Source organism: Brevibacillus antibioticus (genome assembly GCF_005217615.1).
Classification (GTDB): Bacteria; Bacillota; Bacilli; order Brevibacillales; family Brevibacillaceae; genus Brevibacillus; species Brevibacillus antibioticus.
Map to the genome: position 1 here is coordinate 290,686 of NZ_SZNK01000001.1, position 57,542 is coordinate 348,227.

Below are 57,542 nucleotides of genomic sequence, written 5' to 3' on the forward strand. Positions count from 1 at the left end.
CATCCAGAACAGAAGGCGAGACCTTGATATCGCGGCCTTGTTCCAGCCATGTATACCAGGTGGAGCTAACCCCGGCAAGCTGAGCCACTTCTTCTCTTCGTAGCCCAGGTGTTCTTCTACGCGTCCCAGGAGCCAGCCCGATCGATTGTGGCAGGATTTTGGCGCGTTGCGCTTTCAAAAAAGTAGACAGTGCCTGCAAACGCGTTTGCTGATTCATGGAACACCCTCCTTTTCCTCAACTGGGTAAGTTTGTTAGACTAGTACTCATTATACTAGGATAAACAACAACTTGTAATAGGATAACTCGTGTGACAAGATGATTTCCATAAGGCACTCGAATAGGAGGCTTACCATGGAAAAAGTCGTTGTCACAGGAATGGGAGTAATCTCCCCGATAGGGAATTCAGTGAATCAGTTTTGGAACAGTCTCGTGCAAGGAAAGTCTGGTATCTCTCCAATTGATACTTTTGATACAGCACGAAATAAAACGAAAATCGCAGGTTTGGTGCGAGATTTTGATCCGGTGGAGCGGTTTGGGCGCAAAGAAGCGCGGCGAATGGATCGCTTTTGCCAGTTTGCCCTTGCTGCTGTAGAAGAAGCACTAGAGGATGCAGAACTTCAGCTGGACGAGTTGGACCGCGAGCGAATCGGGGTTTATGTAGGCTCTGGCATCGGTGGGGTAGGGACGCTTCTTGAGCAGCATAACGTTCTTCGTGAACGAGGGCCTGAGCGGGTCAGCCCGACGCTTGTTCCCATGCTAATTTCCAACATGGCAGCAGCGATGATCAGCATCAAGTACGGTCTATACGGTCCGACAATGTCACCTGTTACTGCTTGCTCGATTGGGAATACGTCCATCGGAGAGGCTTTCCGGCTCATTCGGGCGGGCGGGGCGGATGTCGTCATCGCAGGAGGGTCTGAGGCCGCAGTGACAGACATATCTCTCGCCAGCTTTAGCAATGCGACGGCATTGTCTACAAGAAATGATGATCCAGCAGGAGCGAGTCGGCCATTTGATGCCAAGCGGGATGGGTTTGTCATGGCAGAGGGTGCCGGAATTGTAATCTTGGAATCAGAATCACACGCCAAGAAAAGAAACGCCCGCATGTATGCCGAGGTGATTGGCTATGGGGCAAGCTCTGACGCCTATCATATGGTGGCGACACATCCAGAAGGAATCGGTCCCTATCGTGCGATGAAATGGGCCCTCCAGGAAGCAGGGGTGCAACCGACAGACGTGAATGTCATCAGCGCGCACGCAACCAGCACAGAAATCGGAGATCGCTCCGAGACACTAGCGATCAAAAAGCTGTTTGGCGACCATGCGTACCATGTACCAATCACCGCGAACAAATCGATGACGGGACATATGTTTGGTGCAGCAGGGGGTGCGGAGGCGATCGCCCTGATTAAGAGCTTGCAGGAAGGAATCATTCCCCCGACGATCAACCAGGAGGAGCAAGACCCGGACTGCGATCTGGACTATGTGCCAAATACAGCACGCAAAGCCACGCTCGACATCGGCATGTCCAATTCCTTTGGCTTTGGCGGCCACAACGCAGTCATTGTGTTGAAAAAAGTGTAACGGATAGAGTCTGTTTCCGTAGTCTCCGGTAGACTATGAAAGCAGGCTTTTTTCATTTCGGTAAAAAATGTGAAACGTTTTACAGTCCTAATTTCTCTAACAGGGGAGAAAAGGAGGGGAACAGATTGAACAAAAAGCTGGGTCTCGTTGCACGCGCCAAGACCGGTGATTCAGAGGCATTCCAAATGCTCATGCATCAGGAAAAAGCAAATCTGTACAAGATGGCTTTCGTGTACACGCGCAACGAAGAGGATGCGCTGGAGGTTTTTCAGGAAACAGTCTATAAGGCCTTGATATCCATTTCAACCGTAAAGGACGATCAATATTTTACGACATGGCTGACGCGAATTTTGATCAACACGGCGATTGCCTATTTGGCTAAAAAGCGAAAGGTCATTTCGCTAAGTAAAGACATGATCGAAAATATGCGAGATACAGAAGGTGTAAGGCTGGAAGAACGAATAGACCTTTTGGAAGCAATGGAAGAGCTCGAAGAAAAGTATGTAACGGTTCTCTTGCTACGATTTTATAAGGACTATTCTGTAAAGCAAATCGCAGCCTTGCTAGATTGCCCGGAAGGCACCGTGAAAACGAACATACACAGAGGGCTAACTCTATTAAGGAAGAAGCTGAAAGGGGAGTATTTCAATGAGAGAAAAAATTCATGCCTATAAAGAGCAAGTAGATCGCATTCCGGTCCCTACAGAGAAGCTGGACGACATTATCACCAAAACGGTTCGAGAAGCATCCCCACAAAGAAAACGCCTAAACAAAAGGAAGCTGGTGTATAGCACAGGGGCTGCGGTCGTTGCAGTAGGTATTTTGTTTAGCTCAGCGACTGTCTCACCCGCGATGGCGAACCTGGTCTCCAAGGTGCCTCTGATCGGATCGATATTCGCGACTTACGGTGACAGCGGATTGAAGCAAGCGAGTGAAAAAGGCTTAACGACTGTCATCGGCGAGTCGCAGGTAGTGGGTGGAAACGCGATTACTGTCAATGAAGTCTACTATGATGGGACACGCTTTACGATTGGGTACACATTAGAAACGAAGGAGGCTGTCGGAGAGCATTATTTAGGCTCCTCACTAGATTTGACAGTGAACGGGGAAGCATTTGGATATGCAGGAAGCAGCACCCAAACACAAATTACTCCGACGCTTGCGACCGGAATTGTCGAAATCGACGCAATGAATGGCTTGCCTCAGGAGTTCAAGCTAGGGTTGAGCCTCCAGGGGGAGGACGGCAAGAAGTGGAGCTTCTCCCTACCAATCAGTGAACGTACAGATACGAAACGCATTCCGGTTAATCACAAGCAACAAGCTGGAGGCATTGACCTGACGATTTCGGATGTCACAATGGGTCCAGCAGGGCTGGTTGTGAGCTTCCAGGCAGTAACGGAGGAAATTGGGTATTTATCGAGCTATTTGGAATTCAAGGTGGTTGATGAAAAAGGGAACGAGCTGGGAGCGTACTCAGGCGGCAGCCAAGGTAAAAAGTCCGACGGCAAAGAGTATCTCACGGGTACAAGACGTTTCGACCCAGTGGCAGCGGATGTAAAAGAATTAACGATCACGCCATATATGTCATGGCCTACGAACGGTGGCGGTGTCGAAATCGATGGCAAAGGGAAAGAAACACTGATCCAATCGGCAATCGAGACGATACAAAAGCATGGAAAAAACATCAAGTTCCATACGTTTACCGTTTCCTTGCAAAAATAAAACCGCGCAAAAAAGCGTCCCTCCACGTACAGGAGCGACGCTTTTTTATTTGATCAGGGTAAAAACTAGGATTGCTTTCTCATCGCACCCAGTTCTTCAACGATGGCGGTCATTTCATTGATACCAAACGCCGCTTTTTTCTGCACCATGTTGTACAGGTACAGCAAATCCTCGTAATGAACGAGATCGAAATCCTCCGGGCGCATCACCGCCGTATTCGCCATGTTCAGCTTTGCTTTGATGCCCTCGATAATAACGGCCAGGTTTTCTACAGTCGGTTGATTCAGGTCAGCCATACTTTCTCTCTCCTCTCATCAAAGCTGGTATTTATTTCGTCAGTTGCCCACGTGTGACGCCCAACTGGTTGGTTGCTTTCAGTGTACGCCATACGTGTGTACCACTCACTTCTCCGCGCAATGCCTTGCGATACAGACTGATTACCTCTTTCACGCGCTCTGGCTCTTCTTCCAAAAACTCGATGCGATAGCTACCGACATTCAGGGAGCGGAACTCACTCAAGTACTCAGCACCTGACTGGTCAATCGCGTTATAAACGGTATTGCGGCAACCGGTATCCACACGTATAGGGTGAGAGAAACCGACGCGGTCTTTCAAAGAAATGCGGGAGGTCTCACATGGAGTTCCGCAGTTTGTATGGTCAGTACCTTCACTCATGAATGTGCAGTATACGCAGTGCTCCGTGTGGAACATCGGCATGTGCTGGTGGATAACGAGCTCCATGTTCGCAGCGTTTGAGCGGCTGAGCATATCGACCATTTGCTGGATGTTCAGATCGTACGATGGCGTGACGCGCTCAAGACCTGTTGCCAGGAACAGCTCAACTGCCTTGTGGTTCGCGACATTCAAGGAGAAATCGCCAATCAGTGGAATGTCGATTTCATCACGACGAGACAAGTAGTAGTAGAGTGCTCCCGTATTGCGCACCAGAATAGCGTCTGGCTTGCTTTTCGCGATCAGGGCAAGGACACCGTTTTCATCCGGCATATGAATGCGCATCGTAGCAATCCCGATCTTTTTCCCGTACTTATGGGCCAGCTTGACACCCTCTGGATACTGCTTGACGAATTCAAAGTCAGCGTAGAGGAAGTCCACATCGGTTTGCGCGGCTGCTTCCAATTGCTCAAGCGAGCGGCACAGTGCTGTCAGGAGCGGCTTTTCCACTGGCTGGCTCTTCGGGGCATCCGCGTATACGTTGATATCGTGATGGTGATAAATCGGCGGCTTAGAGCGCAGGAACACGAGCTGTTCGACCGCGTCACGACGCATCCGGTTCAACTCGCTGACAGGTACGATGAGATCCCCTTCGAGATCGACAGTCAGATCGTGAGCTTCCAGGTGGAAAATGGTTCCGCCCAGACGGCTGAGTTGATCGTGCAGCAATTCAGCCGTCAGAGGACGCTTCAAAGCAGTCTCCAAAAGCACCTCAGAAGGAACACTGACAGCGTGATTCGCCTGTTTATCCACCCAAGTGACGCTAAGCTTTTCACCCAGCTTGCCGCTTACGTGAACAGACAGTGGGAAGGTGCGATAAGGCTTTTCTGTCTCGAACGTTTTGCGCAGGCGACGATCCAGCTCAGGATCACTTGTTTTCCATACGCGGTCACCGACGTGAAGACGCTTCAGATTCACGTCATTGCGTCCCATAACGATTTCGTACATGCCTTTGGAAACTTCGCCTTCTACTTTTTTACTGCGGCTCAAAATATCGTAGATGCGACCGCCTTCTTCTTTTTGCGTGGGATCACCCGCGTCGAACACGATTCCGTCTCCGCGTTTGACAGGAGCAGTGATTTCCACCAAAACGCCTGTAGGAAGCAGTTTTTTCACGGTTCCCAAAAACACACCGCGGCTTTTCGGGAACGATCCATCTACGAGCTGCTTGTTGTTTGTCCCAGTCAAAAATCCGTGTGTAAACCCGCGAGAGAAGCTTTGTTGCAGCTCGCGTACTTCTACCTCGGTTGGTCCTGTATCTTGTCCAGCAAAATAGCGCTCGATGGCGGCATTGTATTTACTCACGACGTTTGCCACGTATTCAGGTGTTTTCAGACGACCTTCAATTTTAAAGGAAGTCACGCCAGCCTCGATCAATTCAGGAACCAAATCGATGGCAGCCAAATCCTTCGGGGACAGCACGTAAGCGATATTTCCCATATCCTTTTGCACACCGTCTACCATCAGGTCATACGGCAAGCGACAGGCTTGGGCACACTCTCCGCGGTTTGCCGAGCGTCCCCCCCACATTTCTGAGGTCAGGCATTGTCCGGAATAAGAAACGCACAAGGCACCGTGGACGAATACTTCCATCGGCAACTTTGCTTTTTCTCCGATTTTTTTGATCTCTTTTAATGAATTTTCACGACCGAGTACCACGCGTTCCATATCAAATGGCTTCGTGAACTCCACCGCTTCCGGCGAAGTAATCGTCATTTGTGTAGAGCCGTGAATCGGGAAGTCTGGAGAAATCTCGCGGATCATCTTTACAAGACCGAGGTCTTGTACGATCACAGCATCTACGCCAGCGTGAATACAGGCGTCTATCAACTCGCGTGCATCCTCTAGTTCATTTTCAAAAACGAGAATATTAAAGGTAAGGAAGCCCTTTACCCCGTACATGTGCAAATAAGCCATAATCTCAGGCAGCTCCGCCATTTGGAAGTTCTCAGCACGCGCACGCGCGTTGAACTTTTCTACCCCAAAAAAGATGGCATTGGCTCCATTGGCTACGGCTGCCTTCAAACAGTCCCAGTTACCAGCAGGTGCCAACAGCTCGATATCTTCACGTTTTATACCATTTCGCATTTGTATGTCATTACCTCCAAGGTCTTCAAACAAGCTCTTCTTCATCATAGGGAAATGTGCTGGTCACCGCAACAAAAACATCCTTTCTGCCAGATGTTGAAAATGTGCCTTCCAGAAAGACACCTAGTGATGGTATTCTGTAAGAAAAATCAAAATGTTCTGAGATATACAGGGACCGATATATGTTAATCATCAAAGACATAACCTCGAACAAGATAAGCGTCAAGTCATCAATGGTTATCGTTTGTAGCTCGATCCGTGTCATTTTGGCGATGAGCTTTCCAGTACAACTCAGTAATGGTATGGCGTACGATTTACGCTCGATACCGATCATTATTACCATTTTATAAGCGGGTTATATCCCGGGCATTTTGACGATTTTGGTGATGCTTGTTGTAAGGATCGTTCTGGGTGGCGATGGCGTTCTCATAACGATTACCTGGAGCCGCTAGTGGAAATTGGCTACCTCGCTTTGATCGTACAAGGTGGAGCCGGTTATTTCATCGAGTTTATTCGGGAATCTCATATGATCCGCAAGCAGGTCGAACGTTCGGAAAAGCTGAACCTGATCAGCGAGCTGGCAGCCAGTGTCGCCCATGAAGTGCGCAATCCACTCACAGTGGTACGAGGCTTTGTCCAATTGTTGCGTGAGGAGACGAATCCGAAAAACGTGGAATACATCCGATTGGTCTTAAATGAACTCGATTGGGCTGCCTTTTTATTCTACAAAGGAAAAAGGAACAGGTCTCGGCTTGATGGTAACCTGCCGGATCATCGAGGCGATGCAAGGGACGATCCACTTTCAGAGTGAATACGGGCACGGAACGCAGGTGACGATTCAACTGCCTGCCGTGTATACGATCGAAAAAGGAGGCGAACATGGACAAAGAACAAGAGGTGTGGGAGCGACTCTTACATGAGTTGGCTGTCATCAGGAGTGAATTAAAAGCGTTCAAGCTCGAAACACGTGCAGAACTCTATCAAATCAAAAGCGAGCTGAAAGAATGGCAGCAGCGAGAAGAACAGCGAAGGCTCCCGAGCGAAGGGGAATAGACCATGCGACGTTCCATAAACCGATGGTGGCAAAAAACAGGAAAAGCTTTTTTCGCAGCAGGTTTGGCTTTAGCGCTTGCTGCATGCGGACAACCACAGGAAGCAGCAAAACCTGCCACACAACCAACGGCAGAAGCTACACCTGCTAATGCATCTGGGCAACCCGAACAAATACTCAGACTGAATAACTTTACAGAACCGCTCTCTCTTCATCCCGGACTCATTTCGGATGTTTGGTCATCCAATGTTATTTTTCAGACGTTTGAGGGACTGACTCGCATTGACGACAAGGGCGTTCCACAGCCTGCCATGGCCCAGGAAATCAAGGCATCAGACGATTTGTTGACGTACACCTTTACGATTCGTGACAATGCGAAGTGGTCGAACGGCGATCCTGTAACTGCGCACGATTTTGAAAACGCCTGGAAATGGGCACTCGATTCCAAAAACGGCTCCCAGTATGCCTACCAGCTGTTTTATGTGAAAAATGCAGAGGCGGCCTTTGCTGGCAAAGCGAAGCCCGAAGAGGTCGGGGTCAAGGCAACAGATGACAAGACACTGGTCGTCCAACTGGAAAACCCGACGCCGTTTTTTCTGGAGCTGACGGCTTTTTACAGCTACTTTCCGCTAAATACCAAAGTGGTGAAAGACAATCCGGACTGGGCGAAGGAAGCAGGACCAGCCTACACCTCGAATGGACCGTTCAAACTCGCTGCGTGGGAGCATAAAAACAAGCTAACGCTTACGAAAAACGAGCATTATTGGGAAGCAGACGCTGTCAAGCTGACCAAAATCGAATGAATATGATCAATGACGCGAATACAGAGCTGTCCATGCTGGAGAGCGGCGATCTCGATTGGGCAGGTGCCCCGGCTGGCAATCTTCCGCTCGATGCGATGCCGACCTTGAAGGATAAAGGATTGTTGGTGATCACCCCAAAAGCCGGGACGTACTGGTATGAATTCAACACAGAGCAAAAGCCTTTCCACAACAAAAAAATTCGCCAAGCCTTTTCATACGCGATCAACCGGAAAGACATCGTGGAAAACATCACACAAGGAGGGGAACTGGTTGCGACAGCCGTAGTGCCGCCTACGATGTTTGCTGAGAACGAGCAAGGCTTGTTTACAGACAACGACCTGGAAAAAGCCAAGCAGCTATTGGCGGAAGGCATGAAGGAAGAAGGGTATGCCAGCATCGACCAGCTCCCGCCGATTACTCTATCCTATAATACGGAGGAAGCACAGACCAAAATCGCGCAAGCCGTACAGGACATGTGGCAAAAAAACTTGGGTGTGCATGTCAAGCTGGAGAATCAGGAATGGAATGTCTACTATGAAAACGTGAAAAACGGGAAGTACCAAGTAGCGCGGATGGGGTGGACGGGGGATTTCAACGATCCGATCAACTTCCTAGAAATATTCCGAACGAAGGAAGGCAACAACCATACTCGTTGGGAGAATCGTCAATATGCCGATCTATTGGCGGCTTCTGCCAAAGAGAAGGATGCTGCCAAACGAAAAGCGATCTTGCAAGAGGCTGAGAAAATCTTGGTGGACGAAATGCCAGTCATTCCGTTTTACTTCAAGTCTACGGTGTATGCGCAGAACCCCAAGTTGAAAGGCGTAGTCATTTCAGGTCTAGGAAACGCGCAGTACAAATGGGCCTATTTCGAATAAATCATAAATAGTCACATTCGAAGGGCTGGTCAGTCGGATTATTCCACGACCAGCCCTTCGAATACGATAGAGACCTTCTCTTCCATGATTTCTTCGAGTGCCCAGGCGCCTTCGCTGCGTACCCAATCATAAAGAGCGTTATAGTAAATGTTTTCCAACATATTCGCAGCGACCAGGGGGTTGAATTTGCTTTTCAATTGATTTTTTTCTTGCGCTTCTTCAATCAGGTCAGCGAACAGTTGGCGCAATTCAAAGTACATGTTCTTTTCGTTCTCAAGTACTTTTCGATGTTTCATCGAGGATTCTACGACGACTTTGATGAAATCGAAATTGGTGATGGTGACTTCATTCATGATCTTGTAGATTCGCAGCACCTTCGACTTGCAGTCGTTACCATAGTCCCACTCTTCCCGACGCTCCTCTATTTCATGCAGACGCTCATATCCCCAGTTAGCGAGAATGGCTTCTTTTGAAGTGAAATGCAGAAAGATCGTACCGCGTGCAACATCCGCTTCTTCGGAAATCATGTCGATTGTGGTTGCTTCAAAGCCGTGCGTTTTGAAAAGCTTGATGGCAGAATTGAAGATTTTTTCGCGTGTTTCGCGCTTTTTCCGTTCCCGTCTCGTCGTCAAGTTATGTAGCACCTCCTTAAGAACTCGTACGCTTGATTATAACACAACCGTTATCTAACAAAAGAATCGTTCATACAATTAAGCATAAATTAGGTGAAAAAAGGATAGACTTCTGCGCAGTACGAATGTATATTTATATACTATAATGAATAAATATTAAATCATACCAGGCTCGAAATGCATGGAGTGGAGGAGAGTAAAATGGGTGTTGCAAAAGCACTGGCAGTACGTCAGGCTACGATGAAAGACGTGGATGCCATGTTGGAGATCGTTAATGAATATGCACAACAAGGCTTGATGCTGCCACGTACGAAGCTGTCTTTCTTAGAAAACTTGCAATCCTTTATTGTCGCTCATGATGGAGATTCGGTCGTAGGTGTCGCAGGCCTACATATTTTATGGGAGGATCTGGCTGAGATCCGCTCCTTGGCTATCTCGGAAAAAGCGAAGGGGATGGGCGTTGGGAAACATCTAGTTCTTCATTTGGTTGAGCAATGCCGCCTTCTGGGAATTAAGCGTGTACTGGCCCTGACCTATCAACAGGTGTTTTTTGAAAAGTGCGGATTTTGGTTGGTTGCCAAAGAAACACTGCCGCAAAAGGCTTGGAAGGATTGCATTAACTGCTCCAAGCTTCCGATGTGCGACGAGATTGCTATGATTTTCGAAACAGCCTGATACATTTGGTCTAGCCTTCCTTTTTCCTTTTCTGGTACTATATTCATATGAATAGTAGAAATATAAATAATATTCTATTAGTATATCAGAAAAAGATACTGGAAAAAATAGGGGGCTTTTCCATGAAGTTAGGCGCTCGTATCTTGCTCGTACTACTATTGGCAGGAAGTGTACCGCTGACGGCAGCGGGAGTTTTTGCTTATCAAGAATCCAAGCAGGAATTGTTGAATGGAAGTGCCGCTACACTGGAAGCGCTGCGTCACAGCAACAAGGAACAGGTGGAAAATTACTTTCGCGAGCGAGCCAGGAACGTGGATACGTTGGCTGCATCGGGAACGGTAATGTCTGCCCTTTCTTTGTTTGAGGACGCGTGGCGGCAAGGCCTGGAATCGCCTGCTTATGAAGAAGTACAAGCGCGGTATACAAACGAATTGAAGATGGAGGTCGCTCGCTACGGCTTCGTAAATGCCTTTCTGTTGAATGCACAAGGGGACATTGTGTACGAGACAAAGCCGCAGGCTGATTTTGGTACCAATCTCCTGACAGGCCCACACGCTGACTCTGTACTTGGTCAGACTGTGCAGCAAGTCCAGAAAACCCAAAGCGCAGAAATGTCAGATCTAGGCATTTACGAACCATCTGGAGGGGCGCCAGGGGTATACATTACAGCGCCGATCTACGAACGAGGCTACATCATCGGGCAAATAGCAGTCGAAGTCTCGATGGATTATATTTCAAGAATATTCAACCAACGGGAAGGGCTGGGGGAAACCGGGAAGATTTACTTAGTTGGCGGTCCGGACAAGCTCATGAGATCGCAACTGGGCAGTGGACCAAATACGTTGTTGCAGCAAAAAGTAGATACGCCGATTGTCGATCAAGTCTTGCTCACCCAACAATCCGAAGGAACGGTCGAAAGCATGGATTACGTAGGACAGCAAGTGCTTGTGTCCTACGATCAGGTCAAAGTAGGGAAGAAGACGTGGGCGATATTGGCAGAGATGAATATGACCGAAATACTGGAGGGCCCAACCCGCATTCGGGATGCCATGATTGCCTTTAATGGTGCGGTACTCGTGCTCATCGTCATCATCTCGTTATTTACAGCAAATTGGCTTCGCCGCTCGTTTCGCGGCATGCTTGCTGTCGCAGAGCGGATCGGGCATGGTGATTTTTCGCGGGAGATTCCTGACAAGCTATTAAGACGAAAAGATGAATTAGGAGAACTGGCCGGATCTCTCGTTACGATGCAGAAGCAACTGCGCAAGATTTTGTTTCAGATTCAGCAGGCAGCTGCTTCCGTTTCCGGGGCGGTGCGAAATATTCAGGGAAACACCAGTGAGATTGCCGCTTCCAGTCAACAAATTGTACTCGTCGTCGATCAAGTGGCTGCATCCGCTGACAGTCAGGTGGAAAAAATGGGACAAACCTTGAATCTGGCTGTTGATTTGACGAAAGATGTGGCGGTCGTAACGGAAAATGTGGAACGGGTGACCGTATCTGCGGAAGAAATGAAGCAGCATGCACACGCAGGCAGACGCGCGATCGCAGATGTGATGGACAGCATGGACGAAATCAATCGTTCGGTAGAAGCTGCAACGGATGTCATTTACGTATTGGAAGGGCGCTCGAAGGACATTTCGAGAATTATCTCTGTCATTACAGAGATTGCCCGACAGACCAATCTGCTCGCCTTGAATGCTGCGATCGAAGCAGCCAGAGCAGGAGAGCATGGCAAGGGATTTGCCGTCGTCGCAGGAGAAGTGCGCAAGTTGGCAGAAGACACCAACAGTGCTGCCCAGCAGATCGTAGGCATGATTGGAGACGTACAAAAGGATACGAAGGAAGCAGTATCCAGAATGGTCGAGGGTGCCCAAACGACCGCCCGTGGCATGAAGACAGCACACCAATCGCAAGAGATGTTCCAGCACATCGAGGAAAACATCCTCGGGGTGTCGCAAGAAATCAACGGTGTCAGTGAAGCCTTCAAGCGTATGGCGCCAGATGCCCAGCAGGTAGCTGTAGTCGCTGGGGAAGTATCGTCCGCATCGATGCAAGCGGCTGCTGGTGTCCAAAGCATCTCGGCTGCGGTAGAGGAGCAGAGTGCAGCGATGGAGCTCATCGCAGCTGCTGCCAATCAGTTGGCTATTCTAGCAGAAGAGCTGAGGAGCTCCCTTGCAACCTTTGTTTCGCGTGAAAATTAAGAAAAGAGGGACGGAGTAAAAGCCAGTGAAAACTGCCTTTTCTCCCGTCTCTTTTTGTATTTTGGAAGGATATCTCACACAAAATGTTGAATGATAAGGACGATGGAGAGTTTCAAGCCGGAGGGACGTAAGCGTGCACAAACTAGATTGGGAACTATATCTGCTACCGTTCGAACAAGCTGTAGAAGAAATCAAAGTCAAAATTAAAAATATCCGTAACGAGCTGCGCAAACGCAAGGAGCATTCACCGATTGAGTTTGCGGTGGGCAGGGTCAAATCGATCCCGAGTATTTACAACAAGGCAAACCGCTTGCAGTTTCCGATTGATGAGAATATCTGCTGGGAAATTCGCGATATCGCGGGGATCCGCGTCATTTGTCAGTTTATTGATGATATACCTGCAGTTGTAGAGATGATCCGTAACCGGGGAGACATGCGTGTGTATTTGGAGAAGGATTATGTCTCTACCCCAAAAGAAAGCGGCTATCGCGGCTATCACCTGGCTGTGGAGTATCCAATCATGATGGCGGGTGGTCAAGTGACCATTCCGGTAGAAATTCAGATTCGCACATTGGGAATGAATTTTTGGGCGACGATTGAGCACTCGCTGAATTATAAATACGAGGGAATTATTCCATCCGATATACGGCAAAGATTGTTCGAGGCTGCCAAGGCATCTTACAAGCTGGATAGTGAAATGAACAACATCCGGGACGAAATTAAAGACGCCCAAGCAGAATTTACGAAAAAAGAAGTGCCGATGGAGTCATTGTTATCGTTGGTTGAGCTGGATCTCGACATCGATGCGGCAATGGACGAAGGAAGTATGAATGAGGGGACTGGAGAAGAGAATGACAAGCGTTAATTGGCTGGAGGAAACAAATAAACGCAAGGATGAACTGATTGCGACGACCCAACAATTTTTGCAAATGAAAAGCGTATTGGACCCCGAAACAGCACGCGAAGGGGCTCCTTTTGGAGAAGGGATTCGGCAAGCGCTTGATTTTGCGCTAGGCGTGTGTGAAAAAGCAGGCATGACAACAAAGGATGTCCGGGGGTATGCCGGGCACGCTGAATTCGGACAAGGTGAGGAATTGATCGGCATTCTGAGCCATGTCGATGTCGTACCGGAAGGCGATGGCTGGAGTACGCCACCGTATGCAGCCGAGATCGTGGATGGACGCATGGTGGCTCGTGGTGCGATTGACGACAAGGGACCGACGATGGCGGCCATTTTCGCGGCGAAGATCGTGATGGAGCTGGGATTGCCGCTGTCGAAGCGCGTGCGCTTTATTTTCGGTACGGATGAAGAGTCGAGCTGGCAGTGTGTGAAAACGTATTTTGAAACGGAAGAAATGCCGACGATGGGCTTTACGCCAGATGCAGACTTCCCGCTGATCTATGCGGAAAAAGGCTTGACCGATCTGTCGTTGCGCCAGACGCTTGCATCCTTCCAAAGCCTTGGAATACCTGCTGCGGAAAATATGGAGGCAAAGCTCGTTTCCTTGCAGGCTGGCTTGCGGATGAACATGGTTCCAGACAAGGCTGTAGCAACACTTGCGCCAATCGGCTCGAATAGTGAGGCAATTGCACAAAGTTATCGTCAGCACTTGGACGCCACTGGCTTGAAAGGCAAGGCAGAGGAGCAGGACGGCCTCGTAGTTCTGCATATGGAGGGCGTCTCGGTTCACGGAATGGACCCGAGCAAAGGTGTCAACGCAGGTACTGAGCTCATTCACTTTTTGCGCACCTTGTCCTTGGATGAACGCGGCGCTGGATTTGTAAGCTTGGCTGATCGTTATTTGCACAAGCAGCATTACGGGGAAGCGCTCGGCATCGCACATGATGATGAAGAAATGGGTGCGCTCACACTAAACACAGGTGTGATCGAGTATGACGAAAAGCAGGATGCGCTTTTCCGTCTGAACATCCGTTACCCACATTCTGTTGCCTTCGAAAAATGGTCGGCCGTTCTTGCTGAACGCTTCAGTGAAGGGGCATTTTCGCTCGAAGTGGCAGAGCATCTGACACCGCACCGCGTCGATCCGAATCATCCTTTGGTGACGACACTGCAACGCGTGTATACGGAACAAACGGGCGAGGAAGCTGGCATCATTGCAATTGGCGGCGCTACCTACGGCCGATCGCTGGATGTTGGGGTAGCATTCGGACCGCTTTTCCCAGGTCGTCCTGACAGTGCCCACCAGCGAGATGAATATATTTTCGTGGATGATCTGATCAAAGCGACAGCGATTTACGCGCAAGCGATCTATGAATTAGCGAAGTAAGAATAGCAAACGGCTGGTCACAAGCGCCAGCCGTTTTTGTTTTTGTGGAAATCAGATGAGACAAAAATCTTTGCAAATGCTGGAAGCCGGTACTATAATGCAAGTAACGATTGATCGATTAATCATTCATTGGCAAGGAGCCTGTACAGTATGCCACTTTCAGAAGAACAAGTGCTAAAAATGAAGCAAAAGCGGGAAACGATTCTCCAGCAGGCAATTCTCCTGTTTGCCGAGCGCGGCTATGATGATACCACCATTGCAAAAGTCGCGAAGGCATCGGGAGTGAGCTTTGGCAGTGTTTTCACGTACTTTGAAAACAAGGATCAGCTCTTTCATGCAGCTGTTACGGAGCCATTGCAAGAGCATTCCGTCAAACTGCTGGACTTTGATCCCCGAGCATCTGAGCCATTATTGGAATTAGAGAGAATGGTGACCAATCACATCAAGATGTTCGCTGCGTTCGATTCGTACTTGCGTCTGGTCGTACAAGTAGTTGGCTACTACAATCGCTTTCCCTATTCTTTTTCTGAGCTAGACGCGTTTCACAACCTCTTTCGTTCGAAAATTGCCGAGCTCTTGGTCAACGGACAAGAGAAAGGATTTTTGCATGTCCAAGATTCCAAATACGTGGCAACAGCATACATGAGTCTGTTAATTGGTCTGCGTGTGAATTTGACCGATGAGCCACAAAGTAACATGTGGGAAAAATTTGTTCCGGTTGCCATGCAGCTTTTTGGACCGAAGAATCGCTAGCATTCTCCATCGGTCTTTTTTTGGAATATAAATGATTGATTAATCAATCATTGCGAGAAAGAGGAGTGGTCACAATGCGTTTTAGGAAGTTCGACAGCAACATCCAGATTAGACTGATGTTACAATTTTTGACGACGATGGCAAGCATGACGGTGACTCCGTATTTGATTGTTTTTTTCTCCAAGCAATTGGGGACGGTGGTCACGGGCTTTATGTTTTTAGGCGTGATGGCAGCGAATGTCGCAGGCTCTTTTGCAGGGGGATATGTGGCGGACAGGATCGGGCGAAAAAAAGTCATTGTTGGATGCGAGGCGGTCATCCTCCTCTGTTTTCTTGGTGTGGCCACCGTCAACTCGCCCTGGATTCAGCTGCCCTATGTGACATTTATTTTGTTTCTGTTCCATAACTTTTGTTTGGGGGCGTCGGGTCCTGCTTACCAAGCACTCATCATTGATGTGAGTCATCCCGAAAACAGGCGAGCGATTTTTACGGCTTCCTATTGGTTGAATAATCTGGCGGTAGCCGTAGGAGGATTGGTAGGTGCTTTTTTGTTCGACAAGCATTACTTTGCCCTATTTCTCGGTGTGGCTGTAAGCATCGCGATTTCGCTCGCCATTACGATCCTGTTTATCAAGGAAACGTATGTGCCAGAAAAACGTGCACGCTCGGCGTCTAGCAAACAAAGGCAAAAAGATTCGATTTTTATGGCAGATGTCATGGGAGCTTATAAAGAAGTGCTCAAGCATCGGATTTTTCTACTGTTTACCATAGCGAATCTGCTCATTGTAGCTGTAGAGGAGCAATTGACCAATGTCATCGGCCTTCGTTTCGTGCAAGATATCCCGGAGCCTGAGCAGTTATTTTCGTTTCTTGCCATTCAGGTAGATGGGATGAACTTGTTAGGCCTATTAAAAACAGAAAACACGCTGCTGGTTGTCTGCTTGACCGTTTTGATCTCCTACGTGTTGAAGGGCATGAGAGATCGGACCGTGCTCCTGTCTGGCTTGGTCCTGTATTTTTGCGGGTATGCATGGATTAGCTTCAGCAGCTCTCCCGGTGTCTTGCTCATTGTCATGTTCTTCGCGACGTTGGGTGAAGTGATGCACATTCCGGTCAAACAAGCGTTACTCGCCAGTATGGTGCCGGATCATGCGCGGAGCACGTATATGGCTGTACATTCTCTGTTTAGCATCGTGGGAGTCAGCAGTGCAGGTGTGTTTATTCTTGTCAGTGCGTGGGTTCCCAACGTTGCGATCACCGGAATTTTTGTAGGGATGGGACTGATTTGTCTCGTGCTATTTCATAGGATTACGAAAAAGGTTGGGCAAGAACAAGAAACTGCTACTAAGGCCACTCAATCAAATATGACAGCATGAATAAGTACTCGAGCGCATTCGGGACACTGGTTGGGGAAACAATAACAAATAGGGTATAGGGGACTTGGAAATAAAAGGATTTCGTAAGCGGTTTCCAGAAATCAAAAAGGGTATACGTCAGTATCGAAAAGGAGATAAAGGATGGACGATCTCACGAAATTGATCAAGGATTTGACGGAAACGGACGGAGTACCTGGGCACGAGCGCGAAGTCAGGGTGAAGATGGAGGAGTACTTACAGCCTCTCAGCGACGAGCTGGTAAAGGATCGGTTGGGTGGGGTACTCGGGAAGAAGACGGGAGCAGAAAACGGTCCGAAAATTTTGCTCGCGGGACATTTGGATGAAGTGGGCTTCATGGTGACGCATATCACGCCAAAAGGGTACTTGCGTTTTATCCAGCTCGGTGGATGGTGGACGCACAATATCCTCTCACAGCGCGTGAAGGTCAAGACACGCAAGGGTGAGTATCTCGGGCTTATTGGTTCAAAGGCACCACATGCGCTGGAAAAAGAAGAGCGGGAAAAAGTCATGAAGCTCAAGGATTTGTACATTGACATCGGGGCAAAAGATGAAGCAGGTGCGAAGGAAATGGGTGTTCGACCTGGTGATTGGATTGTCCCTGACAGTGATTTTACGACGATGCGTGACGGAGAGCTGTGGGTCGCAAAGGCACTGGATAATCGAGCGGGGTGTGCGCTGGCAATCGAGGTGCTGAAACGATTGCAGTCCGAAGAGCATCCGAATGTGGTATACGCCGGTGCAACCGTGCAAGAAGAAGTTGGGACTCGCGGTGCTGGCACAGTAGCGAACCTGGTTGAACCAGATATTGCTTTTGCTGTTGATGTTGGACTCGCATATGACACGCCTGGAAATGAATCGTATCCGATGACCTGCAATGTTGGAGACGGTCCGCTCGTCATGTTATTTGATGCCACGATGATTCCGCATACCGGATTGCGCGATCTCGTATTCGACACAGCAGAGGAGCTCGGCATCAATATCCAGGTGGATGCACTCGCAGGAGGCGGAACAGACGCGGCGAAATTCCATACAAGCGGCATTGGCTGCCCGTCGATTGTTGTCGGCTTTGCGACGCGGTATATTCACAGCCATAATGCGATTATGGCAAAAAGTGATTTCGAGCAGGCTGCCCAGCTGCTGACAGCTGTCATAAGGAAGCTCGATAAGGAAACGGTTCAACACCTGCTCGATAGATGAGGTAGGCGAAACCCTCTCCATGCATGTATGAATGCGATGGAGAGGGTGTTTTTTGTGAGGATGGAGAGGTTTTGTGATCACGAGCCTCGGAGAAAAATACCCGGGAGTTGAACGGTTTAGTTGTTTTTTCGAGAGTACTCCTTTAGTATAGATAGGATAGGATTTCGCAAGGGCAACAACCTGCCTAGGATGAATTTTGATTGATGAGAACCGGTTTTATCGCATCCACTGTCCATGCAGTCATGGTGTGGCGAATCGGTTCGCTTGTGAAAGGAAGTGGAAGTTATGGCAAAATCGTTTGCGTCTTTTGGTTTTCGTCCGGAGCTGATGCAAGGGATTCAAGACCTGTATTATAAAGAACCGACACAAATTCAAGAGGAAGCTATTCCTCTCATTATGGAAGGCAAAGATCTTATCGGACAAGCTCAGACAGGGACGGGAAAAACAGCTGCCTTCATGCTGCCGATCCTCAACGCATTGGAAGAGGGAAAACGCGATATTCAAGCGCTCATCCTCACTCCGACACGTGAGCTTTCCATTCAGATTGCCAAAGAAGTAGAAAAACTGGGTAAGCACCTGAATGTAAATGTGCTGTCTCTACACGGTGGAACGGATATCGACAGGCAACTGAGCAAACTGAAAGAAACCGTTCATGTTGTAGTCGGAACACCAGGGCGCGTGCTGGATCATATGAAGCGCGGATCGCTCCATTTCGGACGCATCTCCACATTAGTGCTGGATGAAGCAGATAAAATGATGGAAATGGGCTTCTTGGAAGATGTGGAGCAAGTAATCGTCCACACGCCTTCCCAGCGTCAGGTGCTGTTGTTCTCTGCTACGATGCCTGATTTGGTGAAAAGACTGGCGCACCGCTTCATGAAGCAGCCACCGCATATCAAGATCGAGGGCAAGCAGAAGACTGTTGAGCGCATTGAACAATTTTACTATGTCGTGAACCAAAGCGATAAGACGGACGCTCTCGTCGATGTGCTGGAGCAAGAGCAGCCGTTCTTGACCATCGTGTTTGCCAATACGCAAGTACGTGTACAGCAGCTTACGGCTCGATTGCAGGAAAATGGCCTCTCTGCGAAAGCACTGTACGGTGATTTGTCCCAAAACAAGCGGGAACAACTGATGAAGCAATTCCGCGAGATTCGTTTCCAATACTTGATCGCGACTGATATCGCGGCTCGTGGACTCGACGTAGAAGGCGTAACACATGTCATCAACTACGATTTGCCGAATGACGTGGACAGCTACATTCACCGCGTTGGACGTACGGGTCGTGCGGGACAAAAAGGAAAAGCCATCTCCCTCATTTCTCCTCGTCAGAAGAATTTGATGGGGCGTTTTGCCAAAGCCACGAAGGCATCGATCGAGGAAAGAATTTTGCAGGTAGGTCGCCATCTGGATGAGGGGCGCCGTCAACGTGCGGAAGAACGGGAAGCTCATTTCATTGAACTGCGTGCACAACAGGCGAAAGAGCAACAGAAGGAAAAAGACAAAGAGTTTTCTCCTGTACGTGAAGCCTTGAAGAAAAAGACAAAGGTAAAACCAGGCTACAAAAAGAAGATGGCGCGTGAACTGGGTGAAATGCAAACGCAGTACGAGAAAAACCGTAAGAAGGCAGAAGCGATTGCGGCACGTAAAGCGGGTAAATCCGTGAAGCCAGGCGATGCCAAAAAAGCGGGAAAAGGTGGAGCAGCACGCTCTGCGAAGGGCGGAAAACCGTTTAGTCAATCTGCCGGGAAATCAAGAGGAAGATAAGAAATGAAGAGGCTGCCCAGATTCGAAAAGGATCTGGGCGTTTTTTTTTTGTAGAAACGCTTTTGGTATATGAAAGGAAGTTCTTGACTTTATACCCGACTAGAAGGTTTATACTCGGATCGAAGTAATGGGAGAGAAGGTGTGGAATTGTTCAAAATCAGCGAGTTTTCCCGACTGAGTCGAATTCCGCTGCAAACGTTGCGTTATTATGATCAGATTGGAATTCTAAAACCAGCAAAAATCGATGATACGAGCGGGTATCGATATTACTGTGCCGAACAACTTCTGCAAATCAATCGAATTGTCATCTTCAAGGAATTGGGGTTCTCCTTGCAGCAGATTGCGCAATTGCTTCACGAGAATATACCAGCCGAACAAATTCGGGGCATGCTGAGGCTTAAAGAAAATGAAATCCAATCCTTGCTGGAGATGGAAATGTCAAAGCTTGCCCGTATTAAAGAACGGGTGCAGATTGTTGAACGGGAGGGAAGGATCGAGAAGGAGCATGAGGTCGTTCTGAAGCAGGTAGATGGCATGCAATTGATTTCCTATTCAGCACGGGGGGCTGCTGAAGATATTCCTTGGCTGTTTCAAATATTCGACAGTATGCTTGATGCCAGCCTGAAATCATCCTTGACTGGCCCCAAAACAGTGCTATGGAAGGAAACCGGAACGAAGGACCAGCTTTTCGAACTTGGAGTGGGCTACGCCATTAAAACGGAATCTGTCAAACTACCCGAGCAAATGGAACGAAGCTTCTTGCCTGCCGAGACAATGGCTACGCTACTATTCCGTTCAGATTCGACTTTTAAAGAATCAGCTTGCCTGGATCTGGCTACGTGGATTGAACAGCATGGTTACTGTATTCGAAGCGAGCAGCCTGGTAGAGAAATCTATGTTCCCATATCAGAAAAACATGGAGTTGAGCTCATAGAAATCCAGATTCCAATTGAATCAAGGGGGTAAAATGAGCATGGAAAATAAATGGGTTGTCTATATTCTCTCTTTGGCAGTTTTCTTGATTGGGACAGTGGAGTATCTAATAAGCGGCATCATTCAAACGGTGGCAGCTGATCTGGGTGTCACGACGTCGTCTGCCGGATTGCTTGTCACTGCATTTGCCCTTTCTGCGGGAGTAGGGGCTCCCATTGTCATCGCTGCTACGATCCATCTTGACCGAAAAAAATTATTACTCATGATGCTTGGCATTTTTATGTTGAGCAACTGGCTGGTGTATGTGAGTCCTTCTTTTGAAATGATGCTGGTTACACGCATGATCCAAGGACTCACTGGAGGAGTTGCTACTGTTGTTGCGATGGCGGTATCTACACGGCTAGTTGAAGAGGGCAATCGTGGTCGAGCAATCGGCATCATTTTAATGGGATTGAGCAGCTCGCTTGTACTTGGCCTTCCAGTTGGCACTTTTTTAAGTGAAGGGATTGGCTGGAGACTGCTGTTTATTTTTATTGGACTGCTGGGCTTGGTTCCATTGCTTGTCATTTATAAAAAAGTCCCGCCTATAAAAGCGCAGGAGGCTGTAACGCCGCGGGCACAGCTGACTGTAATAAAAAATAAAAGGATTCTGACCGCGGTTGTTATCACGCTGTTGTACATCGGCGCTTATTCAACATTGTTTACCTATATTGCACCTTTCCTGCTAACCCGGGCAGAGCTTTCGGCATCCGAGATTTCCGGGATTCTGTTTCTAGCAGGCATTTGCAGTTTTATGGGGTCAAAAATGGGAGGGGTTATTGCAGATCGCAAGGGGCCGAAATTTACGATTTATTTTGGACTCTCCCTTCAGGCGAGTATGCTGCTTTTGCTTTCGGTCATGGATGGAGTGATCATTGCCCATATCGTGATCATCATGCTGTGGATGCTCGCCACTTGGGCAACGTCTCCGGCCCAACAGCTATATCTGGTTACCCAGGTGCCCCATTCGCCGGACATCGCGCTTAGCATCAATACATCCTTTATTCAATTCGGCTTCGCTTTGGGATCATGGGTTGGGGGACTGGTGATCAGCAACTCCTCTGTGGAGCATCTAGGCTGGTCCGGATTTGTTATTGCGTTGCTGTCACTGTTGCTCGCGATCCGCTTATTTTCTTTTAAGAAAGAGCAGCTATCAGCGTAGGAAGATGGCGTATGATGCCTTCTCGCCTCTCTCGGCAGCAATATTTTAGAAAAACGTCCCAAGATAATTCGCATGGCAGAAAAAACGAAAGTTAAACTGTACAAACTCTTTAAAAAATACGGTAATAATGCCAAATCCCTTTTTATTCTGAATAAATTGGTATAATCATGATAAAAAGGAGGTGCATGACTATGGACCGGATTGATGAACAAATCCTCCGCATATTGCGGGAAAATGCCCGAATCACCAGCTCAGACATCAGCAAACAGGTTCATTTGTCCGTGCCTGCGGTCTCGGAGCGAATACGCAAGCTGGAGGATACAGGACTCATCAGGCAATTCACGGTGAAGCTGGATCGGGAACAGCTAGGGCTTCACCTGATTGCATTTGTGATGGTGCAGATCGAGAAAACGGAGCATATCGCTGGCTTCCGTGAAACGGTCATGCAGGCAGACTGTGTGCTAGAATGCCATCATATCGCGGGAGCTTACGATTATGTATTGAAGGTTGCCGTAAAAGGGACTGCTGATCTGGAACGATTCATCTCTGAAACACTGAAGCAAGTAGAAGGGGTAAGCAAGACGAATACGATGATCGTCCTGTCTTCCATGAAAGAGGAGATGTGAGCCTGATGGCGATCTGGAACGGTCTATTATTCGGGATGATGCTCCAGCTATCGGTTGGTCCAGTTTGTCTAGCGGTGTTGCATCGCTCGATAACTGGACGATTGCGGGATGCACTCATGATGGTACTGGGTGTTGCGCTCGTAGATGCGGTTTATATGGTAGGGGCGATCGGGGGACTTTCGCTGCTGTTCCAAATCCCTTGGGTCAAACAGATGGTTTTGATGGTGGGAGCCCTGATCTTGACTTGGTTTGGGATTCAAACCTTGCGTGCCATAAAAGGCAGAGGAGTACATGAAGAAGCGCCAGCCCCGCATGCTCCAACGGGTCGAAGTAGCTTTTGGCACGGTGTGCTTCTGACGCTCGCGAATCCTCTAACCGTTCTGTTTTGGGCGGGAGTATTTGGCTCCCTGTTGGCATCTGACACTTTTGTTCAATCAACAGAGTTGTTCTTGTTTGCTACAGGCTGTCTGTTATCGACTATATTGTTCCTGGGACTGGTAGCTTTGTTGGCCGCGTATTTGGCTCGATTTTTTCGCCCGGGGTGGCTCAACGTCTTTCATGGGCTCAGTGGTGTCTTTCTCATTGGGTTTGCGATTGTCCTTTACGCAAAAAGCTGTTTGATGTCTCCATACTGGCCTTATTAAAGGAGTTCGGAATGACTGCATCGAATTTTAATCGAATACAGGTATTGCGATCGAAAATAGTGTTTTCCTCCCATGGGATTTGGGTAATAGATAGGAAGATAGAACCCTTTCTTGTGAAAGTACCATAGTACAGGGTGTGAGGAGAACCAGTGATGACGACGGATACGTGCTTGAAATGCGGCAGTCCGATGGGCCGGGGAGAGTACAGTTGCCAGGTTTGCGGAGAAAACGAAATACAAGACTACCAGATGATTCGCAATTACGTGAGAAGCTATCCGAATTCGAATGCGATGCAAATTGCCAATGCCACAGGGATATCTGTTTCAAAAATATTACGTTATATAAGAAATGGCTCGTTGACGGTAGTAGACAGTCCGCCCCGCAGAGGGCGATCATAAGAAAAAGAGAAAAGCCCACAAGCAGTCACGAATGGCCTTGTGAGCTTTTTTATTTTTGATGCTAATCTACAACCAGCGTAATCCTTTTGGATAATGATTTTTGAGTTGCCCCTCAGATTGCTTGCCCCAACCGATGGAGAATCCATCTACTGTAACCAGCGTCCAGCCACTTGCACCATCACGCGTGAGCGCTTCTCCTTTTAAGTACCGCAACAGTTCAGGATCGTCCGCGCCATACGACGCGACACGGGCTGCCTCCGCAGAAGAGAGAGAGTGTGCCAAGGCGTGCGCAGGTTCAAATCTGTTCTTTTTAACGGTTCCTAGGTGTAGACCGACGCGCGTGACCTTGAGCTTGTCCCAGTCGAGCTCGGGAGCAGGTGAGTAGTAAAGCTGCTCGCCAAATAAAAGAAAAGCAGATTCATCATCGAATGGATTGGAGAGCGCCGGGAGTGCTTCGTCCGCGAACGTACGCCAGACTGCCAGGGCTTCTTTTCGACCTGCTGGAGCCGATTTTGCCGCACGCTTTTCTTTACGCTTCCCGGAAGGTTCATGAACGTCAGCGGTCTTGCTCTTTTGCAGCTTGGCGAGATAATGCCCTTCTCCTTGTAGACGATGCGGCCACAATCTGGCTGTCTGGGCGAGCTGCTCGTTTTGCGGCGATGCCCACTCGGGTTGACCAGTAGAAAAGCAATCTGCATGTGGTAGCGAGACGATCTCAAATTCTTTGTGACGGCCGAGGAAGTTAACCAGTGACTGCTCATTTTCCAACGGAGCAAATGTGCAGGTGGAGTAGACCAACGTCCCGCCTGGCTTCAGCATAGCAGCGGCCGCCTCGAGAATATCACCTTGCATGACATGGCACTCCGTTACTTTTGCAGGGCTCCAGTCTTCGATTGCTTCGGGAAGCTTGCGAAACATTCCTTCGCCAGAGCATGGAGCGTCTACTAAGATTCGGTCAAAAAACAGGGGAAATCGCTCCTGTAAGCGTTCTGGCGTTTCGTTGGTCACGACGGCATTGGTCACGCCGCAGCGCTCCAGATTTTCTGACAAGGCTTTTGCCCGAACAGGATGGATTTCGTTTGCCACAAGCATTCCTTGTCCACGCAAAAACGCTGCAAGCTGCGTCGATTTCCCCCCTGGTGCTGCACACAGGTCGAGGATTCGCTCACCAGGTTGTGCACCGAGTGCTTCGGCAGCGGACATCGCGCTTGGCTCCTGCAAATAGTACAGGCCAGCGGAGTGAAAAGGATGCTTGCCGGGACGATCTGGCTCTTTGTAGCGAAAACCGTTTACGCACCAAGGGACTGCTTCTACAGCAAACGGCGAGATTTTCAAAAAATCGTCACGACCCACCTTCAACGGATTGACCCGCAAGCCATGTGTCACAGGCTGATCATATGAGGAAACGAATGCCTCATAATCGTGTCCGAGCAAGGTTTGCATGCGCTCGGTAAATGGTGTTGGTAATTTTTTTGTCATAACAGCCTCCGATGTCAGTTTTTGGCCCCATGTGAAAGGAAAAGATAGAATCATGGCGAATCATAGAGAATGAGGTGAGAGCATTATGGAAGGATCCCGTGCAAAACGCTACCGCTCCCGGCGGAGGAATGACTCGGAAGTAAGCCGGTTTTGGATCATGGGGTTGCTGTTCTCACTGCTGGTGCTCGCTTTTGAATTCTTTATCGAAATACCCGCCGACGCAGATTGGCTGGTCGATATGGAGATGGCTTTGTTTTCTGCCAGCTTTACATTGCTTGCCTTCTATCTGCTCGGACTTACCTTTGCCTTTTCACGCCACCAAAAGGCAGGGAAGATCAATCACCAAATCATCATCTATGTATGGTTGGGTGCGATCTTGTTTCACTTGTTCCTGCTCATCAGCAATTTGTCCAATCAGCATGTGTACAAGGCAGGGATCATTCTATTTTTAGGACCATTGTTTTTAACTGTCTACCATTTTATCACGTACTTGGCAGCTTTGCGCGAGGAGCGTGAGGAGCAGGAGGCAGCTACGACAGCTACGCTTGAGCGTACGGCCTACCAGATGATTCTGGAGGGCGGGCGTGTATACAGCGAGTTGAGTCGCCTGAAAACAGAATATCCAGAAGTGGAGCAAATGCTTCGCGCCAACGATTTTCACGATAAACTGGAGCGCTATGCTTTGGAAATGCAGCAGTATTTGCAGGTGAAGCATTTTGAGCGTAAAGACGTGGAGCTCTTGGAGGGTCACTATTATTTCTTGGAAAACTTGCTGAGCTTGGCGAAACAACATCCGGGAATAATCGAGTCCCGCGTATATAGCCGCCGAAGTGACAATTGATGGGTACAAAGGAGAGGGAAGCGGATGTTTTGGAAAAAAGACAAAGCCCTAGCAGAAAAAGAGACAGCAGCGACGACAGCCACAACCACAAAGACAGGACAGCAAGACGCTTGGAAGCATGAGCTTCGCGGTCTTTACGAACAGATGGGCGCGATCCTCACTTCGAACCAAGCGATGAACGCCGAATCTGATCAAATGGTGCGATTGGTGATGAGGATGAAGGGTGTCGTAGATAATATCCAGGCCATTAACGAGCGGGATGATGAATCTGCGAGCCAGTTGTCGGTTCGAGGAGAGCGCCTGACAGACATCTGTAAACAATCCGTAGCGCGTGCAGATGAAGGCAAGAAGGCTATGACGGACGTTGTAGAAGTCATGAGCCTGCTCGACAAAGAATCGGTCCATACATCCAAGTCCATGAGCCGCTTGGAAGAGCGCTCTTCAGAAATTACGAGTATCGTCAAGGTGATCAGCGACATTGCGAATCAGACCAACCTTCTCGCGTTGAATGCAGCGATAGAAGCGGCACGTGCCGGTGAACAAGGCCGCGGTTTTGCTGTCGTAGCGGATGAAGTACGGAAGCTGGCCGAGATGACAGCGAACTCGACCAAGACGATTGCAGAATTGATTGGCAAGATTCAGGAAGAAACAAAAGAAGCATTGTCCAACAGTGAAAAAAGCAGCAGTGCGATCAAAAATGGACTTTCCATCAGCAAGGATGCTGCGGGGAAGACAGATCAGATCGTGAACGCTTTCCAGGCACTGAACGTCGAAGTGTCGGGTGTGATGGAAATTATCGCGCATCAAAAGCGATTTGCTGACGATGTGTCCCAGCAGGTAAGTGATGCAAAGGGCTTGCTGGATGAGCTGAATGAAGGAATGACCAAGCACGTGAGGGACGCCAACGCGGTAGAGCAAATGCTCGCGACGAGCGTAAAGGATGTCAAAAAGTTATTGTGATCATAAGGTAAACGAATCAGGAGTCCGTATCCAAGCGATGCGGACTTTTTGGTATTTCTCCACTTTTTCACCAAAATTCTACATATTTCGGTTTGACTATTAAGAATAACGTACTATAATCGAAGTAAGATTCTCCATATACTTCCTTTTTTCGACAAAATCCTATCAGCATTCGCTATGAATGGGCAAACCCATTGAAAAGTGGGGACGCAAAGCCACGGGCCTAATGTACACGTTACGATGGCAGCCGGGTTGCCAACGAGCAGTGTATTTTACTGTTTTAGTTTTACGGCTCCTTTCATGCGAAAGGGGCCTATTTATTTTACAAAAGGGAGAGGTTGTAGCATGTCAATCCTTCAAACACTGGACAAGCAGTATATCAATGGGGAGTGGCGCGACGGACTGGGCGCGAAGACATTGCAAGATATCAACCCTTACAACGGGGAAGTCATCGCAGAGTTTAAAATGGCAAATCTGGAGGATATCGACGCGGCTTACAAGGCGGCAGCCAACGCGAAAAAAGAGTGGGATGAAGTGAATGCTTATACCAAATCCCGAATGTTGGAGCGTGCTGTTCGCTATATCGAAGAGCATGAAGAAGAAATCATTCAGATCATCATTCGTGAACTAGGTGGAACCCGACTGAAGGCATTTTTTGAGATCGGGCTTGTGAAGGATATTATTCGTGAGGCGGCTACGTTCCCGGTACGCATGGAAGGAAAAATTCTCCCTTCTCCCGTAGACGGAAAGGAAAATCGCTTGTATCGGATTCCCGCAGGAGTTGTCGGCGTCATCAGTCCGTTCAACTTCCCGTTCTATCTGTCGATGAAGTCCGTAGCTCCAGCTCTTGGCGCGGGCAACGGTGTCGTCCTCAAACCGCATGAGCACACGCCAATCACGGGTGGGACTCTCATCGCGAAAATTTTTGAAGAAGTAGGTCTGCCCAAAGGCTTGATCAACGTCGTTGTAACGGATATTGCTGAAATTGGTGATGGTTTTGTCTCCCACCCCATTCCACGCATCCTTTCGTTTACAGGCTCGAGCCAAGTAGGAAGTCATATCGCGCAAGTGGCAGCGAAGCATTTCAAGAAGGCGATTTTGGAGCTAGGCGGCAATAGTGCCCTGATTGTTTTGGAGGATGCGGATCTTACGTATGCCGTCAATGCAGCAGTATTCAGCCGCTTTACCCACCAAGGTCAGATTTGCATGTCGGCTAACCGGGTTCTGGTTCACCAAGATGTTTACGATAAATTCCTCGATCTGTATGTGGAAAAAGTATCTGGACTCAAGGTAGGCGACCCAAATGATCCAGACACGGTAATCGGTCCACTCATCAATCAACGGCAAGTCGCCAACCTGATGGCAACGATCGATGAAGCGATTCGCGAAGGAGCCGTTCCTGCACTGAAAGGGGAAGTAAAAGGAAACGTGGTCGAGCCGATTGTTTTGACAGGTGTGACCACAGACATGTCCATTGCATCCAAAGAACTGTTTGGTCCGGCTGTTTGCATCATGTCGTTTGCTTCCGAGGAAGAAGCGATTCGCATGGCGAACGAGACACCATTTGGATTGTCCGGGGCGATTCATACCCGCGATCTGGAGAGAGGTGCCCAGATGGCCAAGCGCATTGAGACGGGCATGATTCATATCAACGATGGAACGATCAATGACGAGCCAATTGTGGCGTTCGGCGGTGAAAAGCATTCCGGATTGGGACGCTTAAATGGTCAATGGAGCCTAGAAGAGTTTACTACGCTAAAATGGATTTCGGTTCAGCACAAAAAGCGCCAATTTCCGTACTAATGCCATCAAAATATAGAGGTGAAGAGGGTTATGAACGGATACGAAGAATGGAACGAAACAGAAGCTTCCGAAAAGGGGCAAAACGCAGAACTGCTCGAGGCTTTCATCAAGGTTGCCCCCTATTTAAATGATTTGCTCACCGATGACATTACCATTGGGGTCTACGACACGGAAAAGCTATTGCGCAATGTGCCTGCTCAAACATTTGCACTGCAAGTAAAGCCCGGTGATCCACTCCAGGAAGGAGATGTGATCACCAACGCGATTCGAAGAAACACCAAGCAGGCGATGATGGTCCCCAAGGAATTATTTGGTTTTCCTCTCGTCGCACGAGCGATCCCCCTGCATGATCACACGGGAAAAGTCATCGGTGGTGTCGGCATTGGCTCGAGTATGGAGCGAGCCAATGAGCTGTATGAAATTGCCGCAAATCTCTCGAGTGTTGTCGAGCAGGTCAGTGCCACCACACAAGAGATGGCGTTGCAGATCGGGAATTTGAACGAGCAAATGAAGGGGATCTCAGAGCAAGCCAATGATGTGAGCCACAGTACGACTGAGATCGAGCAAATTACACTCGCCGTGAAAAAAATCGCTGATCAAAGTAACATTTTGGGACTGAATGCGAGTATTGAGGCTGCGCGAGTAGGAGATGCAGGGCGTGGGTTCGCTGTCGTCGCGCATGAGGTTCGCAATATGGCGACGGATTCAAGGGCGAATGCAGACAAAATTAAGCAAACTACGGATTCCATCCGGGTTTTGATATCCCTCCTGCAAAATTCGATTGAATTGATCAATCAAACCATGGAGAGTCAGGCAGCCGCTACGGAGGAAATTTCTGCGACGATGGTCGAAGTGAGCGGCAATACGCAAAAGCTGGCAGGGCTTGCCCAAGAAGTGTTTGAAATAAAGTAAGCCCATACATGTAACAAAAATCCCCTCTTAGGAGTCTTACTCTTGAGAGGGGATTTTTTCCTTTAGTTCTTTTATGTGGTAGGTAGTGGTTGCTCCAGCATATAGCGATACACCGGGACTTCATCGCTCTTTTCAACGGGCAAGAAGCTAAACGTGACGTAGCTGTCCACGGATTCCGGTTCCAGGGCCAATACAATGAAGCTCGCATTTGGCTGGGCCATGCTGAACACGTAACTACCCGCAGGAAAGGTTTTCGTTGTTTCTGTTACATTTGCAGTCACTTAGTTGGTGAAATGCCCATTCTCGTAAATCGTATTCACCTTGTTTTCCAAAATGGTGTAGCTTTCTACTGCTATCGTTGTCTCTTTTGATAGCTTGATTATTGAAACACCGAGCAATTCCAGCTTGGCTGCAATGTCATGGTAGCCAGGAGGCATGAGATAGGCAGTGGATCGCTCGCGCTCGAGTACAGGATAGGCATCCGTGGAGCTTACCTTGTTGTCGTTTGCTTTTTTGCCTTTTTCCGTGATTTCTGCGTGTGCCTGGGTCACGGCGGACTTGATTACTTTGGCGTTGGCCGCTGTTGATTGGATGACAGCAGCGTGAGTCAAGGCCTGACTGTATACACGTCGTTCAAAATCGGCGCGTCCAATACCGATGCGCGTGTTTCCACCAAAAACGTCAACGTGTTTTTCAATCCCAAGGCATTGCGACCGATTCTTGTCTCTGTGCAGCCTTCTGTTGCGGTCACTTTTCCGTCCTTGCCTTTTGCCAGCGTATAGGAAGCGTGATGAGAAAGTTGCTCCTTGTCGAGTACTTTTTGAACATCTGCCAAGAGCAGCTGGAGGGGATGTTCAGGTTTTTCGCTGAGGAGACAGAACATCGTAGGAAGAGATCGCGTCCTTTTCTCCAACATCGCGAAGCTGGCTGGAAGAGACGCCGTATCCGTGGGCGTCAAGCACCACATCAGGTTGATAGGCATCGATGGCTTGGTGGACAGCTTGTACCTCTGGATATTCTACCTTCATGTAGTCACGGTTGGCATCCAGCTCTGTCGCGATGTAGCGTTTGAACTGGTAGGAGCCATCCGGGTTGATGCGAGGAACAATCGCAATGTTTCCTTTACCCAGGAGATCGGCGCCAAGTTTTCCTACTGCCAGCCAATGATATCCCGATGGATAGCAACTGGATTTCCTTGTTCCCTGCTGCCAATTTGCTTATGTGAGCCATCGTTTCTTCCTGGGATGTAAAAGCTTCTTTTCCTTCTTGGAAGCGGGGTGTCCCAAACTGGATCGTTGGCTTTGGAAACAAGCTCTCAATCTGTGCAGGCTGTACATAGGTTGGCCCTATTCCGTAATGAGGAATGTGGTTCAGCTTGGGTGGCATGGATGATTGAGGGACTGGTGAACAGAGATATTACGAGTGCTGTAGAAACAACGTAGCGTACTTTCTTGTCCATAAATTCCCTCCTGCGAAATAGAAGCCGACACCTACGATTAATCCATCAGACTATTATAAAAACAATAATTACTACGAAATATTCATTTTAAAGCAGGACTTTCGGTTCTCCTTTAATAGAACAGGGGGATGACATGGTCAAAAAAATCAGCAGAATGCTCCTTTTGTTGACGGCCATCGCGGTAAGTAGTTTCTTTCTGAGCGATATTTTTGCAAACGAATGGAAAAAACCAACAGAAACAGAGAAGGTTGATCACCTGAATGGCGCGATTCACCAAAAACAAGAATTTCAACTCCATGACGGTACCACGTATTGGGCCCATAAAATGACAGGTCAGCGCGATATGACGCCGTACGTTTTTACTATTCCGATTCAGGGGAACAGTCAGAACATGACGTTCCGCTATCGAGCCTATGATGAGTCGAAGAAACCGAATTGGAAGATCGTCACGCTTGATCAAGTCCAGACCCTTCCGCTTGCCTCTGGTTTTGTAGAGACGGAGGGCAGGTATATTTGGTTAGGTAAGCCGATTGTCTACGTGGACAAGGGTAGAGCCACGATTGAAGAAAAGCCGGGATTGGCGTCGCCAGTTGAAGTAAAACAGACGTCTTCTGGTGTCGAGCTTGTGTTTCAGCTACCGATGAAAGCAGGCTTTATCAGTGAAATGTGGGCGCTCGATTCGAGAGATCCGCTCGTTCCTTGGGGAGAAAAAATGCTTGACAGCATCTGGCTTAACTTGGACGTTACGGAAAAGGCAAAATGGCTGTACGATGGGTATTACTATCAAAGTCCTTCAACGTACGAGCCGACTTCGGAGTCCTCTTTTTGGCGGATTCCTGAAAATTATGTCCTTCGCTCCTTTTTATATACAGGGGGAAGCAAGGCTGCCCGGGATATGGGTTATGTGATGTTGAAAGCGAGCCTAAAGCAGCAGGAGCCTGAGGGGTACTGGAAGACGCAGCCGCGCTCCACGTGGTTAAGCACCGATTACGGGATACCAGAGGGCTTTTACGATACGAGATTCAACACAGGAGCAGCTGATTTGATGCTGCGGGGCTGTGATCAGTATCAAGAAAAGGACTTTTGCCAATCGGCGAAAAAATATGCTTCTTACTTTCACAATTTCGTAGCCATGAACCATTTTGTCATTGCTGGCGTACAGCAAGGCTGGTTGGTTCCGGACTATGGGACAGCAATGAATCCAATGATTCAGACACATGTTTCTTTGAATCATCAGTTGGCGGAAATCAATTTTCTCTACAAAAACTATCTACAATTCGGGGACCAGAAGGACAAAGATTTAGCGGATAGTATGCTCTATGGTGTCGTTAATCTCGGAGCGCAGTGGATACTCGGAAATGGCGATTTGCATTACGCTTATTTTCCGGACGGGACATTCGGCAGGAAGGACTATCCGTACTTGACCTACAATGACTTGGTCGAAACGCAGCGCTTGTACCGTCAATTGCATGGAATGGATGAGATGACGCTTACCATGTTGATTGACAGTAAATTAAAGTGGATGCAGTTGAATAATATTCAGTACCGTTGACATATGGAATTGTGACCCGTACGAAGAGCAGATGATAAAGTGACCTTCGTACGGGTTTTTATTTTGCAAACTCGCTGGTCTAACGAAGTTTGAGAGGATCAGGCGGGAAATCGAGCGGTTTTTCTTTCGTTGAATTTGATCTACTTTACTTTCCGCAAAGCAAACAAGGTCAAAAAGCTAACAGCCTCCCGCAGCTCTACGCTTATTCGGCCCGCGATATCTGGCGTAATTCCCTCTTTGTATACCGGCTCTTCGCCCAGCAGTGTGAAGCCATTTTCGCTCGCTAACTGCTTGGCTTCCCAGGGCATCATCGTATTTTGGATCGTTGCCTCTTCATAGAGTCTGCGATAGCTATGAGCGCGTGGGCCAGCTGTAGGACCGAGGATACCCAAGACGAGAAAGCCTCCTGGTGCAAGCACGCGGTGAAGCTCCAAGAGTGCCTTGAGCGGAGACGGCGTGAATTCCACTACGTTAATCGAGAGCACCCCAGAGAATGAATCATTGGCAAACGGAAGCTCGCTGATGTCTCCTGTCTGAAAATGAACAGAGCCCGGGAAGGAAATGACCCGGTCATGAGCGAGGCGGATCATTTCCCCGGCAATGTCGATGCCCTCCACCTGATAGCCGTGCTCTGCAAGCTTGCAACTGGCATAGCCGTCACCACAGCCTGCATCGAGAACAGGTCCAGATCCGACAGGAACATACTTCATAAAATAGGGGAGGATAGTGCTGCGACTGCCTTTTTCCCACATGTGCTCACTTCGTTTTCGCCAGTCTTCTGCAAATTGATCCCATTGCTTGGCGGCTAGTTCTATCCATTGACTCATCATAGTTCACGCCTTTCTCATCGAATGAACGATACGGTTATGAAGAAAAACTCCGGTCGAGGCGGCCGGAGCTTTTCAGGGAAGTTGTTTTTACGTCAAACGGTCATGAGGTTGTTTGGGGATATGCGCGACCAAGTCCGCAATTTTTTTACTCTTCAGCGTATGCATCATTTGTTGCTCGGCGTCAGCCACAACCTGTTGAATCAGACAGGCACTATCATGGTGGAAGCTGCATTCAAACAAGGAGGTTGTCCCTTCAATGGCTTGGATAACATCCAGAAATGAAATATCATCCTGGTTGCGCTTGAGCTTGTATCCGCCATTTGCGCCAGAGACCGAGTGGATCAACCCAGCTTTGACCAGTTTGGTCAACATTTTGGATAGGTATGTTTGTGAAACGCCTAGCTTCTCTGCCAAAAGCTGAACACTAACGGGTTTATCAGGGGCTTCTGCTACCAGATAGAGCATCGCATGGAGGGCATAGTCTGTTGCCTGTGAATACTTCATAAGACACCTCAATCATGGACTTAATACATCCATCATAAAGTGAATGGGAAGCATGAGCAAGGGGAAGAGTCATTCGCGCTGTTACCTGCACTTTCGATGCCCATTATAGGATGGTGCAACTTGACACAAAAAACCTTTTGAAGATATTATAGACACAATAAGTCTGTGAATGAGTTGTTTGGAATGATCCAATTACAGCGAGTTATTTTTTGTTACTATTAAGGATATTAGAGGTCTGTAATGGTCGTTTTGAGTAACTGTTCAACATAAAAAGGGGAGGAAAGTACAAATGAGCATTTGTCACACGACAGATACTACGTTTCAACATGATGTAAAAAGCGAGGGCTATACTCTCGTCAATTTTTGGGCACCTTGGTGCGGGCCGTGCCGCTTTTTTGGGCCGATACTCGAATCGTTCGATAGGGAGCATAGCAGCGAAGTGAGAGTCCTAAAAGTCAATGTCGATGAACAAACGGAGATTGCCAATCAGTATGGCATTATGAGTTTGCCAACGACCATTTTGCTCAAAAACGGGGAATTGATCGACAAAGTCGTAGGAGCTGCCCCTCTAGCGGAACTGAAACAATTTGTTTTCAAGCATAGGTAATAGGACAACGAAGCGAAAGCCATCGGTCAACTTGATCGGTGGCTTTTTGGTATCCAGTTGTTACACGTATGCGTACTTTAATGAATGAAAGCGTTTGAGCGTTTTTGCGTTGTTCCGTGTTCTTGCAAGGGGAAGCGCTTCCAATGTATTCTCAAGATAACGACAAAATAATCCCAATTCACAAAATAATGTCAATAATTGAAAAGGAAAGCGGAGGGGTAGGCAATGAGCAATACCGATTTTTTCCCGATTCAGGACTGGGACTACCTGGAGTTTTATACAGGGAACGCCAAGCAAGCGATGCACTATTTTACAAATGCGTTTGGATTTGAAGCAGTAGCTTATGCGGGTTTGGAGACAGGTTCTCGGGAAAAGGTTTCCTACGTCCTGAAGCAGAAGCATATGACGTTCGTGATCAGTGGGTCGCTTACGCCTGACAGCCCGATCGCGGAATTTGTGAAAAAACATGGGGACGGAGTGAAAGACGTTGCCCTACGTGTAGAGGATTGTGAGCAGGCTTACCAGGAAGCTGTTTCTCGCGGAGCCATTCCGATCATGGAACCGACTGAGTATACCGATGAATTCGGGACGGTCAAAAAAGCGATTATCGGTACGTACGGTGAAAACATTCACTCCTTTATCGAACGAAAAAATTACAACGGACCATTTTTCCCAGGCTATAAAGCTTACCAATCTCCAATCAAAGGAGAGAGTACGGGTATCATCGGCATCGACCACATCGTTGGTAACGTTGAGGTCATGGATGAGTGGGTGGCATATTACCAAAAGGTCATGGGCTTTACAGCCGTACAAAATTTCAGTGAGGACGATATTTCGACGGAGTATTCTGCGCTCATGTCCAAAGTGATGCAAAGTGGAACCGGACGCATCAAGTTCCCGATCAATGAGCCAGCAGAAGGACGCCGCAAGTCGCAGATTCAGGAGTTTTTGGAGTTCTACCAAGGGCCAGGCGTACAGCATATTGCCATCTTGACCAACGATATCATCGAAACTGTATCGAAGCTGCGTGATAACGGTGTAGATTTCCTCATGGTGCCAGATGCGTACTACGAAGATTTGAAAGAGCGTGTAGGGGAAATTGACGAAGACATCGAGGCACTGAGAAAGCTGGGGGTCTTGGTCGACAGAGACGACGAAGGCTATCTCTTGCAGCTGTTCAGTAAGCCGATTGTAGATCGTCCGACGCTGTTTATCGAGATTATCCAGCGCAAAGGAGCACGCGGCTTCGGGAATGGCAACTTCAAGGCACTGTTCGAGGCGCTGGAGCGCGAGCAGGAGCGCAGAGGGAACTTGTAATTTATTGAGGGAAACGAGCACGACAAGACCATCTCAGGCTGAAAACGCTGAAGGGATGGTCCTTTTTTTATACCATTGATTCGACTCTTCATCTATACTAGTAGGAACCAAATATTGGTTATAAGAAGAGGGTTATGCAATTGAGTATTAAGAGGGAAGTTCAGCAAGCATTCAGCTAGCCTAAAAAAGAGAAAGGACCGAAATTGTGATGATTCATCGATTGGAACCAAATGATTATGCAAAAATCAGGACATTGCTGTCACCTGAGAACGTAAACAATTTGACTATCCATGCGATTATTAATGGGACAAATCGAGGAGCGATTTACGTAGATGATGTGGAGCAGCCCCGGACAGCCTTGGTCGATCAAACCGGTGTGATCAGTATTTTCGTAGGGGATGCTGCCAATGAAGCGTTCACAGCGAATCTGGGTGCCTTTATCGAAGGAGAATTACGCAGATATACGACCGAATCATGCGGGGGCACTCATTTTCTGGCAGTTGTCCCTGATGAGGCGTGGGAAAAAGCAGTGACCAAAGCCATCTCGCATCGAGAGATCGAAACGGATTGGGAGTATTACTACCAGTTCAATCCCGAGCAATTCCAAGCGCGAAAGATCAGCTACCTCCCTCTGCCAGAAGGATACACTTTGAAAAGAATCGATGCAGGTGTCATCGAAAACGATCCTGATAACATTTTGATTGAGGTAGTAGAGGAATTCTATCATTCGGTGGATGATTTTTTGCAGTGGGGGTTAGGATTCTGTGTATGTCAGGGAAATACGATTGTCAGTGCTTGCCTGTCCTGCTGTGTCCATGAGCGTGACCATGAAATTAGCGTGGAAACGTACGAGAAAGCCGATATGAAGAAAGGCTTTGCTACCCTTGCTTGCGCAGCGTACCTGGAGCATTGCATGGAACATAGACTGACACCGCACTGGACCACGCTGGAAACTAATGAGGAGTCAGTGCGTCTGGGAACAAAGCTAGGATTTGAGGCGAAGGAAAAGTGTAAAATACTGGAGTTCGAATATTAAAATGATACGGGTATCCATGGGTTGTCGAAATCACTTCGGCAACCTTTTTTATTAGGAAAGGAAGAGAAGCAAAAGGGAAATACGATGTGAAGAGTGAATATTTTGATTAGTTATGGAAACGAACAGGAACCAACTGGCAGCGATTGAGAGGGATAAACGAATGAATCTGGCATTAATGGTTCCATTGACGGAGCGGACGGCTGTTTTGATCGTGGTGGCCTTGCTGTTTACACGTGTACGTGCATTCCGCAGCATATTGAACCAGCAAGCGACGTGGCGGGAAAAAGCACTAATGGTCGTCATTTTTTCCGCTATTTCCATACTGGGTACATACAATGGCATCTGGTATCAGGATGCGATTGCGAATTCACGCGTGATCGGGACTGTTGTGGCTGGCTTGCTTGCTGGTCCTTGGGTAGGGCTGATGACAGGACTGATTGCAGGAATTCATCGCTATTCATTGGGGGGCTTTACGGACTTGGCATGTGCGATCTCGACGATAAGCGAGGGCTTGTTTGCGGGATTAATCTATCAGTTCCGCCGTAACCGCAGCAAAAAAATCGGGTGGACGACAGCGCTCGTTGTTGGTTTCTTGGCGGAGTGGCTGCAAATGGGAATTGTTCTGCTCATCGCACGTCCTTACGCTGACGCTTTGGCATTGGTGCAGGCCATTAGTATACCGATGTCTATCGTCAACTCGGTCGGAATTGCTATTTTAATCACCATTATTGATTTGGCTAAAAAGGAAGAGGATCGGATTGGCGCCCTCCAAGCCCAGCGAACGCTGCAAGTAGCGGACAAAACACTGTCTTACTTGCGCCAAGGACTGACGTACGACTCTGCCCAAAAGGTAGCGGAGGAAATATTGCGAACGACGCGTGTAGCAGCGGTAGCAATTACTGATACGCGCTCTGTACTTGCGCATGTCGGCGCAGGCTCGTCCCATCACGTAGTGGGAGAAGGCATAACGACCGAGGCGACCCGTGAAGTTTTATCGACTAAAGAAGTAAAGATTGCCCAGACGAAGGAAGAGATCGGGTGCAGGGAGACGAATTGTTCCTTGCGCTATGCGATTCTCGTACCCTTGATGCGAAGACGTGAAGTGGCGGGCGTGCTCAAGCTGTATCAGGATCGCTCACGCAAACTGTCGGCAGTGGACCTGGAACTCGTACGTGGATTGGGGAACCTGATCTCGAGTCAGCTCGAGCTGGCTGAGCTAGAGAAGCAGTCCCGCCTGTTGGCAGATGCAGAAATCAGGGCCTTGCATGCGCAGATCAATCCGCATTTCTTGTTCAATGCTCTCAATACCATCGTTTCGTTTATTCGCTTTCGGCCCGAACAGGCCCGTGAACTGTTGATTCATTTGGGGGAGTACTTCCGGCGTAATTTGCATGACTCTGGCGGATATGTCAGTCTGGCGCGTGAGCTGGAGCATATCGAAGCGTATTTGGCCATCGAACGTGCGAGGTTCGGGGACAAGCTCCATGTAGAGTACGACATTGAGGCTGGCGTAGAGAGGTTTACCGTGCCAGGACTGATTTTGCAGCCCCTGGTAGAGAATGCAGTCAAGCACGGGCTGTTGCCCAAGCGCGAAGGGGGAACTGTAGTGATTCGTGCGCGCCGCAAAGAAAAGCAAATCGTCGAGCTGACAGTGGCAGATAATGGAGTCGGAATGGATGTGGACCCATTCAAGCCAGCTCGAGATGAGAAGAGTGCAGGGCGGCAATTATCTGGGATCGGACTTGCCAATGTAAAAAGCCGTCTCCAGTCGATCTACGGAGAACCGTATGGAATCGTGATCGAGAGCAAAAGCGGGAGCGGAACAACATGCACCATACAATTACCGATAGGGGTGAACGTCAGTGCTCAAAGTGTTCATCGTCGATGATGAGACGCCTGCCAGAGAAGAGCTGCGGTATTTGCTGGAGCAGTTTTCGGAAGTGTCCGTAGTCGGAGAGGCGAGCAGCGGGGAAGAGGCGTTGGAAGCGGTGCTTCTGACAGAACCGGATGCAGTCTTTTTGGACATCCATTTGCAGGACAGGGATGGGGTCGATGTGGGGCAGGAGCTTCTGGAATCCATGGTCAATCCACCTGTCATCATCTTTGCAAGTGCGTATGAATTTCATGCGGTTCGAGCATTTGAGGCCGAAGCCGTTGATTATATCGTCAAGCCGTTCAGCGAAATGCGTCTGGAAAAGACGATGAATCGGGTACGAAAAATGAAGAGGAGAAGCGAGCCTGCATTAGACGCGTCACCGCTGCTGGAGGAAAGGATACAGTCCCTACTGCAAAATGTGCTGGTCGATAATCAGCCGCATCGTGTCCCGGTGGAAAAAAACGGAAAGATTATGCTGATTGATCCAAACGAAATCGTCTATGCCACCTTGGAAGGAAGGTATGCTAGCATCTATACAGCAGGTGAGCAATATGCGACCACGTTTACGTTGCAGGAGCTGGAGAGCAGGTTGTCGCGACAGCAGTTTTTTCGGACACATCGCGCTTTTATTGTCAATTTATCCAAAACGGCAGAGCTCGTCCCTTGGTTCAAAGGCTCGATTCATCTAGTCATGCAGGATCTCCGCAAAACAGAGGTCCCTGTTAGCCGCAATGTTGTGAAAGAATTGAAGAAACGATTGGGGTTTTAAAGGAAACAGACCAATCCTGCGTCCCGTTTGGGAGGGGAGGATTGGTCTGTTTTCGGACTACTTACATGGGATAGTGATCGTCTTTCTTTCGCGTCACCATAATTCCGCCCAATAGGATCAGGAGCAAGCCGAGGATGCCGCCTACTTGGGTGGACGCCAGATTCGCGATTAAAAACACGATGGCAACGACGATGAGGATACCAATAGGGATCAAGAGAGCGGATTTGCGATTGCCGAATATGTACAGCTCGGTAAGCCCAACGGCAGGACCAATCAGGAAAAAGGGCCACGTAGTGCTCATATCACCGCCGAAAAATAGCTGGCTGAAAAAGAAGAGCGGAGCGTAGACGAGCAAGATCCCGCCCGGAACGAGTAATCCAGCTCGATTTGGCTGTGGGTTCATAAAGAAGAAAATATGAAACCCGATTGCTGGAATGAGAAGAAAGGCTGGCCATAGCAAATCTATCGCGAGCGGAATGTTCAGGTAGGTTGCCAGAACAAAAATCGCTCCGATTCCGATAATGATGTAACCCCCGATTTTTCGCATGTGCGTAATCTCCTTTTTAATTTCCATACCAATTCATGTACAATTCTAACATATTGTGGATGAGTTTGGATCAGACTCGGGGCGGAGACTTTCTACGACCCAAAATTGAATACGTTTACACTCAAACGAGGATGGTGCAGCTTGTGCTTGTTTTTGTACGGTTCAGCCATTTTTTATGTTGGCAAGTTGTCCGATGTGATACGTTTTTCTAAGGTTTATTGCCTGAATATTTCATAAATAAAAGGAGGAGACTCGGATGAAAAAATGGCTTCTTTCCCTCCTAATCTGGGGCGGGATAGCTGCGTTGGGTGCTGTCGGATTCGGGATGATAGCGCTCTGGCAAGGAGAATCAGTCAACTCGTTCTGGTTATTGACCGCTGCGTTCTGCACTTATGCTGTTGCCTATCGTTTTTACAGCAAATTCATTGCTCGTAAAATCATGTCGCTCGACGACAATCGCGCCACTCCTGCGGAAGTGAACAACGATGGCAAAGACTTCGTGCCGACAAACAAATGGGTGTTGTTTGGGCACCATTTCGCTGCGATTGCAGGAGCAGGCCCGCTCGTAGGTCCTACGTTGGCTGCGCAAATGGGATATTTGCCCGGAACGATCTGGATTATTGTCGGGGTCGTAATCGGTGGAGCGGTGCAGGACTTTATTATTTTGTTCGGATCAATGCGTCGCAACGGAAAGAGTCTCGGTCAGATTGCCAAGGAAGAGATCGGTCCAATAGGCGGAGCGCTTGCCTTGGTCGGAATTATTGCCATTATGATCATTCTGATTGCTGTTTTGGCGATGGTGGTTGTAAACGCGCTTGCTGAATCGCCTTGGGCTACCTTCACGATATTCATGACGCTACCCATTGCGCTATTAATGGGAGTGTACATGCGGTTTATACGACCGGGGCAGGTAATGGAAGGCTCGTTGATCGGGTTGGCCCTGTTGTTCGGTTCTCTTTGGCTCGGTCAAATCGTTGCTGCATCGCCAACATGGGGACCAGCCTTCACGTTTTCGAAGGTACAGCTGGCCTGGATGATTATTGTGTACGGCTTTATTGCCTCAGTTTTGCCTGTGTGGCTACTACTGGCACCGCGCGATTATCTCAGTTCGTTTTTGAAAGTAGGGACGATTGCGGTATTGGCGGTGGGAATCGTGCTGACACTGCCGCCGTTGCAAATGCCAGCACTAACGAAGTTCATTGATGGAAGTGGCCCTGTTTTTGCAGGAAATCTGTTCCCCTTCTTGTTCATTACCATCGCGTGCGGAGCTGTATCGGGATTCCATTCACTCGTATCATCCGGAACGACTCCGAAGATGATCGCGAAGGAATCGCATGCGCCACTGATCGGTTATGGCGGGATGCTGATGGAGTCTGGCGTCGCGGTTATGGCGATGATTGCAGCTTGCGTGTTGACCCCTGGTGTGTATTTTGCGATCAACTCACCTGCCGCAGCAATTGGCGTGGATGCAGTCCAGGTTGCGACCACGATAACGGGCTGGGGCTATACCGTAACCCCTGACCATTTAACAGCGCTCGCCAACGACATTCAAGAAAAGACAATCCTTTCCCGAACGGGCGGAGCACCGTCACTGGCAATCGGGATGGCGACGATTTTCTCTGGTGTATTGGGTGGTAAGGCATTAATGGCTTTCTGGTATCACTTTGCGATCTTGTTTGAGGCGGTCTTTATTTTGACGACAATCGATGCGGGAACGCGCGTCGGACGATTTATGGTACAAGACATGCTCGGCAACGTCATTCCGAAAATGAAGGAAGTCAACTGGCTGCCAGGTAATCTGATTGGTTCTGGGATCATTACCATCGGATGGGGATACTTCCTGCTCCAAGGTGTCATGGACCCGTTGGGAGGCATTTACACCTTGTGGCCGCTCTTTGGTATCGCCAACCAGATGCTCGCCGCGATTGCGTTTACAGTGGGAACGACGATTATTTTCAAAATGGGCAAAGCAGCCTACTCGTGGATCACACTCGTACCGATGGCTTGGCTGACGACGGCTACGCTGACAGCGGGCTGGCAAAAGCTGTTCCATCCTGATCCAAAAATCGGGTTCCTCTCGCATGCAGAAGCATTCCAAAAGGCACTGGATGCCGGTACGCTACCAAAAGGAGTAAAAACGGTGGAAGCTGCGCAAAAAATGATCTTCAACGACCAGATCGATGCTGTGGTATGTGCGATCTTCATGGTCATTACGATTGGGATTATTCTCGACGGAGCACGGGTATGGATCAATATTCTCCGCGGCAAGCGCTATCCGTTGCAGGAGTCTCCGTACGTCAAGTCCAAAGGAAATGTATTCGACGGGAAAGGACATCACGTAGCATGAGGCGCAAGCTAAGAGCCATGCGAAAGGCAATGCGCAAAGTGAGCTCTGTTATTAAAACCATTTTCGGAATGCCCGACTATGATCGGTATCTCGCTCATTGGTACGAGACGCATGGGGCACCGGGTATCTTTCCGATGACAGAGCGTGAGTACTACATGTACGCATTGACCGAACGATTTGAAAAAGGCGGCGTAACGCGCTGCTGCTAAATCGATCATGTCAAAAAGGGTGTCTCCCCAGTCAGCAAATGACGAGGGAGAGACCTTTTTTCAATCATTCGGGCGCTGGGTGACGCAACGACATTTCAGGCACATTCCTCATGGCTAACGTGTGGTGTAACAGCAGGTAAAGTATGGTACACTGAATAATATAGCATGGCCGTTTTTTAGCACGAGCTGTCTCATCATTTTCAAATAAAACGTCGAAGCCTCTCTTTTTAGAAGAAAAGGGCGTGCTTTGCGAAAAAATAAGTCAAGTTTTAGGTGGCGATACGTGTGCAAGCATCAACACTGGCGGCTCTCAAGGAGCTCGCTTTGCAATGCGCCCGTTCAGCGGGTGAGCTGAGTCTGAAGCGAATGAAGGAGCCTTTTACCGTCGAGTATAAAACATCAGCCTCTGATCTTGTTACAGCCGTAGATAAAGAAGTGGAGAATCACGTCATTCAGATGATTCTTGCACGCTTCCCTGATCACGGCATTCTTGGAGAAGAGAGTGCGCATGCGGAGGATTACGAGCAGTATGACACGCTTTGGGTCATCGACCCGATTGATGGGACGACTAATTTTGTTCATCAGCAAATCAATTTTTCCGTTTCCATTGCCGTTTACCATAAGGGAGAGGGAATGGTCGGAGTGGTTTACGATCCTTCCAGAGACGAGTTATTTTATGCGGTAAAAGGGGAAGGTGCTTTTCTCAATGATCGTTCCTTGCAGGTGAATCGAGAAGTGAGCCTGGAGCAAGCTTTGTTATGCACGAGCGTATTTTGGAACAAGCGTGCTGAGCAGATCGGCATTGACTTGATCGTGAAAAAACTAGCTGGGAAGGTTCGCGGAATGCGCCTGCTAGGGAGCGCCGCTCTAGAGATGGCGTATGTGGCTGCGGGAAGACTGGATGGCTACGTCAGTATGCAGCTCAATGCGTGGGATTTCGGGGCAGCTCGCATTATTGTAGAGGAAGCCGGTGGCCGGGTGACGACCATGACGGGGACACCACTGCCGTACGACCAAAAAAGCAGCGTGATGGCTTGCAACCCGACTTTTTATGAGGAGCTACAGCATTTCTTGAAATCCGAGCATACAGATGTCTCTTCAGAAAATTAAGTGTCACTAAAACCCGCTGGATATGCGCATCCAGTGGGTTTTCTTTTGCTATGCAGATTGGGTTTTCGTTTGAACATCGGTTGCATATGCTATAAAAGCATTTGTTACGAAGTCGGCTTGTCCGAATGAGGGGGGATAACCGTGACCCTGATCGAGGAAAGTGTAAAGTTGATCCTACAGCATCAAGCGAGTACAGGGGCGTATCTCGCTTCACCCGCATTTGTCCACTATCAGTATGCGTGGCTCCGTGATGGAACATTTACAGCCTACGCAATGAACCGTACCGGCAACCATGAGAGCGCCCGCAGGTTTTACCAGTGGTGCGATCATGTGATCCGAAAGCATGAGACAAAGGCAAGAGCAGCCATTACGGCAGTAAAAAAAGGATTAGACAAAAATGATGCGGGGAACGACCGCTTTTTGCATACGCGCTATACAGCGGAGGGAGAAGAAGTAGCAGGCGAATGGGGCAGCTTTCAGCTAGATGGCTACGGGACATGGCTGTGGGGGCTGGCTGAGCATGTGCGGATGAGCGGGGAGCATGACTTGATCCACAAGCTGAAGCCTTCTATTGAACTGACGATTGACTATGTATTGGCTTGCTGGCAGCTCCCTAACTTTGACTGCTGGGAAGAGGGAGGAGACCGAATTCACCCGGTGACGCTAGGGGCGATTTATGCCGGGATCAAGGCGATGGAACCTTATTTGCCCGACCGAGCTTTCGGACTCGCTCAAGAAGGTGAGACCATCCGCCAATTCATCCGCGAGCATGGCACAGCCAACGGGCAATTGATAAAATCCGTTGGAGATCATTCTGTCGATGCAAGTCTTCTCTGGCTGGCCCTGCCGTATGGGATCGTCGACGTGGATGATCCGCTTATGATTCGAACTGTGCAGGCTATAGAAGGGGAGCTGTGCGCAGGATACGGCGTGCATCGCTACCCGGCCGATACGTATTACGGCGGGGGGCAGTGGCTGCTGTTATCTGCGTGGATGGGCTGGTATTACGTGAAAACAGGCAGACGTGAAGAAGCCGAAAAGATAGCTACGTGGATTGTGTCCCAGCGGCAAGCGAACGGACTGCCTGAACAAGTACAGGAGCACTTGCTTTCCCCGGCTCATTATGAGTTGTGGGTGGAGAGGGCAGGGCATCCCGCTGTGCCGCTCCTTTGGTCGCACGCGATGTTTCTCGTGTTGGCGGCAGAGCTTGGCATTTGGCACTAGCCAGGAAGAGGGTCTTCCTGGCTTTTTTATTGCTGACATTGATTGACAGCATTTGTTGCTATGCTCATCTCAGGACCGAACAGAGTGGCGCTCAACAGGGATAAAAATGACACAGGGCATGTAGCTCTTTATGCAGCCAGTCGATTAGCACAGCAGGCTCCTCTACTGTCGCTTCGCTTCCCAGACCGAGTACAAAACGGGCTACCCAATCTATTTCGGAGGGAGCGACGGTGTCGGTAATGAAACCAGAGCCATCTGCCAGAAGTGTAATCTGATTGCCGAATTGATGGTGGCTTTCGGCAAGTTTGCAGCCTTTTCTCGTCAAACGAATTTGCAGGGGGAGCTGCTCTGGTTCTTCATACTGCGAGATATGCGGATCAGGGAGGACGGTAGGAGCATCTACAATCGTCATGGCTTGGATGCGGTCAACGCGCAGCTTGACCGTGCATTCTCTGAGAAAGCAGAAGCATTTGCAGTACCAGTAGCCATCGAAGGCGTACAAATAATCGGGTTGAATGATGCGGGTGCTTCGTCTGCTCAGGGAGTCGTACGTAATTTCCACTCGGATTCGTCACCCGCAGTTTTTTGCGTAGCTGCTCTACTCTAATCAAAGCGTCTGTTGGAAGACTCGCGAGTAGCTTGGCGATCACAGACAAGGTTTCTTTTGCAAATGGCTTGTCCGTGTAGGAGAGAAGAGCTTCATACGACAAGATCAGAGCAACGGCTTCCTCAGTCGTGAGGGCAAGAGGCACTAGCTGATGGGATCGAATCAGCCTGTAGCCACCGCCAGGACCGGGGGAAGCTTGCAGGGGCGCACCAGCCTCGTTGAGCAAGTGCAAGTCGCGTAGCATCGTTCGTTTGGATACGGACAACGTATTGGCTAAATCACCCACGGTAAAGGTTTTTCCTGTGTGGAAAAGCGCAAGCAGCTCTAGCAAACGACCTGTTCGGTTCATATGTATTCCTCGCTTTAGCTAAAACGAATGAAAGGATGAGTCAAAGTGAAATCAATGATGGTTTATCAGCAGGGGACTAGGTTACATGTGTTGGAAGGGGCACGAAATGGTGAAACGATTCTGTTCGTGCACCCCCAAGGAGGGACCTCGTCCATCTGGAACGACATGTTACCTTATTTTTCAGAGGATTTCCACATCATTTGTATGGATCTGCGTGGGCATGGACAATCAGAGCATGCGGCTACTGGCTACGATATCGGTACACAATGTGAGGATATACGGGCAGTTCTCGATCATGCTGGGGTAGATAGGGCGCATCTGATAGGCAATTCTCTCGGCGGAGATTTCGCCACCTTTTTTGCAGCGAGGTACCCTGACCGCGTGCATTCACTGATTAATTTGGATTCAGGCATGATTGATTTATTAGGTCCAAATGGAGAGCGTGAAGGATCAAAAGCTGAAATTTTGGAGCAGTATCGCAAGCGTGCAGTGCCAGCGTTTCAGCATCGAGAAGAGTTCGCTCCATACGGAAGGCAGCATTGGTATCCGTGGGACCCGTATTACGAAAAATGGTTTGAGCATGTGACGATCTACCCTCTGGCTGATGGACTGATTACGTATCAGATACCGACCGCGATTAACCTTCAAATTATGGAGACAGTCTGTGATCTGCACTATGAAGATGCCTACGCACAAATAAGATGCCCAGTTCTGTTTTTCCCGGCGGAGACTGAGCCAAAGCTCGATGTGAAGCTCTCTCTCATCCAAAAGGTTACCAGGCATCCGCAAAGCAAAACGGTAGTCATTCCAAACTCCAAGCACTTGATGCCGATCGATGCGCCAATCGCGACAAGCATGGAAATACTGACGTTTCTAAAAGGCTTGGTGCTTGACAGTCCTTCTGGATAACTGAGCACTGGCGTCAGGGACGAATAAGCAACTATTCACTGCTTCTTCTTTCTTTTCACTGGCAGGAAATAAGTGGTAAAATATCTGCAACCACTCGGCTATTTTGAATCTGGCATCGAAATACTGAGAGAGGTGGAGGCGGTTAGAAAATGGGGTATTTAGAAATAACGAAAAAGAATATAGAAACAGAGCACATATGCTGTGCATTAGGTGCAAAACAATACGAACATTCAGTAGCCGAGAAGAAGAAGTGGCTGGCAGAGCGAATGGATGAAGGCTTGGTTTTTTATCGCTTGGATGAGCGGGCAAAAGTGTTTATTGAATACTTGCCTGCGGAAATGGCATGGGTGCCTATTAAAGCGCCCAATTATATGTATATCAACTGCTTGTGGGTGTCTGGCAGATATAAAGGGAACGGGTATGCGAAACAATTGTTGCATCATTGCAAGGAAGATGCCATCAAACGTGGCATGGACGGGATCGTTCATATCGTAGGGAAGAACAAGTACCCGTATTTGAGCGAGAGGCGTTTTTTTGAGCATATGGGGTTTGAGCTGGCAGACCAAGCAGAACCGTATTTTCAATTAGTGGCATGGAAATGGAATGAACAAGCTGCTATGCCATCCTTTCATAAAACAGGAACCACTCCTTCAAAGGAAACAGGCATCACCATTTATTACACGGCACAGTGTCCATTTGCTGTTGGTGTTTTGGAAGAGCTGAGAAAAGTAGCGGAAGCAAAAAATGTCCCCTTTCATGCGTACAGGCTGACAACGAGGGAAGCAGCACAGAACGCGCCTGTCGTATGGACGACCTTTGGCTTGTTTTATCATGGTGAATTTATTACCCATGAAATCATGAGTGCCAACAAATTTGAAAAATGGCTAACAGAGCTTCTCGCACACCAAAAGCCCCGCCAATCCCAATAGGCGAGGGCTTGTTCGTGTCACTACTTGCTCGTTGGCGTGAAGTCTATGCCTTTTACATATTGCTGACTGTGAACGGCGAACTCTGCGGTCAGTGGGGAGATCGACTGCCAGTTGCGCACCGCGAGCACCACTTCCCTTGTAATCGCGGGTGACAGAGGGATCGCAACGACTTTGGGGATGACAGGTGGCATGTACAGCTCAGGCATGATGGTGACGCCGATATACTCCTGCACCATGGTCAAAATCGTATACACCTCACGCACTTCAAACGTAACCGTTGGGTTGATGTGATTCTCTTGCAGCATTTTTCGGATGCAGCCATCCTTTGGCATGATGAAACAGCGTTCCGCAATTTCGGAAAAACGAAGGGTCTGACTGTCCTTCAACGGATGGGTATCTGGCAAAATGACCATCATTTCGTCTTGTAAGAGCGGCAACGTTTGCATTTCCTTATCAGGCATAACGGTAAAAGCAATGTCGACAACCGAGCTGTGCAGCCAGTTGCTAATTTCATCACTGTCGCCTTCCAAAAGCAGGATGTCCACAGCCGGAAACCGCTTGCGAAAGCTGCCCAAAAGTCCAGGCAAAAAGCGGGAGGCGACGCTGGGGATCGAGGCAATACGCAAGGTGCCGGACGAAATCCCGCGGGCCACGTTTGCTTCCTCCGTCATGCAGGATGTGATGTTCAAGATGTCACGAGCGTGCGAAAGCATTCGTTCTCCGATGCTCGTCGGAGTGATCCCGCTGCGACTGCGCTGAAAAAGGCTGACGCCTAGCTCTTTTTCCAGGGACTGAATCATCTGCGAGACGGCGGATTGCGTAAAGCCGATTTCTTCTGCTGCCCGCGTGAAGCTACCAGCTTTTGCTGCGGCGACAAACACTTGCAGTTGGGTAAGCGTCATGTCTCCTCGTTCCTTTTCATTAGTTTTATCTTATGAAAAACATTATAAATCATTGTTTTACTAATGGAAAAGAGCTTCGTATAGTAAAAGACATCACCACCAAGCACATACGAGGAGGAACATAGATGCATCCCGAATGGCAGCGAATTGCAAATGAATTTATCGAGGCGACCTCTTACCGGGTAGGCGAGCTAGAAAAAGGCTGGGCCTCTCGTTATGATTTTTCCAAAAGACCAGCGACGTATTTGCGCTTTGAAGAGGTGTTTGCACGCATAGAATTGGGCAAGCCGCAGTTTCCAGCATCCGTCGATTTGTGGGAGGTCCTCGCTAATCGAAGATCCAAGCGTAATTTCTTGAAGCAGCCCATGACGCTTAACGAATTGAATCTCTTGCTGTGGGGGACACAGGGTATCACAGATGATATGGGAGACTATCAATTACGCACGACGCCATCTGCCGGAGCTCTGTATCCGATTGAGACGTACCTGATGATCAACAACGTGGAGGGACTCGAGAAGGGCCTGTATCACCTGGATGTACAGAACTGGTGCTTGGAGGGACTGAAGAAAGAAGACACGTCCGAGATTGCCTATCTGTTCACGGAAGAACAAGAGGTGACGAGACGGGCTGCTGTCAATTTCGTTTGGACAGCGATGGTGGATCGCACGAAAGATAAATACAAAGAACGTGCGTACCGCTATATTTGGTGGGATTCCGGGCACGTATCGCAAAATCTGCATTTGGTAGCAAACGGATTGGGGCTTGGGGTAACGACGATTGGTCACTGGATGGATCATGACATGAACGAATATTTAGGCATTGATGGCACGTCCCATCTGTCTGTTTTGATGGCATCAGTGGGCAAAATCGCAGGCGGACATTGGCTGACGGACCGACGACCGGAATAAGCAGGTAAAAAGGATGCGCATAAAAGCCGCATCCTTTTTTCATTTTGATGGTGTGCAGTTTCGTTTACTTCTTACTTGATTTTGCTGAGTGTACACGATAACATATGTTCTAAATAAGAGTGATAACCATTATCAAAGTATGGAAGTCTAAGAGAAGAGGGTGACCGTTGTGTCCATTGCCAAAATCATTCGAGAGCGCCGCTCTATTAAAAAAGACTATAAACCAGATACTGTGCCCGAAGAACTTGTTCTGGAGCTGTTGAATGACGCCGTATACGCGCCGAACCATTGTATTCGTGAGCCATGGAGATTTATGTTTGTATCTTCAGAGAAAAAAGAAGCGTTTGTCGAGAAGTTGATCACCTGCTATCCGCCAGAAGCCCATCAGGCGCGCAGAGACATGTACAACCAGCCAGCAGCTTATTTGGTCGTTATCATGAAAGAAGATCCGCGCCAAAAACTATGGGAAGAAGATTTCAGTGCGACGGCTGCTCTCATTCAAAACTTCCAGTTGCTTGCATGGGAGCGTGGACTAGGCGTTGTGTGGAAAACAAACGCGCACAACTGGGACCCGAAGGCACACGCTATTGTGGGTGTTTCGCCAGGAGAGAAAATCGTTGGTTTCCTGCACCTCGGTTTTTTCGATCAGGAAAATGTACCAGCAGCTCGCACACGCACACCTGCCGAAGAAAAGTTCACTCGGTTCGAATAAACGAAAAAACGAGACCATTCGAGGGTCTCGTTTTTTTGTAACTACTTTGCTGCTGCTTCCTGTGCTACGACTTTTACCATACTGGAAATGATTCCTAGATGGATGGACTCGTGCATGAGGGCAAAGTTAAAGACTTCTCCTACCGTCGTAAATTGGAAGGGACCCATTGTAATGGGGGCAGGCAAAGCTGCTTCTAGCTGCTCAGGGGTAACGGAGGCCAGCAGATCTAGTTGTACGGACAAGTAGTGAATGAGTTCATCTTTCGAGGGAGGTGCAGTCGTCCAGTCAGAAGGCTTCGTTCCCGTCTGAAAAAGAGTAGAGTAAGAAGCGGGCAGGTCAGATTGGTAAGGCAAGCCGATGGACAGGAAATGCTGAAAACAAAAGACGATATGCCCGATATTCCAGCGAAGTGTATTTGAAAAAGCGGGAGATTGAACATCCAATAGCTCCTCAGGAATCATGGGAATCTGCTGCAGACCAATTTGACGAACGGATGTGGCAGAAGTGATCATGCTTTGAGACATGAGACAAAACCTCCCTATTATTTTCCTATGATTGACAGCGCTCTTACCGTCATCTAAAGTGTACGTCGTAGGGGAAAACGCAACAATCATGCTTTTCCGATGAGAATGATTAGTAAAAATGATCATGGGCGCAAGGGGTGAAGCAATGGAACTCAGGCAATTGGAGTATTTTATGGCAATATGTGAGGAAATGCATTTTTCCCGGGCCTCAGAAAAGCTGTGTACCTCTCAGTCCAACCTCAGCCAGCAAATCAAGTTTTTAGAGAATGAGCTGGGTGTCCCGCTGTTTGACCGCTTGGGCAAGCGAATCACGCTGACAGAAGCAGGAAAGGTATTGCTGGAGCAGAGTCGGCATATTTTTTCCCATATCGACTACGCACGTGAAGCAATTGCAGCCATGAAAAACAACGAAGGGGGCACGCTCACGATCGGTGTCCTGCCTGGCGATGCCGACTTGTTGTTTGATGCTCTTCTTGTAGAATTCCACCGCTTGTATCCGAAAACATCCTTATCCGTCATAGAATCTACAAGAATCGTGGAGCAAATCACATCCGGCGAGATTGATTTGGGCGTGACGGTGTTACCTGAGCCGGATGAGAGAATCACTGTTATTCCGCTATTTCATGAAGAGTTCGCGCTTGCCGTTCATCGCACACATCCACTCGCCAAGGAAAAGGCAATCAAGTTTGGGGAGCTTCAAGAGGTAAAAATGGTGATGTTTCCGCCGGATCATCAAGCAAGACAGCTCATCAATCGCTATTGCATACAGGAAGGCTTTCGTTTGCAGCCTCATATCGAAACAACTACACTCCAGTCTCAATTGAGTCTTGTAAAAAAGGGGATCGGGGGCTGTATCCTGCCTAGCTTATTGCTGCAAAATGTAAACGACGACGAGATTGCGATCATCAATCTCTTGCATCCGACACCGAGCCAAGACATCTGTCTGGTTTATCGCAAGGACAAATATATGGGGTTCGCCGCTCGTACCTTCATCGATACGCTACAAGCGTATATTCAATCGGCCATCGACAACGCCCAGGCTTCCGCCATCAATAATAATCACTCGTAAGATTTTCCTTTCCTTGGTAAAATACATATCATAACGAACAGTACGATCTGGTCGATGGGAGGAAGTTCACATGCATCCAAAAAAAGTCCCCCGTTAATCCCGAGGTCCTCCATTCATGTATTTGTGTCAGCTCACCTCAAAAAATATCAAGGGAGATGTACGTAAATGAACATGAATGGACCTGTAAAAATTTCTCGAAGTGAACGATTTCAAACCTGCCAAGAAATTGCTGCGAGATTGCATGCCGTGTACAAAGAAAAGATTCTGGCCATTGGGGTGTATGGTTCCATTTCTCGTGGGACAGACGGCCCTTATTCGGATATCGAGATGTTTTGTGTACTAGAAGAAACAGGGGAAGAAATAGAATTTAGCTACGAATGGTCAGCGGGACCTTGGAAGGCGGAAGTGAATGTGTGCAGTGCAGATGTTTTGCTAAACACTGCCGCTACTGTTGAGGATGATTGGCCGCTGACACATGGCCCATTCTTTTCTCCGCTGAGTCTGTACGATCCGAAGGGCTTTTTTGAAACGCTCAAAAAAGCAGCGGAATCACCGGCGCAGGAAGAGTTCACAGAGAATATCAACGGTATTCTCGTAGGGGAAATGTACGAGTTTATTGGCAAGTTGCGAAACGTAAATCTAGACGGTCCACATACCTATCTGCCCTATTTAGCCATGCAATTTGCCCAATACGGTGCGATGTTGATCGGGCTGCATAACCGAAAGCTGTACTCGACAGGGGCCAAGGTTTTGCCAGAAGCGCTGGAATTGCCGCATCGCCCGGCTGGATACGATCAGGTAGCCAGATTGGTAATGGCGGGAGATCTGACTGATCCAGTAAAAATCGTTACTGCTTGCGAAGCATTCTGGGATGGTCTCCAAGAGTGGGCTGCACAACATCACTATGTGATTCATTCAGAGCGAATTCCTTTTTAATGGATAAAAAAACAAATGAGACCCTTTGTACGTAGGGGTCTCAACCTTCCAAGAAAGCCTTGCTTCCTAGCGAGGCTTTTCTTTTTTTGCTTACTCAACTTTGCCGCTCAAATGCTCATGAATGAGCTTCCATTCATCTGTCTCCGTTTTCGTAAAAATATTCGTGGCTCTGCCACTTCCCTTGACGAATTCCCCGTTATAATAGCCTTGATATTCATACGTATATACACAGCTAGCGGATCTTTGATCGACAGCAATCCACTGGACATCCGTAGCCGCATAGACTTCATCCTTGATCAGATGCCATGCATTTTCAAAGTAAGCGCGGATCTCACTCATCGATGTACAAGTCTTGTCGGAAAACCAGTAAATAGCATTCGGATGAAGCACTTTCTCTACATTGGCAAAGTCATGTGTATTAGTAGCGTCCATATATTGCGCGAACGCCTGTTTATATCCTTCCACAAATGATCCCTCTCTCCGCTATAAATGGTCTATTTATCCATATTTTATAGGTTTGCGGCAAAGAAAAAAAGCCCGCCCGATGTAGAAGGGGGCTATTCGGGCGGAAATGGAGGACGTAATGTCCATCGTAGGGTCTGACACATTCATGATAGTTGTCTGATGTTAAGGAAGAGTAGAGAGAACATGAAGCATTTGTTAATTTTTAGGGTTTGTATAAATGCCGAGGGGCAAGCACCCGTTTTTTTTCTATTTGATCGCTGGAATAGACAGGCATCCATACAGGGGAGATGCAACTGTCATAAGCTGAATGCAGTACTGATCCTTGCCAGCAGATCGGTGCTTCCATCTGATCTCAATGAGAGGAGGAGAGAAGATCATGGGTTGCAATCGCGATGGTTTCGGCTTTTTTGGTGGCGGGTTCATTTGGATTCTCATTATTATTTTTCTAGTGATTTGCTTTTTTGATGATTAAGGTACGATTGCAAAGAAAAGACTCTGTGCTCTTATACGAGAGACAGAGTCTTTTTTCCGGTACTACTTCAAATGCTGCAAAAACTGACGTGTGCGTTCCTCACGCGGTTTTGCGAACAAATGGGAAGGTGTATCTCGCTCCACGATGACGCCTTGGTCCATGAAAATCACCTCATCGGCAACTTCACGGGCGAACCCCATCTCGTGCGTGACGACGATCATTGTCATTCCTTCCTGGGCAAGCTCCTTCATCACCTTCAACACTTCGCCAACGAGCTCCGGGTCGAGAGCGGAAGTAGGCTCGTCAAATAGCATGACTTGCGGGTCCATCGCCAGTGCCCGAGCAATCCCAACGCGCTGCTGCTGTCCGCCAGATAACTGTGCGGGAAAATGGTCCAGCTTGTCGCCAAGACCAACCTTTGTCAGGAGAGCAGCGGCTTTCGCACGTGCTTTCTCTTTATCTTCTTTTTTGACAGTGACGGGCCCCTCCATCACATTTTCAAGGGCTGTCATGTGCGGGAACAGATTGTAGTTTTGAAACACCATCCCGGTTTGCTTCCGCAGCTTCGGAATAGTTGTTCTCTCTACTTTTTTGGAAAAGTCCAGCTTGACGTCCCCAATCTGGACGCTGCCGCTGGTCGGAACCTCAAGTGCATTCAGGCAGCGAAGTAAGGTTGTTTTCCCGGAGCCAGAAGGACCGATGATAACGACTACCTTTCCTTTTTCCACCGAGAGGGAAATGCCTTTGAGCACATGTAAGGTGTTGAATTGTTTATGCACATCCGTGATCGTAATCATTCGTTTTCACCTGCTTTTTAGACATAACGGTCCAGCTTGCTTTCGATGCGATCCTGGATAATGGAGAGTACGAAGCAAATCACCCAGTAGATAAGGGCCGCTTCCGCATAGACGAGCAACGGCTCATATGTCGCAGCGACGACTTCTTGGGCTTTGCGAAACATCTCCGGTACGAGAACGACCGAAGCCAGCGAAGTATCCTTGACCAAACTAATAAACGAGTTGGACAAAGGAGGAATGGAGACGCGAGCTGCCTGAGGGAGCACGACCCTGCGCAGTGCTTGCCAGTAGGTCATTCCCAGGGAGTAGGCTGCTTCCCATTGTCCTTTTTGAATCGACAAGATCGCGGCACGTACTACCTCGGAAGAGTAGGCACCGACGCTGAGAGAGAAGCCGATGATTGCCGACGGTATCGGATCGATCATCAAGCCGACGCTCGGCAAGCCATAAAAAATGATGAACAATTGGACCAATAAAGGGGTACCGCGAATGATCGATACATAAAAGCGGGCGATGCCAATCAGCGGCTTAATGCCGGATAGTCGTGCCAGCGCAGTGAGAACGGCAAGGATCAGACCAATGAAAAAGGCAGCGATGGCGATTGTTAAAGAATAGAGCAAGGCTCCTTTCAACAGAGGAAGAAAGGAGCTTTGCGCGATATCGATCCATCGGTTCAGGCGTTCTGGGTTTTCAAAGAAGCTACTTAGAGACATCTGCACCAAACCATTTCTCTGATATTTTTGCGAGGGTACCATCTTTCGTCATGTCATCCAGTGCTTTGTTGAATGCATCAACCAGCTCTGTGCTGCCCTTGCGGAAGAGGAAGCCGTTTTTCGCTACGTTCGGATCTTTTGCGATAATTTTGATCGGAACATCAGGCTTTTGCTTCATGAAGTCCAACAGGGAAATCCCATCGTTGATCGTAACGTCTACACGCTTGGAAACAAGCAGGTCAATCGCTTGGTTAAAGCCTTCCACACCGACGATTTCCGCTCCGTTTTTCTTCGCGATATCTGTGAGGTTGCTCGTCAATGTTTGCGCTGCCTTCAGACCTTTAATGTCCGCAAAGCCTTTTACGGTTGTGTTGTCTTTATGGGTGACAAGGACTGCTGTGGAAACGGTATATGGATTGGAGAAATCGTATTTTTCCTGACGATCAGGGCGAATGCCTACCTGATTCGCTACGACATCAAAGCGCTTGGAGTCAAGTCCAGCGAACATGGCATCCCATTGTGTTTCTTGAAACACAGGTTCGACGCCGATGCGCTTTGCTACCTCTGTCACGACCTCCACATCATAGCCTGTCAGCTTGCCAGACTGATCGTGGAACGTAAACGGCGCGTATGTGCCCTCGGTTCCGATCAGCATTTTACCGTCAGCTTTTACTTTTTCCAACAAGTTTTGTTCTTTTTTCTCTTCTGTTGGGGCAGGAGCGGCACTATTTTGCGGTGATTGTCCTGTTGAAGACGACCCGCAACCTGCCAATGCGACTAACAGAGTGGAAGCGAGAAGGGAAAATAATAGTTTTTTCATAAAGTAACCCCCACTAAACCGATGTGAATTTGAATAGGAACATACTAAAAGGGACAGACAATTTTGTCAACGGCTAAGAATTACTTCGTGATATCTTCGCCGAACCATTTGACGGAAATTTTGGAAAGGGTGCCGTCCTGCTGCATCTCATCGAGCACCTTGTTAACCGCATCAATCAATTCCGTGCTACCTTTGCGGAACATGAAAGCGGTTGGTTGGCCTTCTGTATTTTTCGCCACGACTTTGATTGGCGTATCCGGCTTTTGTTTCAGGAAATCAAGCACCGACAAATTATCGTTGATCACTACGTCCACGCGTTTTTGCGCGATCAGGTCAATCGCCTGATTAAAGTTGTCTACACCGACGATTTCTGCCTCATGGGAGCGTGCGAGGTCAGCGTAATTGCTGGTCATGGATTGTCCGGCTTTTAAGCCTTTAATATCCTTGAAGTCTTTGACGGTGTTATTGTCCTTGTGCGTGACCAAAACCGCACGGGAAATCGTATATGACTTGGAGAAATCGTACTTTTCCTGACGATCAGGACGGATTCCTACCTGATTGGCAATGACGTCAAAGCGTTTGGAGTCGAGTCCCGCAAACATGGCATCCCACTGGGTTTCCTGGAACACAGGCTCTACACCGAGTCGCTTGGCAACCTCCGTGATTACTTCCACATCATAGCCAGTCAATGTGCCCGACTGATTATGGAACGTAAACGGAGAGTATGTACCTTCCGTACCAATGACGAGTTTCTTCTCGGCTTTCACTTTTTCCAGCAGATTTTGCGAAGCTGCTTGATCAGCAGGCGGAGTCGTATTATTCGGCTGAGAAGGAGAACCGGAAGTGCTGCAGCCAACCATTCCCAGTAGCAGACAAGAGAGTAAGGTAGAAAGAATGACTTTTTTCATGTTGTAATCCCCTTTATGTTAATCGGATTTCATGGATTCATAGTAGTGGTCGTTCATGCCTTTGTCAATCTTTAAATTGTTAAATCCTATTCGATTACTTTGAATTGAGATTTATGCAGCTGCGGTGAAGAGAAGAATATTTCCAGTCTAGGCTCCAGGCTCCGTCCTGCTGGGGGTAAAGACTGTCCGCTCCGAAGGGATTCGCGGGGAAACGCAAAAGTGGTAGCCGCTACGTCGCGTGGGCACGGTTGCGTTTCTTTTGCCCGCGAATCCCTTCTCCGCTCGGTAGGACTCCCCAAGTCGCTACGTCTGGAAATATTCTTCTCTGTCGTAACTGAGGGCATCTCTTCATTCTTTTAAATCTCTAAAAGCCCGTTTAAACAGGGAAAGCTCGTAGAGGAAACAGGAGAAAACAGCGAAGATCTTTGGTACACCGACCGAGACGCAATGCAAAAAGCGAAACACGCTCTTAAGCGTCCACCTCTGAAACACATCCTGAAAGGACGACTTTGGACGCGGTTTCGCTTTTTGCATGGAGTCGGGCAGTCAAACCCACAGCGGGTGGG

At 48.5% G+C, this 57,542-nt stretch carries 58 protein-coding genes, 2 pseudogenes and 1 riboswitch (1 of these 61 running past the window's edge); of the genes and pseudogenes, 39 read left to right on the forward strand and 21 right to left on the reverse strand.

Translation table 11 applies throughout. The features are described from left to right. On the reverse strand, positions 1-217 hold the beginning of the coding sequence (locus tag E8L90_RS01335) for a helix-turn-helix transcriptional regulator (RefSeq protein WP_137027666.1). 647 nt of this gene lie to the left of the window's left edge; only the first 217 of its 864 coding nucleotides appear in the window; it begins with the start codon at positions 215-217; its stop codon lies off the left edge, out of view. A gap of 135 nt (positions 218-352) precedes the next feature. Between E8L90_RS01335 and fabF the strand changes: the two genes are divergently transcribed. The 3 genes from fabF (at position 353) to E8L90_RS01350 (ending at position 3,307) form a co-directional block, all read left to right on the forward strand. Continuing rightward, entirely contained in the window at positions 353-1,585 is a 1,233-nt protein-coding gene (gene fabF / locus E8L90_RS01340; RefSeq protein ID WP_137027667.1) for a beta-ketoacyl-ACP synthase II, read from the forward strand. Between the two features lie 125 nt (positions 1,586-1,710). After that, the gene (locus tag E8L90_RS01345) at positions 1,711-2,259 is read left to right on the forward strand and encodes a sigma-70 family RNA polymerase sigma factor (protein ID WP_137027668.1); all 549 of its coding nucleotides are present in this window, start codon (positions 1,711-1,713) and stop codon (positions 2,257-2,259) included. Next, positions 2,234-3,307: a DUF4179 domain-containing protein gene (locus E8L90_RS01350; RefSeq protein WP_137027669.1), complete on the forward strand. Its 1,074-nt coding sequence runs from the start codon at positions 2,234-2,236 to the stop codon at positions 3,305-3,307. The genes E8L90_RS01345 and E8L90_RS01350 overlap by 26 nt, the downstream gene beginning before the upstream one ends. A 65-nt stretch (positions 3,308-3,372) precedes the next feature. Here the strand turns inward: E8L90_RS01350 and E8L90_RS01355 are convergent, their stop codons facing one another. Then, positions 3,373-3,603, reverse strand: a complete 231-nt coding sequence (locus tag E8L90_RS01355; RefSeq protein ID WP_007722824.1) for a DUF1128 domain-containing protein — start codon at positions 3,601-3,603, stop codon at positions 3,373-3,375. Between the two features lie 31 nt (positions 3,604-3,634). Beyond that, complete coding sequence (locus tag E8L90_RS01360; RefSeq protein WP_137027670.1) at positions 3,635-6,127, reverse strand: U32 family peptidase; 2,493 nt, start codon at positions 6,125-6,127, stop codon at positions 3,635-3,637. A gap of 496 nt (positions 6,128-6,623) precedes the next feature. Between E8L90_RS01360 and E8L90_RS30535 the strand changes: the two are divergent. The 3 genes and pseudogenes from E8L90_RS30535 to E8L90_RS01370 form a co-directional block, all read left to right on the forward strand. After that, positions 6,624-7,047: pseudogene (locus E8L90_RS30535) on the forward strand (histidine kinase dimerization/phospho-acceptor domain-containing protein); the annotation flags it as partial. Beyond that, on the forward strand, positions 7,007-7,180 hold the full coding sequence (locus tag E8L90_RS30040; protein WP_167497570.1) for a hypothetical protein: 174 nt from the start codon (positions 7,007-7,009) through the stop codon (positions 7,178-7,180). The pseudogene E8L90_RS30535 and the gene E8L90_RS30040, both read left to right, overlap by 41 nt. 3 nt (positions 7,181-7,183) lie before the next feature. After that, positions 7,184-8,859: pseudogene (locus E8L90_RS01370) on the forward strand (peptide ABC transporter substrate-binding protein). A 38-nt stretch (positions 8,860-8,897) separates the two neighbouring features. On the opposite strand, the gene E8L90_RS01375 reads toward E8L90_RS01370, so the two are convergent. Continuing rightward, positions 8,898-9,491: a TetR/AcrR family transcriptional regulator gene (locus E8L90_RS01375; RefSeq protein WP_137027671.1), complete on the reverse strand. Its 594-nt coding sequence runs from the start codon at positions 9,489-9,491 to the stop codon at positions 8,898-8,900. 201 nt (positions 9,492-9,692) lie between these two features. Here E8L90_RS01375 and E8L90_RS01380 point away from each other — a divergent pair, with 201 nt between their 5' ends. The 13 genes from E8L90_RS01380 to E8L90_RS01440 all read left to right on the forward strand — a co-directional run bounded on the left by E8L90_RS01380 (position 9,693) and on the right by E8L90_RS01440 (position 23,574). Further along, on the forward strand, positions 9,693-10,166 hold the full coding sequence (locus E8L90_RS01380) for an N-acetyltransferase (protein ID WP_137027672.1): 474 nt from the start codon (positions 9,693-9,695) through the stop codon (positions 10,164-10,166). Positions 10,167-10,288: 122 nt separating this feature from the next. Further along, entirely contained in the window at positions 10,289-12,370 is a 2,082-nt protein-coding gene (locus tag E8L90_RS01385) for a methyl-accepting chemotaxis protein (RefSeq protein WP_137027673.1), read from the forward strand. A 133-nt stretch (positions 12,371-12,503) separates the two neighbouring features. Next, a complete protein-coding gene (locus E8L90_RS01390; protein ID WP_137027674.1) occupies positions 12,504-13,235 on the forward strand; it encodes a GTP pyrophosphokinase in 732 nt (243 codons plus the stop codon). Continuing rightward, positions 13,222-14,658, forward strand: a complete 1,437-nt coding sequence (gene pepV, locus E8L90_RS01395; protein ID WP_137027675.1) for a dipeptidase PepV — start codon at positions 13,222-13,224, stop codon at positions 14,656-14,658. The genes E8L90_RS01390 and pepV overlap by 14 nt, the downstream gene beginning before the upstream one ends. A gap of 150 nt (positions 14,659-14,808) precedes the next feature. Beyond that, a complete protein-coding gene (locus E8L90_RS01400) occupies positions 14,809-15,411 on the forward strand; it encodes a TetR/AcrR family transcriptional regulator (protein ID WP_137027676.1) in 603 nt (200 codons plus the stop codon). A 74-nt stretch (positions 15,412-15,485) separates the two neighbouring features. Then, positions 15,486-16,787 (forward strand): MFS transporter, encoded by a 1,302-nt coding sequence (locus E8L90_RS01405; protein WP_137027677.1) that lies wholly within the window; start codon positions 15,486-15,488, stop codon positions 16,785-16,787. 141 nt (positions 16,788-16,928) lie between these two features. Continuing rightward, complete coding sequence (locus E8L90_RS01410) at positions 16,929-18,005, forward strand: M42 family metallopeptidase (protein ID WP_137027678.1); 1,077 nt, start codon at positions 16,929-16,931, stop codon at positions 18,003-18,005. A 285-nt stretch (positions 18,006-18,290) separates the two neighbouring features. Beyond that, positions 18,291-19,772: a DEAD/DEAH box helicase gene (locus E8L90_RS01415; protein ID WP_137027679.1), complete on the forward strand. Its 1,482-nt coding sequence runs from the start codon at positions 18,291-18,293 to the stop codon at positions 19,770-19,772. Positions 19,773-19,919: 147 nt separating this feature from the next. Continuing rightward, complete coding sequence (locus tag E8L90_RS01420) at positions 19,920-20,738, forward strand: MerR family transcriptional regulator (RefSeq protein WP_137033224.1); 819 nt, start codon at positions 19,920-19,922, stop codon at positions 20,736-20,738. 7 nt (positions 20,739-20,745) lie between these two features. Next, on the forward strand, positions 20,746-21,906 hold the full coding sequence (locus E8L90_RS01425) for an MFS transporter (protein WP_137027680.1): 1,161 nt from the start codon (positions 20,746-20,748) through the stop codon (positions 21,904-21,906). Between the two features lie 191 nt (positions 21,907-22,097). Next, positions 22,098-22,532, forward strand: a complete 435-nt coding sequence (locus E8L90_RS01430; protein WP_137027681.1) for an Lrp/AsnC family transcriptional regulator — start codon at positions 22,098-22,100, stop codon at positions 22,530-22,532. Positions 22,533-22,537: 5 nt separating this feature from the next. Further along, the gene (locus tag E8L90_RS01435) at positions 22,538-23,176 is read left to right on the forward strand and encodes a LysE family translocator (protein ID WP_137027682.1); all 639 of its coding nucleotides are present in this window, start codon (positions 22,538-22,540) and stop codon (positions 23,174-23,176) included. 152 nt (positions 23,177-23,328) lie between these two features. Further along, positions 23,329-23,574 carry a hypothetical protein gene (locus E8L90_RS01440; protein WP_137027683.1) on the forward strand — a complete coding sequence of 82 codons (246 nt, stop codon included), beginning with the start codon at positions 23,329-23,331 and terminating at the stop codon, positions 23,572-23,574. A gap of 66 nt (positions 23,575-23,640) precedes the next feature. Here the strand turns inward: E8L90_RS01440 and E8L90_RS01445 are convergent, their stop codons facing one another. Beyond that, positions 23,641-25,053: an RsmF rRNA methyltransferase first C-terminal domain-containing protein gene (locus tag E8L90_RS01445; protein WP_137027684.1), complete on the reverse strand. Its 1,413-nt coding sequence runs from the start codon at positions 25,051-25,053 to the stop codon at positions 23,641-23,643. An 85-nt stretch (positions 25,054-25,138) separates the two neighbouring features. Here E8L90_RS01445 and E8L90_RS01450 point away from each other — a divergent pair, with 85 nt between their 5' ends. From E8L90_RS01450 to E8L90_RS01465, 4 genes are all read left to right on the forward strand, one after another. Further along, positions 25,139-25,894: a hypothetical protein gene (locus tag E8L90_RS01450; protein WP_137027685.1), complete on the forward strand. Its 756-nt coding sequence runs from the start codon at positions 25,139-25,141 to the stop codon at positions 25,892-25,894. A gap of 24 nt (positions 25,895-25,918) precedes the next feature. After that, complete coding sequence (locus tag E8L90_RS01455) at positions 25,919-26,854, forward strand: methyl-accepting chemotaxis protein (protein WP_137027686.1); 936 nt, start codon at positions 25,919-25,921, stop codon at positions 26,852-26,854. A gap of 174 nt (positions 26,855-27,028) precedes the next feature. After that, positions 27,029-27,114: riboswitch (cyclic di-GMP riboswitch) on the forward strand. Positions 27,115-27,199: 85 nt separating this feature from the next. Beyond that, complete coding sequence (yfmT, locus tag E8L90_RS01460) at positions 27,200-28,657, forward strand: benzaldehyde dehydrogenase (protein WP_137027687.1); 1,458 nt, start codon at positions 27,200-27,202, stop codon at positions 28,655-28,657. Between the two features lie 30 nt (positions 28,658-28,687). Beyond that, positions 28,688-29,569, forward strand: a complete 882-nt coding sequence (locus E8L90_RS01465) for a methyl-accepting chemotaxis protein (protein WP_137027688.1) — start codon at positions 28,688-28,690, stop codon at positions 29,567-29,569. 71 nt (positions 29,570-29,640) lie between these two features. Here the strand turns inward: E8L90_RS01465 and E8L90_RS30540 are convergent, their stop codons facing one another. Genes E8L90_RS30540 through E8L90_RS30555 form a run of 4 tightly spaced genes read right to left on the reverse strand, consistent with a single transcriptional unit; the run spans position 29,641 to position 30,597 of the window. After that, entirely contained in the window at positions 29,641-29,790 is a 150-nt protein-coding gene (locus tag E8L90_RS30540; RefSeq protein WP_244297128.1) for a hypothetical protein, read from the reverse strand. A 60-nt stretch (positions 29,791-29,850) separates the two neighbouring features. Continuing rightward, positions 29,851-30,180 (reverse strand): hypothetical protein, encoded by a 330-nt coding sequence (locus E8L90_RS30545; RefSeq protein ID WP_244297129.1) that lies wholly within the window; start codon positions 30,178-30,180, stop codon positions 29,851-29,853. Further along, entirely contained in the window at positions 30,177-30,452 is a 276-nt protein-coding gene (locus E8L90_RS30550; protein ID WP_244297130.1) for a M14 family metallopeptidase, read from the reverse strand. Before E8L90_RS30550 ends, E8L90_RS30545 begins: the two co-directional genes overlap by 4 nt. After that, positions 30,424-30,597 carry a M14 family metallopeptidase gene (locus E8L90_RS30555; RefSeq protein WP_244297131.1) on the reverse strand — a complete coding sequence of 58 codons (174 nt, stop codon included), beginning with the start codon at positions 30,595-30,597 and terminating at the stop codon, positions 30,424-30,426. The genes E8L90_RS30550 and E8L90_RS30555 overlap by 29 nt, the downstream gene beginning before the upstream one ends. A 564-nt stretch (positions 30,598-31,161) precedes the next feature. Here E8L90_RS30555 and E8L90_RS01475 point away from each other — a divergent pair. Beyond that, a complete protein-coding gene (locus E8L90_RS01475) occupies positions 31,162-32,580 on the forward strand; it encodes a hypothetical protein (RefSeq protein WP_137027689.1) in 1,419 nt (472 codons plus the stop codon). Between the two features lie 140 nt (positions 32,581-32,720). Here the strand turns inward: E8L90_RS01475 and E8L90_RS01480 are convergent, their stop codons facing one another. Next, positions 32,721-33,407: a class I SAM-dependent methyltransferase gene (locus tag E8L90_RS01480; protein WP_208759410.1), complete on the reverse strand. Its 687-nt coding sequence runs from the start codon at positions 33,405-33,407 to the stop codon at positions 32,721-32,723. A gap of 90 nt (positions 33,408-33,497) precedes the next feature. Further along, the gene (locus E8L90_RS01485; RefSeq protein WP_137027691.1) at positions 33,498-33,914 is read right to left on the reverse strand and encodes an RrF2 family transcriptional regulator; all 417 of its coding nucleotides are present in this window, start codon (positions 33,912-33,914) and stop codon (positions 33,498-33,500) included. A 289-nt stretch (positions 33,915-34,203) separates the two neighbouring features. Between E8L90_RS01485 and trxA the strand changes: the two genes are divergently transcribed. From trxA to E8L90_RS01510, 5 genes are all read left to right on the forward strand, one after another. Continuing rightward, the gene (gene trxA, locus E8L90_RS01490; RefSeq protein WP_137027692.1) at positions 34,204-34,521 is read left to right on the forward strand and encodes a thioredoxin; all 318 of its coding nucleotides are present in this window, start codon (positions 34,204-34,206) and stop codon (positions 34,519-34,521) included. A 225-nt stretch (positions 34,522-34,746) separates the two neighbouring features. After that, entirely contained in the window at positions 34,747-35,838 is a 1,092-nt protein-coding gene (gene hppD / locus E8L90_RS01495; RefSeq protein ID WP_137027693.1) for a 4-hydroxyphenylpyruvate dioxygenase, read from the forward strand. Between the two features lie 208 nt (positions 35,839-36,046). Next, positions 36,047-36,874: a GNAT family N-acetyltransferase gene (locus E8L90_RS01500; protein WP_137027694.1), complete on the forward strand. Its 828-nt coding sequence runs from the start codon at positions 36,047-36,049 to the stop codon at positions 36,872-36,874. 160 nt (positions 36,875-37,034) lie between these two features. Beyond that, positions 37,035-38,762 (forward strand): sensor histidine kinase, encoded by a 1,728-nt coding sequence (locus E8L90_RS01505; protein ID WP_137033226.1) that lies wholly within the window; start codon positions 37,035-37,037, stop codon positions 38,760-38,762. Further along, positions 38,737-39,519, forward strand: coding sequence for a LytR/AlgR family response regulator transcription factor (locus tag E8L90_RS01510; RefSeq protein ID WP_137027695.1), 783 nt, complete (start codon positions 38,737-38,739; stop codon positions 39,517-39,519). Before E8L90_RS01505 ends, E8L90_RS01510 begins: the two co-directional genes overlap by 26 nt. Positions 39,520-39,580: 61 nt before the next feature. Here E8L90_RS01510 and E8L90_RS01515 read toward each other — a convergent pair whose 3' ends face one another. After that, positions 39,581-40,066 (reverse strand): hypothetical protein, encoded by a 486-nt coding sequence (locus E8L90_RS01515; protein ID WP_137027696.1) that lies wholly within the window; start codon positions 40,064-40,066, stop codon positions 39,581-39,583. Positions 40,067-40,322: 256 nt separating this feature from the next. Here E8L90_RS01515 and E8L90_RS01520 point away from each other — a divergent pair, with 256 nt between their 5' ends. The 4 genes from E8L90_RS01520 (at position 40,323) to E8L90_RS01535 (ending at position 44,956) form a co-directional block, all read left to right on the forward strand. Further along, the gene (locus E8L90_RS01520) at positions 40,323-42,413 is read left to right on the forward strand and encodes a carbon starvation CstA family protein (protein WP_137027697.1); all 2,091 of its coding nucleotides are present in this window, start codon (positions 40,323-40,325) and stop codon (positions 42,411-42,413) included. After that, the gene (locus tag E8L90_RS01525) at positions 42,410-42,622 is read left to right on the forward strand and encodes a CstA-like transporter-associated (seleno)protein (RefSeq protein ID WP_016743075.1); all 213 of its coding nucleotides are present in this window, start codon (positions 42,410-42,412) and stop codon (positions 42,620-42,622) included. Before E8L90_RS01520 ends, E8L90_RS01525 begins: the two co-directional genes overlap by 4 nt. 285 nt (positions 42,623-42,907) lie before the next feature. Next, positions 42,908-43,732, forward strand: coding sequence for an inositol monophosphatase family protein (locus E8L90_RS01530; protein WP_137027698.1), 825 nt, complete (start codon positions 42,908-42,910; stop codon positions 43,730-43,732). A gap of 141 nt (positions 43,733-43,873) precedes the next feature. Then, positions 43,874-44,956, forward strand: coding sequence for a glycoside hydrolase family 15 protein (locus E8L90_RS01535; protein WP_137027699.1), 1,083 nt, complete (start codon positions 43,874-43,876; stop codon positions 44,954-44,956). 91 nt (positions 44,957-45,047) lie between these two features. On the opposite strand, the gene E8L90_RS30560 is transcribed toward E8L90_RS01535, so the two are convergent. Both E8L90_RS30560 and E8L90_RS01545 read right to left on the reverse strand, forming a co-directional pair. Further along, positions 45,048-45,497 carry a WYL domain-containing protein gene (locus E8L90_RS30560; RefSeq protein ID WP_244297475.1) on the reverse strand — a complete coding sequence of 150 codons (450 nt, stop codon included), beginning with the start codon at positions 45,495-45,497 and terminating at the stop codon, positions 45,048-45,050. Next, positions 45,382-45,912 (reverse strand): helix-turn-helix transcriptional regulator, encoded by a 531-nt coding sequence (locus E8L90_RS01545; RefSeq protein ID WP_137027701.1) that lies wholly within the window; start codon positions 45,910-45,912, stop codon positions 45,382-45,384. Before E8L90_RS01545 ends, E8L90_RS30560 begins: the two co-directional genes overlap by 116 nt. 54 nt (positions 45,913-45,966) lie before the next feature. Between E8L90_RS01545 and E8L90_RS01550 the strand changes: the two genes are divergently transcribed. Beyond that, positions 45,967-46,821 (forward strand): alpha/beta fold hydrolase, encoded by an 855-nt coding sequence (locus tag E8L90_RS01550; RefSeq protein ID WP_244297477.1) that lies wholly within the window; start codon positions 45,967-45,969, stop codon positions 46,819-46,821. A gap of 149 nt (positions 46,822-46,970) precedes the next feature. Then, positions 46,971-47,750 carry a GNAT family N-acetyltransferase gene (locus E8L90_RS01555; protein ID WP_137027703.1) on the forward strand — a complete coding sequence of 260 codons (780 nt, stop codon included), beginning with the start codon at positions 46,971-46,973 and terminating at the stop codon, positions 47,748-47,750. Positions 47,751-47,770: 20 nt separating this feature from the next. On the opposite strand, the gene E8L90_RS01560 is transcribed toward E8L90_RS01555, so the two are convergent. Further along, entirely contained in the window at positions 47,771-48,652 is an 882-nt protein-coding gene (locus E8L90_RS01560) for a LysR family transcriptional regulator (RefSeq protein WP_137027704.1), read from the reverse strand. Positions 48,653-48,777: 125 nt separating this feature from the next. Here E8L90_RS01560 and E8L90_RS01565 point away from each other — a divergent pair, with 125 nt between their 5' ends. Next, positions 48,778-49,560, forward strand: a complete 783-nt coding sequence (locus E8L90_RS01565; RefSeq protein ID WP_015892568.1) for a SagB/ThcOx family dehydrogenase — start codon at positions 48,778-48,780, stop codon at positions 49,558-49,560. Positions 49,561-49,720: 160 nt separating this feature from the next. Then, positions 49,721-50,272 (forward strand): nitroreductase family protein, encoded by a 552-nt coding sequence (locus E8L90_RS01570; protein ID WP_208759411.1) that lies wholly within the window; start codon positions 49,721-49,723, stop codon positions 50,270-50,272. 41 nt (positions 50,273-50,313) lie between these two features. Here the strand turns inward: E8L90_RS01570 and E8L90_RS01575 are convergent, their stop codons facing one another. Next, positions 50,314-50,796 carry a DinB family protein gene (locus E8L90_RS01575; RefSeq protein WP_137027706.1) on the reverse strand — a complete coding sequence of 161 codons (483 nt, stop codon included), beginning with the start codon at positions 50,794-50,796 and terminating at the stop codon, positions 50,314-50,316. Between the two features lie 145 nt (positions 50,797-50,941). Here E8L90_RS01575 and E8L90_RS01580 point away from each other — a divergent pair, with 145 nt between their 5' ends. Together E8L90_RS01580 and E8L90_RS01585 are read left to right on the forward strand one after the other, a co-directional pair. Beyond that, positions 50,942-51,865 (forward strand): LysR family transcriptional regulator, encoded by a 924-nt coding sequence (locus E8L90_RS01580; protein WP_137027707.1) that lies wholly within the window; start codon positions 50,942-50,944, stop codon positions 51,863-51,865. 165 nt (positions 51,866-52,030) lie between these two features. Continuing rightward, positions 52,031-52,801, forward strand: a complete 771-nt coding sequence (locus E8L90_RS01585) for an ANT(4')-I family aminoglycoside nucleotidyltransferase (RefSeq protein ID WP_137027708.1) — start codon at positions 52,031-52,033, stop codon at positions 52,799-52,801. 90 nt (positions 52,802-52,891) lie between these two features. Here the strand turns inward: E8L90_RS01585 and E8L90_RS01590 are convergent, their stop codons facing one another. From E8L90_RS01590 to E8L90_RS01610, 5 genes are all read right to left on the reverse strand, one after another. Next, complete coding sequence (locus tag E8L90_RS01590; RefSeq protein WP_015892563.1) at positions 52,892-53,266, reverse strand: YybH family protein; 375 nt, start codon at positions 53,264-53,266, stop codon at positions 52,892-52,894. Positions 53,267-53,800: 534 nt separating this feature from the next. Further along, the gene (locus E8L90_RS01595; protein WP_137027709.1) at positions 53,801-54,535 is read right to left on the reverse strand and encodes an amino acid ABC transporter ATP-binding protein; all 735 of its coding nucleotides are present in this window, start codon (positions 54,533-54,535) and stop codon (positions 53,801-53,803) included. A 17-nt stretch (positions 54,536-54,552) separates the two neighbouring features. Next, positions 54,553-55,248: an amino acid ABC transporter permease gene (locus E8L90_RS01600; protein ID WP_016743060.1), complete on the reverse strand. Its 696-nt coding sequence runs from the start codon at positions 55,246-55,248 to the stop codon at positions 54,553-54,555. After that, a complete protein-coding gene (locus E8L90_RS01605; protein ID WP_015892558.1) occupies positions 55,235-56,068 on the reverse strand; it encodes an amino acid ABC transporter substrate-binding protein in 834 nt (277 codons plus the stop codon). The genes E8L90_RS01600 and E8L90_RS01605 overlap by 14 nt, the downstream gene beginning before the upstream one ends. Before the next feature lie 80 nt (positions 56,069-56,148). After that, a complete protein-coding gene (locus tag E8L90_RS01610; RefSeq protein WP_015892557.1) occupies positions 56,149-56,976 on the reverse strand; it encodes an amino acid ABC transporter substrate-binding protein in 828 nt (275 codons plus the stop codon). Positions 56,977-57,542 lie beyond the last annotated feature (566 nt).

Coding starts and splice junctions, on each gene's coding strand:
- trxA (WP_137027692.1), top strand. CDS start 34,204: ATGAGCATTTGTCACACGACAGATACTACGTTTCAACATGATGTAAAA.
- E8L90_RS01485 (WP_137027691.1), bottom strand. CDS start 33,914: ATGAAGTATTCACAGGCAACAGACTATGCCCTCCATGCGATGCTCTAT.
- E8L90_RS01435 (WP_137027682.1), top strand. CDS start 22,538: ATGGCGATCTGGAACGGTCTATTATTCGGGATGATGCTCCAGCTATCG.
- E8L90_RS01450 (WP_137027685.1), top strand. CDS start 25,139: ATGGAAGGATCCCGTGCAAAACGCTACCGCTCCCGGCGGAGGAATGAC.
- E8L90_RS01480 (WP_208759410.1), bottom strand. CDS start 33,407: ATGAGTCAATGGATAGAACTAGCCGCCAAGCAATGGGATCAATTTGCA.
- E8L90_RS01605 (WP_015892558.1), bottom strand. CDS start 56,068: ATGAAAAAACTATTATTTTCCCTTCTCGCTTCCACTCTGTTAGTCGCA.
- E8L90_RS01380 (WP_137027672.1), top strand. CDS start 9,693: ATGGGTGTTGCAAAAGCACTGGCAGTACGTCAGGCTACGATGAAAGAC.
- E8L90_RS01580 (WP_137027707.1), top strand. CDS start 50,942: ATGGAACTCAGGCAATTGGAGTATTTTATGGCAATATGTGAGGAAATG.
- hppD (WP_137027693.1), top strand. CDS start 34,747: ATGAGCAATACCGATTTTTTCCCGATTCAGGACTGGGACTACCTGGAG.
- E8L90_RS01360 (WP_137027670.1), bottom strand. CDS start 6,127: ATGCGAAATGGTATAAAACGTGAAGATATCGAGCTGTTGGCACCTGCT.
- E8L90_RS01445 (WP_137027684.1), bottom strand. CDS start 25,053: ATGACAAAAAAATTACCAACACCATTTACCGAGCGCATGCAAACCTTG.
- E8L90_RS01550 (WP_244297477.1), top strand. CDS start 45,967: ATGATGGTTTATCAGCAGGGGACTAGGTTACATGTGTTGGAAGGGGCA.
- E8L90_RS01500 (WP_137027694.1), top strand. CDS start 36,047: ATGATTCATCGATTGGAACCAAATGATTATGCAAAAATCAGGACATTG.
- E8L90_RS01475 (WP_137027689.1), top strand. CDS start 31,162: ATGGTCAAAAAAATCAGCAGAATGCTCCTTTTGTTGACGGCCATCGCG.
- pepV (WP_137027675.1), top strand. CDS start 13,222: ATGACAAGCGTTAATTGGCTGGAGGAAACAAATAAACGCAAGGATGAA.
- E8L90_RS01355 (WP_007722824.1), bottom strand. CDS start 3,603: ATGGCTGACCTGAATCAACCGACTGTAGAAAACCTGGCCGTTATTATC.
- E8L90_RS01525 (WP_016743075.1), top strand. CDS start 42,410: ATGAGGCGCAAGCTAAGAGCCATGCGAAAGGCAATGCGCAAAGTGAGC.
- E8L90_RS01545 (WP_137027701.1), bottom strand. CDS start 45,912: ATGAACCGAACAGGTCGTTTGCTAGAGCTGCTTGCGCTTTTCCACACA.
- E8L90_RS01565 (WP_015892568.1), top strand. CDS start 48,778: ATGCATCCCGAATGGCAGCGAATTGCAAATGAATTTATCGAGGCGACC.
- E8L90_RS01425 (WP_137027680.1), top strand. CDS start 20,746: ATGGAAAATAAATGGGTTGTCTATATTCTCTCTTTGGCAGTTTTCTTG.
- E8L90_RS01515 (WP_137027696.1), bottom strand. CDS start 40,066: ATGCGAAAAATCGGGGGTTACATCATTATCGGAATCGGAGCGATTTTT.
- E8L90_RS30540 (WP_244297128.1), bottom strand. CDS start 29,790: ATGGCCCAGCCAAATGCGAGCTTCATTGTATTGGCCCTGGAACCGGAA.
- E8L90_RS01415 (WP_137027679.1), top strand. CDS start 18,291: ATGGCAAAATCGTTTGCGTCTTTTGGTTTTCGTCCGGAGCTGATGCAA.
- E8L90_RS01575 (WP_137027706.1), bottom strand. CDS start 50,796: ATGTCTCAAAGCATGATCACTTCTGCCACATCCGTTCGTCAAATTGGT.
- E8L90_RS01400 (WP_137027676.1), top strand. CDS start 14,809: ATGCCACTTTCAGAAGAACAAGTGCTAAAAATGAAGCAAAAGCGGGAA.
- E8L90_RS30040 (WP_167497570.1), top strand. CDS start 7,007: ATGGACAAAGAACAAGAGGTGTGGGAGCGACTCTTACATGAGTTGGCT.
- E8L90_RS01600 (WP_016743060.1), bottom strand. CDS start 55,248: ATGTCTCTAAGTAGCTTCTTTGAAAACCCAGAACGCCTGAACCGATGG.
- fabF (WP_137027667.1), top strand. CDS start 353: ATGGAAAAAGTCGTTGTCACAGGAATGGGAGTAATCTCCCCGATAGGG.
- E8L90_RS01465 (WP_137027688.1), top strand. CDS start 28,688: ATGAACGGATACGAAGAATGGAACGAAACAGAAGCTTCCGAAAAGGGG.
- E8L90_RS01595 (WP_137027709.1), bottom strand. CDS start 54,535: ATGATTACGATCACGGATGTGCATAAACAATTCAACACCTTACATGTG.
- E8L90_RS01350 (WP_137027669.1), top strand. CDS start 2,234: ATGAGAGAAAAAATTCATGCCTATAAAGAGCAAGTAGATCGCATTCCG.
- E8L90_RS01385 (WP_137027673.1), top strand. CDS start 10,289: ATGAAGTTAGGCGCTCGTATCTTGCTCGTACTACTATTGGCAGGAAGT.
- E8L90_RS01440 (WP_137027683.1), top strand. CDS start 23,329: ATGACGACGGATACGTGCTTGAAATGCGGCAGTCCGATGGGCCGGGGA.
- E8L90_RS01520 (WP_137027697.1), top strand. CDS start 40,323: ATGAAAAAATGGCTTCTTTCCCTCCTAATCTGGGGCGGGATAGCTGCG.
- E8L90_RS01430 (WP_137027681.1), top strand. CDS start 22,098: ATGGACCGGATTGATGAACAAATCCTCCGCATATTGCGGGAAAATGCC.
- E8L90_RS01455 (WP_137027686.1), top strand. CDS start 25,919: ATGTTTTGGAAAAAAGACAAAGCCCTAGCAGAAAAAGAGACAGCAGCG.
- E8L90_RS01555 (WP_137027703.1), top strand. CDS start 46,971: ATGGGGTATTTAGAAATAACGAAAAAGAATATAGAAACAGAGCACATA.
- E8L90_RS01610 (WP_015892557.1), bottom strand. CDS start 56,976: ATGAAAAAAGTCATTCTTTCTACCTTACTCTCTTGTCTGCTACTGGGA.
- E8L90_RS01505 (WP_137033226.1), top strand. CDS start 37,035: ATGAATCTGGCATTAATGGTTCCATTGACGGAGCGGACGGCTGTTTTG.
- E8L90_RS01410 (WP_137027678.1), top strand. CDS start 16,929: ATGGACGATCTCACGAAATTGATCAAGGATTTGACGGAAACGGACGGA.
- yfmT (WP_137027687.1), top strand. CDS start 27,200: ATGTCAATCCTTCAAACACTGGACAAGCAGTATATCAATGGGGAGTGG.
- E8L90_RS30555 (WP_244297131.1), bottom strand. CDS start 30,597: ATGAAGGTAGAATATCCAGAGGTACAAGCTGTCCACCAAGCCATCGAT.
- E8L90_RS01560 (WP_137027704.1), bottom strand. CDS start 48,652: ATGACGCTTACCCAACTGCAAGTGTTTGTCGCCGCAGCAAAAGCTGGT.
- E8L90_RS01585 (WP_137027708.1), top strand. CDS start 52,031: ATGAACATGAATGGACCTGTAAAAATTTCTCGAAGTGAACGATTTCAA.
- E8L90_RS01405 (WP_137027677.1), top strand. CDS start 15,486: ATGCGTTTTAGGAAGTTCGACAGCAACATCCAGATTAGACTGATGTTA.
- E8L90_RS30550 (WP_244297130.1), bottom strand. CDS start 30,452: ATGTTCTGTCTCCTCAGCGAAAAACCTGAACATCCCCTCCAGCTGCTC.